General features: G+C 41.1%; 51 protein-coding genes, 1 pseudogene and 1 riboswitch (1 of these 53 cut by a window edge). Of the genes and pseudogenes, 19 read left to right on the forward strand and 33 right to left on the reverse strand.

The genetic code is table 11. The features are described from left to right. The first annotated feature begins 57 nt into the window (after positions 1-57). Positions 58-399, forward strand: coding sequence for a MazG nucleotide pyrophosphohydrolase domain-containing protein (locus ACTW1R_RS15550; RefSeq protein WP_167822302.1), 342 nt, complete (start codon positions 58-60; stop codon positions 397-399). 149 nt (positions 400-548) lie between these two features. Here the strand turns inward: ACTW1R_RS15550 and ACTW1R_RS15555 are convergent, their stop codons facing one another. From ACTW1R_RS15555 to ACTW1R_RS15595, 9 genes are all read right to left on the reverse strand, one after another. Then, complete coding sequence (locus tag ACTW1R_RS15555; protein WP_271813957.1) at positions 549-1,562, reverse strand: ABC transporter substrate-binding protein; 1,014 nt, start codon at positions 1,560-1,562, stop codon at positions 549-551. Next, entirely contained in the window at positions 1,555-2,337 is a 783-nt protein-coding gene (locus tag ACTW1R_RS15560; RefSeq protein ID WP_010748955.1) for an ABC transporter ATP-binding protein, read from the reverse strand. The genes ACTW1R_RS15555 and ACTW1R_RS15560 overlap by 8 nt, the downstream gene beginning before the upstream one ends. Positions 2,338-2,341: 4 nt before the next feature. Then, positions 2,342-3,415, reverse strand: a complete 1,074-nt coding sequence (locus tag ACTW1R_RS15565; RefSeq protein ID WP_005233272.1) for a FecCD family ABC transporter permease — start codon at positions 3,413-3,415, stop codon at positions 2,342-2,344. 472 nt (positions 3,416-3,887) lie between these two features. Beyond that, on the reverse strand, positions 3,888-4,361 hold the full coding sequence (gene ribH / locus ACTW1R_RS15570; protein ID WP_061053393.1) for a 6,7-dimethyl-8-ribityllumazine synthase: 474 nt from the start codon (positions 4,359-4,361) through the stop codon (positions 3,888-3,890). A gap of 21 nt (positions 4,362-4,382) precedes the next feature. After that, positions 4,383-5,594 carry a 3,4-dihydroxy-2-butanone-4-phosphate synthase gene (gene ribB / locus ACTW1R_RS15575; RefSeq protein WP_115232919.1) on the reverse strand — a complete coding sequence of 404 codons (1,212 nt, stop codon included), beginning with the start codon at positions 5,592-5,594 and terminating at the stop codon, positions 4,383-4,385. Then, positions 5,572-6,159: a riboflavin synthase gene (locus ACTW1R_RS15580; protein ID WP_005230617.1), complete on the reverse strand. Its 588-nt coding sequence runs from the start codon at positions 6,157-6,159 to the stop codon at positions 5,572-5,574. Before ACTW1R_RS15580 ends, ribB begins: the two co-directional genes overlap by 23 nt. Beyond that, complete coding sequence (gene ribD / locus ACTW1R_RS15585) at positions 6,144-7,220, reverse strand: bifunctional diaminohydroxyphosphoribosylaminopyrimidine deaminase/5-amino-6-(5-phosphoribosylamino)uracil reductase RibD (protein ID WP_167822305.1); 1,077 nt, start codon at positions 7,218-7,220, stop codon at positions 6,144-6,146. The genes ACTW1R_RS15580 and ribD overlap by 16 nt, the downstream gene beginning before the upstream one ends. A gap of 111 nt (positions 7,221-7,331) precedes the next feature. After that, positions 7,332-7,470, reverse strand: a riboswitch (FMN riboswitch). A 194-nt stretch (positions 7,471-7,664) separates the two neighbouring features. Beyond that, the gene (locus tag ACTW1R_RS15590) at positions 7,665-10,313 is read right to left on the reverse strand and encodes an HAD-IC family P-type ATPase (RefSeq protein WP_167822306.1); all 2,649 of its coding nucleotides are present in this window, start codon (positions 10,311-10,313) and stop codon (positions 7,665-7,667) included. Positions 10,314-10,655: 342 nt separating this feature from the next. After that, complete coding sequence (locus ACTW1R_RS15595) at positions 10,656-11,291, reverse strand: NAD(P)H-binding protein (protein ID WP_167822307.1); 636 nt, start codon at positions 11,289-11,291, stop codon at positions 10,656-10,658. Positions 11,292-11,891: 600 nt separating this feature from the next. Here ACTW1R_RS15595 and ACTW1R_RS15600 point away from each other — a divergent pair. The 4 genes from ACTW1R_RS15600 to ACTW1R_RS15615 all read left to right on the forward strand — a co-directional run bounded on the left by ACTW1R_RS15600 (position 11,892) and on the right by ACTW1R_RS15615 (position 17,085). After that, on the forward strand, positions 11,892-12,893 hold the full coding sequence (locus tag ACTW1R_RS15600) for a bile acid:sodium symporter family protein (protein ID WP_010748949.1): 1,002 nt from the start codon (positions 11,892-11,894) through the stop codon (positions 12,891-12,893). After that, a complete protein-coding gene (locus ACTW1R_RS15605) occupies positions 12,829-13,929 on the forward strand; it encodes an iron-containing alcohol dehydrogenase family protein (protein WP_096741884.1) in 1,101 nt (366 codons plus the stop codon). The genes ACTW1R_RS15600 and ACTW1R_RS15605 overlap by 65 nt, the downstream gene beginning before the upstream one ends. Positions 13,930-14,100: 171 nt before the next feature. Beyond that, positions 14,101-15,984 (forward strand): glycosyltransferase family 2 protein, encoded by a 1,884-nt coding sequence (locus ACTW1R_RS15610; protein ID WP_312729460.1) that lies wholly within the window; start codon positions 14,101-14,103, stop codon positions 15,982-15,984. Positions 15,985-16,335: 351 nt separating this feature from the next. Beyond that, positions 16,336-17,085, forward strand: coding sequence for a SagB/ThcOx family dehydrogenase (locus ACTW1R_RS15615; RefSeq protein ID WP_375826763.1), 750 nt, complete (start codon positions 16,336-16,338; stop codon positions 17,083-17,085). A 142-nt stretch (positions 17,086-17,227) separates the two neighbouring features. Here the strand turns inward: ACTW1R_RS15615 and ACTW1R_RS15620 are convergent, their stop codons facing one another. Further along, a complete protein-coding gene (locus tag ACTW1R_RS15620; RefSeq protein WP_005230594.1) occupies positions 17,228-17,665 on the reverse strand; it encodes a MerR family transcriptional regulator in 438 nt (145 codons plus the stop codon). 165 nt (positions 17,666-17,830) lie between these two features. Here ACTW1R_RS15620 and ACTW1R_RS15625 point away from each other — a divergent pair, with 165 nt between their 5' ends. Then, complete coding sequence (locus tag ACTW1R_RS15625; protein WP_375826762.1) at positions 17,831-18,571, forward strand: SDR family oxidoreductase; 741 nt, start codon at positions 17,831-17,833, stop codon at positions 18,569-18,571. A gap of 367 nt (positions 18,572-18,938) precedes the next feature. Continuing rightward, positions 18,939-19,145, forward strand: a complete 207-nt coding sequence (locus ACTW1R_RS15630; RefSeq protein ID WP_005230591.1) for a hypothetical protein — start codon at positions 18,939-18,941, stop codon at positions 19,143-19,145. A gap of 65 nt (positions 19,146-19,210) precedes the next feature. On the opposite strand, the gene ACTW1R_RS15635 is transcribed toward ACTW1R_RS15630, so the two are convergent. The 5 genes from ACTW1R_RS15635 to ACTW1R_RS15655 all read right to left on the reverse strand — a co-directional run bounded on the left by ACTW1R_RS15635 (position 19,211) and on the right by ACTW1R_RS15655 (position 23,383). After that, a complete protein-coding gene (locus tag ACTW1R_RS15635) occupies positions 19,211-20,527 on the reverse strand; it encodes an MATE family efflux transporter (RefSeq protein ID WP_489927314.1) in 1,317 nt (438 codons plus the stop codon). 331 nt (positions 20,528-20,858) lie between these two features. After that, positions 20,859-21,119 (reverse strand): metal-sensitive transcriptional regulator, encoded by a 261-nt coding sequence (locus ACTW1R_RS15640; protein WP_005230585.1) that lies wholly within the window; start codon positions 21,117-21,119, stop codon positions 20,859-20,861. Next, a complete protein-coding gene (locus tag ACTW1R_RS15645) occupies positions 21,116-21,415 on the reverse strand; it encodes a rhodanese-like domain-containing protein (protein ID WP_375826760.1) in 300 nt (99 codons plus the stop codon). The genes ACTW1R_RS15640 and ACTW1R_RS15645 overlap by 4 nt, the downstream gene beginning before the upstream one ends. Next, complete coding sequence (locus ACTW1R_RS15650) at positions 21,408-23,066, reverse strand: FAD-dependent oxidoreductase (RefSeq protein ID WP_375826769.1); 1,659 nt, start codon at positions 23,064-23,066, stop codon at positions 21,408-21,410. The genes ACTW1R_RS15645 and ACTW1R_RS15650 overlap by 8 nt, the downstream gene beginning before the upstream one ends. Before the next feature lie 2 nt (positions 23,067-23,068). Beyond that, positions 23,069-23,383 carry a rhodanese-like domain-containing protein gene (locus ACTW1R_RS15655; RefSeq protein WP_010748940.1) on the reverse strand — a complete coding sequence of 105 codons (315 nt, stop codon included), beginning with the start codon at positions 23,381-23,383 and terminating at the stop codon, positions 23,069-23,071. Positions 23,384-23,808: 425 nt separating this feature from the next. Here ACTW1R_RS15655 and ACTW1R_RS15660 point away from each other — a divergent pair, with 425 nt between their 5' ends. The 4 genes from ACTW1R_RS15660 to ACTW1R_RS15675 all read left to right on the forward strand — a co-directional run bounded on the left by ACTW1R_RS15660 (position 23,809) and on the right by ACTW1R_RS15675 (position 27,481). Further along, positions 23,809-24,282, forward strand: coding sequence for a DUF3955 domain-containing protein (locus ACTW1R_RS15660; RefSeq protein WP_167822310.1), 474 nt, complete (start codon positions 23,809-23,811; stop codon positions 24,280-24,282). A gap of 362 nt (positions 24,283-24,644) precedes the next feature. Continuing rightward, a complete protein-coding gene (locus tag ACTW1R_RS15665) occupies positions 24,645-25,010 on the forward strand; it encodes a DUF2512 family protein (RefSeq protein ID WP_010748938.1) in 366 nt (121 codons plus the stop codon). Between the two features lie 241 nt (positions 25,011-25,251). Beyond that, complete coding sequence (locus ACTW1R_RS15670; protein ID WP_375826759.1) at positions 25,252-26,673, forward strand: cryptochrome/photolyase family protein; 1,422 nt, start codon at positions 25,252-25,254, stop codon at positions 26,671-26,673. Positions 26,674-27,082: 409 nt separating this feature from the next. Further along, positions 27,083-27,481 carry a YxeA family protein gene (locus ACTW1R_RS15675; protein WP_010748936.1) on the forward strand — a complete coding sequence of 133 codons (399 nt, stop codon included), beginning with the start codon at positions 27,083-27,085 and terminating at the stop codon, positions 27,479-27,481. Between the two features lie 296 nt (positions 27,482-27,777). On the opposite strand, the gene ACTW1R_RS15680 is transcribed toward ACTW1R_RS15675, so the two are convergent. From ACTW1R_RS15680 to ACTW1R_RS15695, 4 genes are all read right to left on the reverse strand, one after another. Continuing rightward, the gene (locus ACTW1R_RS15680; RefSeq protein WP_128487656.1) at positions 27,778-29,226 is read right to left on the reverse strand and encodes an AcpB/EbpR/MafR family transcriptional regulator; all 1,449 of its coding nucleotides are present in this window, start codon (positions 29,224-29,226) and stop codon (positions 27,778-27,780) included. Positions 29,227-29,763: 537 nt separating this feature from the next. Continuing rightward, positions 29,764-31,158, reverse strand: coding sequence for a glutamate decarboxylase (gad, locus tag ACTW1R_RS15685; RefSeq protein WP_375826758.1), 1,395 nt, complete (start codon positions 31,156-31,158; stop codon positions 29,764-29,766). A gap of 29 nt (positions 31,159-31,187) precedes the next feature. Further along, on the reverse strand, positions 31,188-32,597 hold the full coding sequence (locus ACTW1R_RS15690; RefSeq protein WP_016612532.1) for an amino acid permease: 1,410 nt from the start codon (positions 32,595-32,597) through the stop codon (positions 31,188-31,190). A 26-nt stretch (positions 32,598-32,623) separates the two neighbouring features. Continuing rightward, entirely contained in the window at positions 32,624-33,265 is a 642-nt protein-coding gene (locus ACTW1R_RS15695; RefSeq protein WP_489927315.1) for a hypothetical protein, read from the reverse strand. Between the two features lie 152 nt (positions 33,266-33,417). Here ACTW1R_RS15695 and ACTW1R_RS15700 point away from each other — a divergent pair, with 152 nt between their 5' ends. Then, positions 33,418-33,846, forward strand: a complete 429-nt coding sequence (locus ACTW1R_RS15700) for a hypothetical protein (RefSeq protein WP_489927316.1) — start codon at positions 33,418-33,420, stop codon at positions 33,844-33,846. A gap of 612 nt (positions 33,847-34,458) precedes the next feature. Here ACTW1R_RS15700 and ACTW1R_RS15705 read toward each other — a convergent pair. Then, positions 34,459-34,911: a GNAT family N-acetyltransferase gene (locus ACTW1R_RS15705; protein ID WP_140966164.1), complete on the reverse strand. Its 453-nt coding sequence runs from the start codon at positions 34,909-34,911 to the stop codon at positions 34,459-34,461. A 409-nt stretch (positions 34,912-35,320) separates the two neighbouring features. Here ACTW1R_RS15705 and ACTW1R_RS15710 point away from each other — a divergent pair, with 409 nt between their 5' ends. Both ACTW1R_RS15710 and ACTW1R_RS15715 read left to right on the forward strand, forming a co-directional pair. Further along, on the forward strand, positions 35,321-35,740 hold the full coding sequence (locus ACTW1R_RS15710) for a MerR family transcriptional regulator (protein WP_005230545.1): 420 nt from the start codon (positions 35,321-35,323) through the stop codon (positions 35,738-35,740). 75 nt (positions 35,741-35,815) lie between these two features. Further along, positions 35,816-36,682 (forward strand): aldo/keto reductase, encoded by an 867-nt coding sequence (locus tag ACTW1R_RS15715; protein ID WP_375826756.1) that lies wholly within the window; start codon positions 35,816-35,818, stop codon positions 36,680-36,682. 759 nt (positions 36,683-37,441) lie between these two features. Here ACTW1R_RS15715 and ACTW1R_RS15720 read toward each other — a convergent pair. From ACTW1R_RS15720 to ACTW1R_RS15730, 3 genes are all read right to left on the reverse strand, one after another. Beyond that, a complete protein-coding gene (locus tag ACTW1R_RS15720; protein WP_375826755.1) occupies positions 37,442-37,813 on the reverse strand; it encodes a hypothetical protein in 372 nt (123 codons plus the stop codon). A 116-nt stretch (positions 37,814-37,929) separates the two neighbouring features. Then, on the reverse strand, positions 37,930-38,214 hold the full coding sequence (locus tag ACTW1R_RS15725; protein WP_375826754.1) for a hypothetical protein: 285 nt from the start codon (positions 38,212-38,214) through the stop codon (positions 37,930-37,932). Positions 38,215-38,348: 134 nt separating this feature from the next. Beyond that, complete coding sequence (locus ACTW1R_RS15730; protein ID WP_005230532.1) at positions 38,349-38,597, reverse strand: hypothetical protein; 249 nt, start codon at positions 38,595-38,597, stop codon at positions 38,349-38,351. Positions 38,598-38,773: 176 nt separating this feature from the next. On the opposite strand from ACTW1R_RS15730, the gene ACTW1R_RS15735 reads away from it, so the two are divergent. Beyond that, a complete protein-coding gene (locus ACTW1R_RS15735; RefSeq protein ID WP_489927317.1) occupies positions 38,774-39,358 on the forward strand; it encodes a TetR/AcrR family transcriptional regulator in 585 nt (194 codons plus the stop codon). Between the two features lie 54 nt (positions 39,359-39,412). Continuing rightward, entirely contained in the window at positions 39,413-41,227 is a 1,815-nt protein-coding gene (locus ACTW1R_RS15740; RefSeq protein WP_375826752.1) for an alpha/beta fold hydrolase, read from the forward strand. Positions 41,228-42,004: 777 nt separating this feature from the next. Here ACTW1R_RS15740 and ACTW1R_RS15745 read toward each other — a convergent pair. Continuing rightward, positions 42,005-46,120, reverse strand: a complete 4,116-nt coding sequence (locus ACTW1R_RS15745) for a bacterial Ig-like domain-containing protein (protein ID WP_489927318.1) — start codon at positions 46,118-46,120, stop codon at positions 42,005-42,007. Between the two features lie 461 nt (positions 46,121-46,581). On the opposite strand from ACTW1R_RS15745, the gene ACTW1R_RS15750 reads away from it, so the two are divergent. Both ACTW1R_RS15750 and ACTW1R_RS15755 read left to right on the forward strand, forming a co-directional pair. Further along, positions 46,582-47,313 (forward strand): MerR family transcriptional regulator, encoded by a 732-nt coding sequence (locus tag ACTW1R_RS15750; protein ID WP_087628125.1) that lies wholly within the window; start codon positions 46,582-46,584, stop codon positions 47,311-47,313. A 15-nt stretch (positions 47,314-47,328) separates the two neighbouring features. Next, complete coding sequence (locus ACTW1R_RS15755) at positions 47,329-47,655, forward strand: YbjQ family protein (protein WP_489927319.1); 327 nt, start codon at positions 47,329-47,331, stop codon at positions 47,653-47,655. A 161-nt stretch (positions 47,656-47,816) separates the two neighbouring features. Here the strand turns inward: ACTW1R_RS15755 and ACTW1R_RS15760 are convergent, their stop codons facing one another. The 9 genes and pseudogenes from ACTW1R_RS15760 to ACTW1R_RS15800 form a co-directional block, all read right to left on the reverse strand. Beyond that, positions 47,817-48,209 (reverse strand): hypothetical protein, encoded by a 393-nt coding sequence (locus ACTW1R_RS15760; RefSeq protein WP_489927320.1) that lies wholly within the window; start codon positions 48,207-48,209, stop codon positions 47,817-47,819. Positions 48,210-48,691: 482 nt separating this feature from the next. Continuing rightward, positions 48,692-48,897 (reverse strand): annotated as a pseudogene (locus tag ACTW1R_RS15765) (hypothetical protein). 143 nt (positions 48,898-49,040) lie between these two features. Continuing rightward, positions 49,041-49,502: a helix-turn-helix domain-containing protein gene (locus tag ACTW1R_RS15770; protein WP_489927322.1), complete on the reverse strand. Its 462-nt coding sequence runs from the start codon at positions 49,500-49,502 to the stop codon at positions 49,041-49,043. Between the two features lie 409 nt (positions 49,503-49,911). Then, positions 49,912-50,463, reverse strand: a complete 552-nt coding sequence (locus ACTW1R_RS15775) for a hypothetical protein (protein ID WP_115232976.1) — start codon at positions 50,461-50,463, stop codon at positions 49,912-49,914. A gap of 1,599 nt (positions 50,464-52,062) precedes the next feature. Continuing rightward, entirely contained in the window at positions 52,063-52,686 is a 624-nt protein-coding gene (locus ACTW1R_RS15780) for an ABC-2 transporter permease (RefSeq protein WP_428213949.1), read from the reverse strand. After that, on the reverse strand, positions 52,665-53,216 hold the full coding sequence (locus tag ACTW1R_RS15785) for an ATP-binding cassette domain-containing protein (protein ID WP_311903579.1): 552 nt from the start codon (positions 53,214-53,216) through the stop codon (positions 52,665-52,667). Before ACTW1R_RS15785 ends, ACTW1R_RS15780 begins: the two co-directional genes overlap by 22 nt. After that, positions 53,185-53,586, reverse strand: coding sequence for a hypothetical protein (locus ACTW1R_RS15790; RefSeq protein ID WP_311903578.1), 402 nt, complete (start codon positions 53,584-53,586; stop codon positions 53,185-53,187). The genes ACTW1R_RS15785 and ACTW1R_RS15790 overlap by 32 nt, the downstream gene beginning before the upstream one ends. A 1,165-nt stretch (positions 53,587-54,751) precedes the next feature. Beyond that, positions 54,752-54,895, reverse strand: a complete 144-nt coding sequence (locus tag ACTW1R_RS15795) for a putative holin-like toxin (RefSeq protein WP_015510573.1) — start codon at positions 54,893-54,895, stop codon at positions 54,752-54,754. A 269-nt stretch (positions 54,896-55,164) separates the two neighbouring features. Continuing rightward, positions 55,165-56,061, reverse strand: a complete 897-nt coding sequence (locus ACTW1R_RS15800) for a LysR family transcriptional regulator (protein ID WP_270274305.1) — start codon at positions 56,059-56,061, stop codon at positions 55,165-55,167. A gap of 116 nt (positions 56,062-56,177) precedes the next feature. On the opposite strand from ACTW1R_RS15800, the gene ACTW1R_RS15805 reads away from it, so the two are divergent. Further along, on the forward strand, positions 56,178-57,671 hold the 5' portion of the coding sequence (locus ACTW1R_RS15805; RefSeq protein ID WP_328705671.1) for a malolactic enzyme. It continues 168 nt past the right edge of the window; 1,494 of the gene's 1,662 nt are visible here — the first part of the coding sequence; the start codon lies at positions 56,178-56,180; its stop codon lies off the right edge, out of view.

Genomic DNA, 57,671 nt, shown 5'->3' on the forward strand with positions numbered 1-57,671 from the left:
TTGAAATAGTATATCATAATTCTGATAAAGGTTCTGGGAAAGGATGGGAAAAAATTTATGAACATTGAGGAATATCAACGATTTATTAGTGACTTCTACAAAGCCCGCAACTGGTATCAATATGATCCGTTTATTCGGGCGAATTTTTTAGCAGAGGAAGTCGGAGAAGTGAGCCGTGCCATTCGGACATTGGAGATCGGTCGTGACCGTCCCGATGAACAAGAAGGCTTGCCAGAAGAAAAACTGGCAAACCTGACGGAAGAATTAGGCGATGTACTGGATAATTTATTTATTCTCGCCGATAAATACGATATTTCTCTAGAGACGATCATGCAAAAACACAAAGAGAAGCTATTGTCTCGCTATCAAATGGACCACGTGACAAAAAAAAACAGCTAACGGGCTACTTGTTGCGGAACGGGCAGCGGCAAAGGTTGCTTTTCCCAAATACAAAAAACCAACGTTTCTGTGGTCGTACGGCCAGTGAAACGTTGGTTTTCTTCTATTATATAAAAAGTTGGTTCTCCTTTTTATGGGAATAGAGGTGTTTATTGTGCCATTTGCTCTACCAGTTCTTCCAATCCAGTCAAGGCTTGGTAGCCGTAGCCAAAGAGATAATTGTAGTCCATGCTGTAGACTTGTTTGTTTTTGATGGCTTTCATGCTGGAAAGTTTGTCATTTTTGTACAAGCCTTCAATGATTTCTTGACCAGAAACACTGCCTTCGATCGTTGACCAGTCACCGACGATCAAGACATCGGGATCCGTTTCGATCAAGGTTTCGACACTGACTTCTCCTGAATAGTCTTGAAACACATTGTTCAGTTTGATCATGTCAAAGTTGCTGTTGAAAAAAGATTCGTCCTGAGCGGCATAGACACTGACCACACTTGGATCAGACATAAAGAGATGGGCAAAGGTTTGCTCTTCTTTGTCTGCTACTTTTTCTTCCAAGGCACTCTGGCGATCCTTTAATTCTTTTTCAAAAGCAGCGGCTGCCTCAGGGACATTGAAGAGCTTACCAAGGTTTTCAATGTCTTGATAAACGGAATCAAATGTTGCACCAGTGACAGAGGTTTCTTGGACGTAAGTCGGAATGCCCATCTCGTTCAAGGAATCAACGGTGCCAACGCCCCAATCTTGATTATCGAAAAGTCCCCCGCGGCCAAAAATCAAATCCGGATCCACACTGAGCGCCGTTTCTTTACTGATATAGTCGCTGCCCAGGTCGTTGAGTTCTGCATAATCAGCAGCAACTTCCTCATCAGCGGCACCAAAGGTTGCACCGACACCCGCAATCTGATCCTTGAGGCCGAGATGCAGCAGCAATTCCGCTGCTGGTCGTGTGTTGGCTAGGACTTTTTTTGGTGCCTCATTAAAGGTTTGGTCCTTGGCAGTCCACTGCGTGCCGCCCTCTGCTTTGGTGTAGTTGCTGATGGTTAAAGGATACGTACTTTCTACCTGTGAGGAAGAAGCCGAAGTTCCTTCATCCTTCGCATTGCCGCAAGCGCTTAATGTAAAGACTGCCAATCCTACCCCAATCATTTTTCCCCATTTATTCATCTGTTTGCTCCTTTTCAAAATAATAATGAAACCCTAATCCGCCTGTGATCGGATGATGGTAAATACTGCATTTCACGCCATAGATCTCTTCGATCAGTTCTTCTGTCAGCAGCGTTTCTGGTTCGCCATACCCTACGACCCGACCATCTTTTAAGGCATAGATGATGTCGCAATAGTTGGCTGCTTGTTCCAAATTGTGCAGCGCCGCCAACAAGCCAATCTTCAGATGCTTGACGGTCTCTAAGATTTCCAGTTGATATCGGATATCCAAATGATTGGTCGGCTCATCGAGAATCATAAATTTCGGTTCTTGGGTGATGGCACGAGCAAGGACGACCCGCTGTTTTTCGCCTCCTGATAATGAGAGGTAGCTGCGTTTTCTGTAGGCACTTAACCCTGTTTTGGCTAAGGCTTCGGTGACCAGCTCATGATCGGCTTTGGTGTCTTGTTCCAACAAACCCTTGTGGGGCGTGCGGCCTAAAAGCACCATCTGTTCTACTGTTAAATCAAAGCTCAACTCATTGAACTGACTGACGACGCTGACTTGCTGGGCGACTTTTTTTTCGGAACTTTTCAAAATATTCATCTCACCCAAATAAATGTCGCCGCTGTCAGGTTTCAACGTTTTGTAGATAGCTTTTAACAATGTAGATTTGCCGCTGCCGTTGGAACCAATCAAGCCGACAAATTGTCCCTGTGCGGTTTGGACGGAGATGTCTTTTAGTATCTGCTGATCCCCGATCGTCAGATTGAGCTTTTCAACTGCTAATTTCATTCCGTCACCCCCCAAAGTTGTATTGCCGTTTGACAATGATATAGATAAAGATCGGTGCGCCAATCAGCGCTGTAATGATCCCGATCGGCAGTTCGACTCCTTGCAGGGTCGAGCGGGCGATCACATCCGCCCAAATCAAAAACAACGCGCCTGTCAAAGCGGTCAAAGGCATCAACAGGCGATGATCCGACCCGCTGACTCCACGTACGATATGAGGAATGATCAAGCCGACAAAGCCGATCATACCAGAATTCGCAACGATGATACTGGTTAATAGCGCTGCTAGCAGCATGTAAAAACGACGATAGAAAGTCAGCTTGACTCCTAAGGTGGAAGCAACTTCATCTCCCAGCAAAAGCGTATTCAAAACACGGTATTGCGTCAGGAAGAACAGCGTGATCAAAGAAACCAGAACCACGATAAAGCCTAATTTGTTCCAAGAAGCCGAGGCTAAACTGCCCATCGACCAAAACGCCACAGTCTTCATCCCTTCTGCATTGCTAGCCAGATAGATGATCAAGTTTGAGACAGAGCTGCATAAGGCACTGACGATCGTCCCCGACAGCACAAGTTTTGTGGAAGTCATTTTCCCACCGATACTGGCAAGCAGCAGCACCAAAATGGTGGCAATCCCCGCTCCTGCAAAGGCACCAAACGATAAGCCCAGCTGCAAGACTAGCGCCGAGCCGCCAAAACCGACTAAGATGGCGAAGGTCGCCCCTAAGGATGCGCCAGAAGAGATTCCTAAGATATAGGGATCTGCCAGCGGATTTTGGACCACTGCCTGCATCACTGCCCCGCTGATCGCTAACCCCATGCCCACAAAAATAGAGAGCAAGACCCGCGGTGCCCGAACAAACCAGACGATATTGATGTTTGCGTCTGAAATGCCTGAAAGATCACCAACCAATCCATGGCTGATTTTATAGAAGAGAATTTGGTAAACTTCGCCAAGGGTGATATTGGCTTGGCCGTTTGCCAAAGCAACTCCTGCAGATAAGAGAATGGCGACAACTAAAACACAGCAAATGATTGTCGAAACCATCCAACGATTTGATTTAATCAACCCTACCGACATGTGATTCTCCTTTATTCAGCACGACTCCCTCCTGATTTCACAGCAAAAACAACGTTGACTGTTGCCTCGCCGCCATCATAAAAGAAGCATCTGTGCGTTTTTTCGCTTATAACAGTTCTTCTCATGAAAAGCGCCAAAGCCATGTGCTGCTTTGACATCTATTTGCAAATGAGAATCACTCTCAATGAATAGAGTCATTATAAGGAACCTTTTGTGAAATGTAAATAATTTTCTGAAAATTTCCTTAAATAAGAGTTATTCTAATGTTCGTGATTGATTGGGCGTTTTCCTCTCCATTGACCTATCGAAAATACGGTACCCGTGAAGAAGCGAATCCTTTGGCATAATAATCAAGTGTTTTTTTATGATGAAAAAAAGACAGACTTCATTTTGTACGAAGTCTGTCTCCAGTCTGATGCCTATGCTCAGGCAGGCTTGTTCTTGCTAGCTTCCCTTTGTTCGAACGTGAAACCTATGCGTTGCCAAGGATTTGCTGATTCAACGAAATCATCTCCAAAAGACCTTGAGCGGCTTCGCTGCCTTTGTTGCCAGCTTTGGTTCCCGCCCGTTCAATGGCTTGTTCAATCGTTTCAGTCGTCAACACACCAAACATGATCGGAATGTCGGCATTCAGACCAATTTGGGCTACGCCTTTCGCCACTTCATTTGAGATCAATTCATAGTGGGTCGTTGCTCCGCGAATCAAGGCACCTAATGTCACGATCCCATCGTATTGCTTGTGGTCAACGATTTTTTTGGTAATATACGGAATCTCATAAGCACCTGGTACCCAATACACGTCGATGTTTTCTGCCTTGACTCCATGACGCACCAAATTGTCTTTGGCGCCTTCCACTAACTTGGAAGTGATAAACTCGTTGAATCGTGAGACCACGATCCCTACTTTGACTGCCTCTCCCTGAAACGTTCCTTCAAATACTGTCATCGCTCATTCTCCTTTGGTTGATTAAATAGATAGGTAATGGTGAAACTTTTCTTTCTTCGTTTTCAAATAGCTGCTGTTTTCTTTATGCGCAGGCATCTCCAGCGGTACTCGTTCTGCTACCTTAATCCCTAAGCTTTCTAATTCCTTCACTTTGTCAGGGTTGTTGGTCATCAATTGAATCTCCTGCACTTCTAAGGAACGTAAAACATCGGCGGCAAACGTGTAATGACGGGCATCTGCTGCAAACCCTAATGCAATATTTGCTTCATAAGTATCCATGCCTTGTTCCTGCAGCTGATAGGCACGGAGCTTGTTCCGCAAGCCAATACCGCGGCCTTCTTGGCGTAGATACAAAATCGCACCGCGGCCTTTTGCTTCGATCTGCCGCATCGCTTCTTGCAGCTGTTCGCCGCAATCACAGCGATGAGAGCCGAAGACGTCGCCTGTTAAACACTCTGAATGGATCCGTAGTAACAGCGGCTCGGTAGTATGTTGAATCTCGCCTTTGGCTAGTAAAAGGTGTTCATTGCCGAACTCATCTTCAAATAAGGTCAATTGGAACGCCCCATAAGCCGTTGGCAGATCCACCGTGATAGGCGTGGTTCCTCGTAGATATTCCGCCAACTCATCAATGGTCAAAAATGGCAGCTGCCATTTTTCTGCTAATTTTTTCAATTCTGGGACCCTAGCCATCGTGCCATCTTCATTTAAAATCTCACAAATGTAGGCTGCTTCCACGCTGCCAGCAAGCTTTGCTAAATCCACAGCCGCTTCTGTATGTCCTCTGCGTTCCAACACGCCGCCAGGTTGAGCGGTCAATGGGAAGATATGACCAGGGCGATAAAAATCCGCAGCTTGTGACGCTGGATCAGCCAATTTTTCAATCGTCACTGCCCGGTCTTTCGCAGAAATCCCCGTACTCGTCGTCACGTGATCGATACTGATGGTAAACGCGGTGCCAAAGGCATCCGTATTATTGGCGGTCATCTCAGGCAATGCCAGCTTTTCAGCGATCGCTTGTGAGATGGGTGCACAGATCAAGCCGCGGCCATAAGTCGCCATAAAATTGACGGCTTCTGGCGTTGCGTATTCAGCGATCCCAATCAAATCTCCTTCTGATTCTCGATTTTCATCATCGGCGACAATCACTAAGCCGCCTTTTTTTAACCATTCCACTGCTTGTTCTACTTTATGCATCGTCTGCCTTCTTTCATTTTCGTTGGTATTTGACATATTTCCCGATCATATCCGTCTCGATATTGACCCACTCCCCTTGTTTCAACTGCCCCAGCGTCGTCTGGTCTTTGGAATGGGGGATCAAGCTAACGGAAAATGCCTGTGCCGTCGTCTGGGTAACCGTCAAACTGACGCCATTGATCGCAATCGACCCTTGCGGAATGATTTCCCCTTGCACACTGACAGGATAAGCAAACGTCAAGATCAAGGCATTTTCCAACTGCTTTTTCTGGATCAAACGGGTCGTTACATCAATGTGGCCTGCGACAAAGTGGCCTTCAAAACGCTGCGTCGCTGCCATCGCTCGCTCCAAATTGACTTCGGCACCCACCGAGAGTTGTTTAAAGGTCGTTCGTTGAAAGGTTTCTGGCATGATATCCACCGTAAACGTCGTCGCTTGTTTGGCGATCGCCGTCAAACACGTCCCGTTGATCGCCATACTGTCTCCGATCTGGTAATCCGCCAGTAATCCTTCGGACGCACTGCAAGTTAGCTGGATCGTGCGGCTTTGCTTGCGGATCTCTTTGATGCGGCCTTTTTCCTGAATCAATCCTGTGAACATTCCTCTGGTCTCCTTCCTCGGATGCAAACATCTTCCCCAACTGCAGTCACCGTCACCTCTGTTAGCTGCTGCAGCTGTTTCGGGGTACGCTCACTGGTAAAACTTGCGAGACTATTGCCCCCAAGAAACTTTGGCGCCACATAGGTAATGCTTTCTTGCCACAGTCCGCTGGCTAAAAAGGCATCATGGATCGCAGCGCCTCCTTCTACGTATAGCGATTGGACCTGTCGTGCGGCAAGCTCCCTCAGCAATGAAACAATTGTCAACTCTTCCAGCTGGATCACTGACACATGAGCTGGCAAATCACTGACAGTTGTCTGCTGCGTAAAAATCCACACAGGTGCCGAATCATCGGCAAACAGTGCCAAATGGGGTTGCGACAGCGTTCGCCCCCGACGGTCTAACACGATGCGAATCGGCGGAAAGCTGGTTTCAACCGTGGTCAATAACGTGGGATCATCCGTCAACACCGTCTGACTGCCCACTAAGATTCCTTGATAGTCCCCACGTTCTTGATGGACGTTTTGCCAAACCGCTGAACCAGTGATCGCACTACGGGTTAACGCATCATGAGCGATCCGGCCATCTAAAGTGATCGCTTGCTTCAACGCCACGTAAGGTCGCTGATGCTGATGGTAAAAATTATAGTGTGGATTCAAACGGCGCACCGCTGTTTCTTCGATGCCCACCAACACGTCGATGCCCTGTTCTTCTAAAAAGCGCTTGCCTTGTCCAGCCACGATCGGGTTAGGGTCTAACTGGCCGATGACTACCTTTTTGATGCCGCTGTCGATGATCAGCTGGGTGCAAGGCGGCTGTTTTCCTTGATGGTTGCAAGGTTCTAACGTCACGTATAAAGTCGAATTGATTAGGTCTTCGGAGGAATGGCATTGTTCGATGGCGTTTCGTTCCGCATGGGGCTGCCCATAGACTAAGTGAGCCCCTTTAGCAATGACCCGTTGCTCTTTGACGATCACGGCGCCCACTAGCGGATTGGTAAAGGTTTGGTAACGCCCTTTTTTGGCTTCTGCGATCGCCAAACGCATGTATTCGTTATGCATCTTCCTTCCTCCTTTCAATAAAAAATGCCTCGTGAGAATCTCACGAGGCATAGACAAACAAGACCGGCAAAAAATCAATTTTAGACGCACTGCGCCCCTTGAAATTTTGTGGTTTTTCTTCTCCCATCCAGACTTTCACTGTCGGTGCCAGATTCACACTGGCTCCACCGCATAGCTATGCGGGTCACGGACTTCAAGCGTTGCGCTTGTCACCGTCGGTCGGGAATTACACCCTGCCCCGAAGAATACTATTCAATTCATGTGCATTTTAGCCCGACCATTTTTGTTTGTCAATAGGCCTGATTACAAGCCAATAGGAATTCCTCTTGGCTTTTTCTTTTGGCAACCCCAAAGCAGCGACAGCAGAAATCCCTTGTCGTTCCGCCATTTTCCTAAGCTGCAGCAAGGCGATTTTGCCTGAAAAAAAATACAAGAAAACCTAGGTTAAATATTTTTTCTCGAGCGAAGCCATTTATCGAACTCCGTCACGAGTAAGACGACCATCCCGGAAGCTGCTGAGATGACCCAGCCGATCAAGGACATGTCCTCCGTATGAAAGGCGCTTTGCATAAATGGAACATAGGTCAATAACAGTTGCAGAACCAGCATCACACCAATGATCACGAACGCTTTTGGATTGGTGAAGGAAGCTTTAGAAAACGCTGGTGCACTGGTACGGATGTTGAACAAATAAAAAATCTTACTTAAGACCACGATATTGACCATCATGGTACTAGCAACGGCTTCGCTGACGCCTTGTAGCAAGAGCCAGTCATGGGCGATCAAACTGATGACTGCCATCAAGATCGATACATACGCCATCTGCCAAATATCGTGACGATTCAACAATTTATTACCTGTCTTTCGCGGTTTGCGGCTCATGATCCCAGACTCTGCTGGTTCAAAAATAAACGCAAACTGGATCGTAATAGCAGAAACCATGTTGATCCACAGCAGTTGCGTCGCCTGCAACGGCAATTCTTTTTGCATCATGATCGTAAAGGCAATGATCAGCCCTTCGGCAAAAGATGTCGGCAACAGAAACAGAATGCTCTTTTTGATGTTGTCATAGATCCTGCGTCCTTCGCGAATCGCTAAGGACATGGTACCGAAATTGTCATCGGTCAAGATCATATCAGCAGAATCTTTGGCTACATCCGTGCCGCTGATCCCCATCGCTACACCGATATCCGCCCGCTTCAACGCAGGGGCATCGTTGACACCGTCCCCTGTCATCGCCGTGACTTTGCCTTTGGTTTGCAGCGCTCTGATAATGTCCAATTTATTTTTCGGCGTGGTTCGTGCAAAGACTTGATTCGTCAAGGCAGCATCTTGAAATTCAGCTTCGCTCATCTGATCCAACTCGGCACCAGTCACGACGTGAATCTCATCCGCTAAGCCAAGCTTTTCCCCAATCGCTTTGGCGGTCAGAGGGTGATCGCCAGTGATCATTTTCACTTGAACACCGGCTTGGTTCATTTCCTTCAGGGAGGCAATCACTTCTTCTCGCGGCGGATCGATGATCCCAGCGATCCCTAGTAATTGCAGCCCTTGCTCAAAAATCGTTTCATCAATGTGATCGATCGAAACTTTCTGATAGCCCACCGCTACCACTCGTTTGCCTTCTGCCGACAAGCGGCGGACATGGCCTGTCCAATAGGCTTCATCAAAAGGCGCCGCTTGTTTTTGCACCATTTCAAACAATTTATCTGGGGAGCCTTTAACAAATAGCAAGCGTTCCCCCGCAGGGTTTGCCACTAGTTTCGCCATGTAGCGGTTGTCTGAATCAAAGGGCAGCATATCCAGTTCTTGGTAAGCGGGTGCTTGCGGATAGGCAAATTGCTTATGATACAGCGTCAAAAAGGAGCCGTCTGTTGGTTCCCCATTGATCGTCCAGTGATTTCCTTCTGGGACTAATACCGTATCGTTGGCTTCGTAACCAGCTTCCAAAAACAACTGCAAGGTGTCTTGCGCGTGGACGTCCTCCTGCTTTGGACGAATTTCTCCCACCGGCGCATAGCCGTCACCCGTCACTTCATATTCCTGCTCAGCCAATACGATGTCTTTGACCGTCATTTCGTTTTTGGTCAGGGTACCTGTTTTATCCGTCGCGATCACATCCACTGAGCCTAGCGTTTCAACCGCTGGCAGCGTTTTGATGATGGTGTGCTTGTTTTTTGCCATGTCGCTGACACCCATCGCCAAAACCACCGAGGTCGTTGCTGGCAATCCTTCTGGGATCGAGCCGACGATCATGGTGACAACGGCTAAGGATAAGACAGAGATCGCATAGGTTTGCTGGAACAAACTGACGACAAATAGCAAGACCGCCACGCCCATGATCACATAGGTGATGCCTTTCCCCAGTCCATCGATCTCTTTCATCAACGGCGTTTTTCGTTCTTCCGTTTGATTGACTTCAGCTGAGATTTTCCCGATCTCAGTCTTGACGCCAGTAGCGATCACGATCCCTTTCCCGCTTCCTGACGTCACGGAAGTCGAAGCAAACGCCAAATTCCGTTGTTCCGCTAATGGAGTTGCTTCATCCATTAAGGCATCTGTTATTTTTTCCACCGAATCGGCTTCACCAGTCAAGGCGGATTCTTGGATACGCAAGTTGTCGGCTTCGATGATTCGCAGATCTGCGGGCACATTGTCACCAGCTTCTAGGAATACGACATCCCCTGGAACGACTTCGGCAGCTGGAATATCTTGACGAATCCCATTCCGATAGACCGTGGCTTCTGCTGATAGCATCTCTTTGATCCGTTCTAACGCATCGGAAGCATTCGCTTCTTGGTAATAACCGATCAACGCATTGACCAGCACGACGATGCCAATGATCACGGCATCAGAGAAATGCCCCATCAGCAGCGTTAAGATGGCAGAGAAAATCAAAATGTAGATGATCGTGTTATGGAATTGTCGCAGCAGCAACCGCCACTTGGCAGTTTTTTTGACCGCTAATTGATTCAATCCGTAGGTTTCTAACCGCTCGGTTACTTGCGCCTCATCTAATCCTTGATCGATTGACGGCACCTGATACTGTTCGATTGTTTCTGACACTGATAACTGAAACTCTTTTTTATTCATTTTTTTCTTCTTCCTTTTCTTTTTCATTGATGGATAACACAAATAAGCCCCTTATTTAGAAACTGCTCCTAAATAACGCGCTGTTGTTTGTCTCCTATTCAATTAAAAAGTAAGGCAAGTCAAAATAGTGTTTCTGCTCACCGTCACTCGAGTCGCTTGACATTCGTTTACCACCCCCTCTAAAGTTAGCAATAAGCGTAACAAACTATTTTTCCAAAGTCAAGAGTCACCGCTTTCAAAAATGAAAAGTGGCTGGCTTCTTCACAAAAAAAAAGCCACACGCCAACGATTCGTCGCCGTACAGCTCCTTCAGTACATTCTCTTCAAGCCCAAAGGCTCGCCTTAAAGCTGATCCAGTGACTCGCTGATGGGGGTTTCCCCAGCTTGGACTTTGATGACTTTTTGATAAGTTGCTGGACGTTCCAGCATTTCACCTAACAAGACGGCGACATCCTCGATGGGGAGCGCACCAGAGGTCGTTTCACTGATCTCGATCAAACTAGATCCTGGTGTTTCTTTCAACGCACCCGGCTGCAAAATCGTATAGTCTAGTGCGGTGTTGTCGATCAGCCAGCGATCAGAGAAAAATTTGGCGATCGTGTAATCCATCAATGACGCCATGCCTTCCCTTTGCCACTGTTCAGGTTCTAAGGCATAGGCTGAGCTAAGGTGGATGTAGCGCTTAATTCCTTTTGCTTCAGCGGCTTGCATCACTTTGACCGCACCATACAGATCAGATTGCAGCAAGTCTTTGCCTCGGGAACCCGCCACGAAGTATACCGCTTCCGCATCTGCGAATTTCGCCGCCATCTCTTCCGGTTCCGTGTGTAAATCAAAGAACACGGGCTTGATCGTCTCCGTTTCTGTGATTTTCTCACTGCTGCGCGCACCAGCATAAACGATGTGTCCTTGTTTTTCTAGAAAGGTGATCAATTTTTGGCCTACTCGTCCAGTAGCACCAACGACAAAAATTTTCATTTTCTTTGCTCCTCTCGTTTCTTTTTCCAACTCTTGCTAGTATCATCGTAGGACAAAAACCAAGATCCAACAACTATTCTGTTTCTAAACGAAGGTGAAAAAAGCACAGCACAAACCAATTCTTGCTGTTTTTCCCCATAGAAACCCATGTTTTTAAAAAAACACCCAAAAAAATGAAAAAAATTTTCTCAAACGATTGACAAAGCGTTGACTCTTTTGTAGACTAAGTAGAAATAATTTAAATATTTAGAAAATTCAAAATAAAGAAAAGGACGGTGGCGTATATGACCCGCACCAATGTTAGCAAACGAATTATTTTATTATTATAGTCGGGACTGTTTGATTTTATACATTCAAAGAGTCCCTATTCACATTGCATCCAAAAAGAAGAACAGCTTCTTGAGATGGAGTGTTTTTTTATACCCATTTTCAAGAAAGCGGCCTTTTACAAGCTGACACACAGATGTTAGATAGATCCAAAACGCTCGTTGACCAACTGCTGCCGATTCCCCGCGGTTATGCACTGCACTTATTCTAAAGACCCCTTCTGTTTGGACACTTGATTGGTCAAGCAGAAAAAAGGAAGGATGATTTTTTATTATGAAAACCGTCAACACGATCGCTGCTTTTGTAAACAAGTATTTGATCTACATCATGATTTTATTGATGATCGTCTCTTATTTTTTCCCGCAACCCTTCTTATGGATTCCGCCTCGTACAACGATTCTTTTGAGCATCATCATGTTTTGTATGGGGATGACTCTAAACGTTGCTGCGTTTAAAATGGTCGTCTTACAGCCCAAAGCATTCATCTTAGGGGTGCTTTTCCAGTTCACCATCAGCCCTTTGGTGGCTTACGGCTTAGCGCAGCTGTTTGGTCTTTCTTCCGGTTTGATCATCGGTTTTGTCTTACTAGGCTGCGTTTCTGGCGGAACCGCCAGCAATGTCATGACCTTCATCGGCAAAGGCGATGTCGCCCTCACCGTTTCCATGACCACGGTATCAACCTTGTTAGCGACCGTCGTTACACCCTTTTTGGTTTATGTCTTAGCTGGTCAGTACACCGAGATCTCCTTCTGGGAAATGCTCTTGTCTGTCTTGCAGATGGTGCTTTTGCCGATCATTTTAGGGGTGATCGTCCACAAACTCATTGCCAAGCACATCGAGCGATTTCTGCAATCATTTGTGTTGATTTCTTCCGTCAGTATCTTATTGATCGTTGCAGGAACTGTCGCTCGCAACGGCGCCGTCATCGTCCAATCTGGCTTGATCGTGATTTTCTTAGTCTTGCTCCATAACTTGATCGGCTACGGCGCAGGCTATGGTCTGAGCCGTGTGATGGGCGTCAGTGCCACCCAAGCCAAATCCATCATGTTTCAATTAGGAATGAAAAATACTGGCCTAGCGATCTCGTTAGCCAATGCCCACTTTGCCGCCATTGCTGCAGCCGTTACCCCTGCCGCAGTCGGCATGGTGATCCATCAAATTACCGGACCAATTTTAGCCAATCTCGTGGCCAAGAAAGAAGGAGAAAAGTATGAGTCAAAGTATCTTTTTGCCAAACTACACAATCGGGGCGGACGCCTACGAAAAAGTAAATGACATCGTAAAACCATACGGCACCAATGCCGTGATCATCGGCGGAAAAACCGCCCTTGAAAAAGCTGAAGACAAGATTAAAGCCGCTTTAACGTCAGCAGTCCAAGTGACGGATACCTTGTGGTACGGCGGCAACTCGACCTATGAAAACGTCGATCAGCTGTTAGCTACTCCAAGTGTCCAAGCCGCCGATGTTCTATTCGCCGTTGGTGGCGGCCGCGTCTGCGATACCGTCAAAGTGGTTGGGGAAAAAGCTGGCAAACCAGTCTTCACCTTCCCAACGATTGGCTCCAACTGCTCACCAGTCACCGCGGTCTGTGTCATCTATAAAGAAAACGGCGAGATGCAAGGGTTGTTTTTCCCTTCGCAACCGCCGACCCATGCCTTTATCGACAGTGAGATCATCGCCCAAGCCCCCGACAAGTACTTATGGGCAGGAATCGGCGATGCCCTCTCCAAAGAGATCGAATCGACGTTTTCAGCGCGGGGTGATCAGTTAGATTACACCGATGGGTTAGGCATCCAAATCGGCAAAATGTGCACGGAACGCTTATTGCAATACGGCACACAAGCTTTGAAAGACAGTGCCGCCAATCAGCCGTCTTATGCCATTGAGCAAGTCGTCTTGGATATCATCGTGACCACCGGCTTAGTTTCCGTCTTAGTCATCAATGATTACAACTCCGCCCTTGCCCATTCCTTTTACTACGGAACGACCGTTTTGGAAAAAATGGAAGACTATTTACACGGCGCATCCGTTAGTTACGGCGTTTTGGCCTTGTTGCAGCTCGATCAGCAAGATGCCCTCTTCCAGCGCATCTACGCCTTTATGAAGGAAAACAAACTGCCGGTTTGCTTAGCGGATATGGGCCTTAACGACACCAGCGACCTTGAGGCGATCTTAGACAAAGCAATGACCACCAATGACATCGTCCACGTGCCTTATGAGATCACGCGAGAAATGTTTAAACAAGCAATCCTAGACGTGGAAGCCTATCATGCTAAACAAAACCAAGCAGCATTGGCAGCGGCCAATTAAATGAAACCCTCCAGCAATTCGTTGCTGGAGGGTTTTTGTATGGCCTTTTTTTCGCTTCTTCGTACTTGTCCTCCTTCTTCTTTCTTACATGTTAAAAAACATGCAATCGTTTACTTTGATTTATTTTTAAAAACTTATTACTATTTTAGTATAACAAAGGAGGAGATTGGTTTGGAATTGGTTTATTTATCTGGGTTGTTTTTGGTCATTTTCTTGTTGTATTTTCTGGCAAAGAAAAATAATCGCATCAAACAGTTGTTTTCGAAGATCACGATTGCTTTTCTGCTTATTTACTTGGTTTGGCGTTTGTTTTTCACGATCCCTATGGATAGTTCTGCTTCACTAGTATTTGGGATCATTCTCTATATTGCGGAAGTCATTGGTTTGTTTGTCTATGGCTTTTTTGTTTACCTTTTTTCCAATAAGCTCTCAAAAGAATACCGCTACGAGGGGGATGAAGCAGAAGAATTCTTGCCAAGTGTCGCCGCTTTTATTTGTACTTACAATGAAGACATCAAGCTGGTGATCGCCACCGCACTGGCTGTCAAAGCCTTGAAATACCCCAACAAAAAAATCTATATCTGCGATGATGGCCATCGAGAGGAACTAAAAGAAATGGCCGAGCGAATGAACCTCGGCTATTTGACCCGCGAAGGAAATGCCAATGCTAAAGCTGGGAATATCAACTATGCCTTGTCCCAAACCAGCAGTGACTTGATTTTGCTTCTGGATGCTGACTTTATCGTCAAAAAGAACATTATTTTTGAAGCTGTCGACTATTTCCGCAATCCTAAAGTCGCATTGGTGCAATATCCACAAACATTTTATAACAAAGATCCTTTTCAATTACTGCGCAAATCCATGTACAACGAACAGGAATTATTCATGCGCTTTCTAGAACCCGCACTTTCTCGTGAGAATGCTTTGATCCATATCGGTACCAATGCCATCATTCGTCGCAGTGCCCTTGAAGAAATCGGCGGCGTTCCTACCAGCAGTATCACCGAAGATATGGCGACCGGGATGCTTTTACAAGACGCCGGCTATGAAACGATTTTTATCAATAAAGCCTATGCCTTGGGGATCACTCCTTACACTGCCAAAGAGCTGACCTCACAACGGACTCGGTGGGCGCAAGGAACGAAACAAATTTTTGACCACTTCAAACCACGCCGCTTAAAAGGATTGTCGTTCATGCAAAAACTTTGTTATTACAACTCCTATTTGTATTGGTTTACCTCTTTCCAAAAAATCATCTTTTTATTGGCACCAACCTTATTTATGGTTTTTGATATCTTTATCGTCAGAAGCAACAATCACCAATTGTTACTGTTCTTTTTACCACCTTTCATTATGATTTCCCTGTCGTTTCGGCTGTATGTCCCTAAAATCAGGAACCTGACAAGTTCCCACATCTATGATTGCTTTGTCGCTCCTATCCACACCGGGGCATTGATCAAAGAATTTATGAAATCACAGAAAAAATTCAACGTGACCAAAAAAGAGATCGTCGGCAGTAACGCCTTTGATTGGCGAACCGTCTTGCCCCACATCATCCTCTTTACTTGGATCTCCTTTGCCTGTCTGGTGGCTGGGTATCGTTTGTACCGAGGAGAAGGCTATGAATTCGGCTATATCGTGACCTTGATTTGGTCGCTCTATAACCTCTATGGCTTGTTTTATGCCATTTTGATCGGGAAAAACCGTTTTATCGAAAGTGATAGTGAAGCCTTGAGTATCGCCATCAATCGTCAGCTTTCTTATGATGCGAAGACGTTCGAGATGTATCAAATGAGTTTCAATGGCTTCCGTGTCCGTACTCATCCCGAGCAAACCTTCGTACCAGGTGAAAGTTATACCTTTTATGATGATAAACACCGCTTCACCATCAATTCGATCTGTCTGGAGGACCATGGATCCTATGTGACTTTTGCCTTCAACAATCTAACACCGCAATCTGCTGAAGAGCTTGCCAGCTACTATAGCGACCAGCTCAATGCTGCCAAACAGTTGGAATTTGATATGGAGGAAGAAGTCGCAGAAATGAATAGTTAGCCCCGCCCCCTTTGTCGCAAGAGACAAAGGGGCTTTATTGATTCCAGAAAGCTCCTTAAAGGGCAGTTCTCCATCTTCTGATGATTCTCTTCCTTTAGATAACACTCTGGCATTTGCTGCATCCTTCTCCAATGATCATTGATTGAAAGAGCCAGAACAGAATCTTGATGATGTCTCGATGGCAAATACTTTTTAAGCCTTTAGAAAATATTAAAAAGTCTGCTTTTCCTATGACCTGATTGAGCTGATACGCTTGTCACTGCTCACCCGTTTGCGAATAAAAGCGCATGAAAAAGCAATCCTTGTTATACTTATAAATAACACGAAGTCCTTAGAAAAGGAGGAACCCTCATGACCCGTTACAAACGATTTCGCTTTGTTCATTTAGGCGCTCTTTTGGTGTTGGGCTTACTCCTCACTGGCTGCAGTGCGGATACGGCACCAATTAAAGAACAACCGACTACCAACACCGCCACTTCTTCTGAACCAGCAGTTTCCTATGAAACCTTTCCATTGCCGCAACCAATCTTAGACGGGGAAACCAGTGTGTCGGAAGCTCTCTTCGAGCGGCGCTCGCAACGGGATTTTCTAGACACTGAGCTAACACAAGAACAGCTGGCACAGCTTTTATGGGCCGCTGCCGGTGTCACTACAGAAGACGGTCGCCGGACAGCGCCTTCGGCTGGTGCCTTGTATCCCTTAGACCTCTATGTTGTGGTCACACAGGTAACGGGGCTTGAGCCAGGGCTTTATCTGTATCAACCAGAGCAGCATACCTTAGCAAAAGTTCTTGCTGGTGATTTTCGGACCGCATTGGCGGAAGGTTCGTTGGACCAGCAAGCGATCCAACGGGCATCTGCCACATTGCTTTATACAGTGGTTTATGAACGACTGATCGAGCGCTATGGAGACCGAGGAATCGAACGCTATGCCTATATCGAAGTCGGTCATTCCGCCCAAAATGTCCTTTTACAAGCCCAAGCGTTAGGCTTAGGTGCTATGCCGATCGGCGCCTTCACGGATCATGAACTGACAGAGCTGCTGCAGCTGCCAACGGAAAATGAACCCCGCTATTTGATTCCTGTAGGCGTTATTGAGTAACACTGCCGACGAACGAAACCCAATTTTCATGGGACTGCCGAACTGCCGTTAGAAAACGGCAACTGGCAAGGTTGATTTTCCCAGAAAAACCAGTAGAATAGAAAAACCACCTGCAAAAACAGCAGGTGGTTTTTCGATGGGCTTACAGTTTGTATGCTCGGACTTCTTCTGGTATTTCTTCTAGTGGCAACTCTTTTACCACCGCTTCGGTGCCTGCTGCCATCGCTGTATCGTAGTACCAGCATTTGTATTTGATCGTATTCATGGTTTCTTGCAAGGCTGCCATTTGCTTTGTGACTTCTTCCAAGCGTTCATGAAACAGCTGCTGCCGTTTCTGCAAAGACGCATCGCCTTCCTCGCCCCAATCCAAGAAATTCTTGATGTCTTTGATGGGCATGCCAGTATTCTTCAAACAATCGATCACTTTGATCGTCGCTACTTCTTTTTCGGAAAACACCCGAATGCCGCCATTACTGCGGGCCAACTTCGGAAACATCCCTTCTCGATCGTAATAACGCAGTGTCGAGATGGGGATATTGGTCGTTTGTGATACTTCACCAATCGAGTAACTCACTTGCATCGCTCCTAAAAAAAATTATATTTATCACTTGACCTAAACCTAACTTCAGGTTCTACAATTAAAATACACCGCAAGCACTGTACTGTCAATCACCTATCGTCTCACAGGTTCACCATTGGCATTAGCAGGATTCGCTGAAAAAATCATTCACTGGAGGAAATACAAATGACAGAAATCAAAGAAAAAGTTATCGTAATTATGGGAGCATCTTCAGGAATTGGGGAAGCGACCGCCGTTAAACTAGCCGAACAAGGGGCAAAAATAGTGATCGCTGCCCGCCGTGAAGAGCGCATCAAAGTACTGGCTGAAAAATTAGGAGAAAATGTCTTGTATCAAACAGCTGATGTCACCAATCGCGAACAAGTCCAACAAGTCATTGATTTAGCCATGGCCTCCTTTGGTCAGATTGATGTCCTTTTCAATAATGCTGGCATCATGCCTCAAGGAAACTTGGCAGAGTTGAACTATGACAGCTGGCAAAAAATGCTGGATATCAATATCATGGGGGTATTAAACGGGATCGGCGCTGTGCTGCCCATCATGCAAAAACAACAAGACGGCTTGATCATCGCCACTGACTCAGTTGCTGGCCATGTCATTTACCCAGGTTCTGCCGTGTACAACGGGACAAAGTTTGCAGTTCGTGCAATCATGGAAGGCTTGCGCCAAGAAGAACGTGAACATGGCATTCGCTCCACCATCGTCTCTCCTGGAATGGTCTCCACGGAATTGTTTGAAACCGTCGGTAATGTTCAACTGGAAGCAGCCTTGAAAGAAACCTCTCGCGTAGAAGGCAACAGCCTAACGCCAGAAGACGTAGCAAATGCAGTGGTTTATGCCATTCAACAGCCCAAACATGTGGCGATCAGCGAAGTCTTGCTGCGCCCAGCAAAACAAACCGTTTAAGCTATTTCTACTTATCTACGAAACCTGCGACCGCTTCATGCTGGTCGCAGGTTTTTTTGTCGTCAAATCCCACCGTTTTCTTGGAAAAATTACTTGATTTTCTTGTAACACCCAATTGTCCGAGGGATGTAAACCAATGGTTGCTTTATGTAAACGACTAGGTTCTGTTGCTTCGGGGGAAATTTTTTTATACTTAGTACAAAGCTTCCGTATAAACCCGTTTGATCAGAAACAAACCGGACGTTCTCCTCATGAGCGATGAATAGCCGAGCAAGCGCGCAGCCCTACCTTCACCGTTGACTTGCAAGTACTGCCTTAGCTGTCCTCTTTTTAGTACTTGCTTTTTATAAAAGAATGGAGTGTGTATATGAATGTAAAACAGCTACTCATTATTGCCGAGCAACGAAGAAACATTACGAATCAAAAATTGACCTATGCCGAAAATTTCTTGGCTGCCGGCTACTCTGCTGCCGAATTGCTGGCAGACGAAACCTTTCTTGAATTAGAGCGAAGGGAAACCCAACTGATTGCAGAACGCAACGCCATTTTTTACGAAGAAGTCAGCCACAATTAATCCCCCTGTCCAATTGTAGGCGACGAAAAAGCGAAGGCTCAGCAGCACCTTCGCTTTTTTAACCCTCAAAGGCTTCCTTTGCCCTGAGGATCACGCTGCTTGATCGTCCAATAAAACAATCCTGCAAAGAAACCACCGAGAATCAGGAAATTCATGCCGTATAGACAGTAGAGGAAGAAAAAGTTCAGCTGCCCACTACTCCAAAAGCCCATGATTCCCACTAAAACAAGACTGTTGACGCATCCTGTCAATACACAAACCGTGCGACTGCACTCCAAGCTTTGTAATAGGTATTTTGTGATTTCATATAACGGACTGACGAGCATTATCCCCAGCATGATTGGTAGAATAGCTGGCAACAAGTCTAAAACAGCGACATTTGTAGTAAACAATTGAAAAAAAGCAGGACGAAAGACCCAGATCAGACTGGCGATTCCGACATAAGCCACGAAAGAAGAAACGAAGGCACTTTTCCCCACTGCTAAAATCTTCTGACGATTGTTCTGACCATTCGCCTCACTCGCAAAGACGGTCACTGCGTTGCCATACATCAAAGCAGGCAACCGTGCGATCATCAATCCTTGGCTGCCGATCGCATAGGCTGCCAGCGTACTGACACCCAATCGTGAGACGAAAGCTTCAAAAGCAATAATAAAGACTAAGCCTTCAAAGCATTCCTGAATCATTAAGGGGACCGCTTTTTTCAATAAAAAGGTGCGTTTTCGTGGTCTTTGTTTCAGCCCCCTGGCTAGACTTTCTCGTAAAAGAACCCCATAAATCCCCAGCAAGCACAAAGTCGCAAGCATATTTGCGATGCCACTGCCTAAGACCCCCATTGCGGGAAAACCGAGATTGCCATTTATCAATAGATAGCTAAGCAACACCTGTACCAACGCACTAATAATGGAAACGCCGAGGATGTAATTCGTTTTCTTTTCAATTTTTAAAAGACTAGTAAAAACAAACGTGACTAACGTAAGTAAAATATAGGGAGACATGATTGCAAGATACAATGTTGCGGTCCTTAGCAGCTCCCCACTAAATCCGTAGACAACCTGCAAAATGCCGCGTCCAAAAAACAGGAAAATCAAGAAAAAGCTCACGCCGATCGCGACTACTAGAAAAAGACCCGAGGACAGATAATCATTTAACTGCGTCTCTTCTCTTTGCCCGACTGCCTTTGCGCCATAAATATTAAAAGCCAGGCCAATCGCACCTAAAATCCCCGCAAAAGCGTAGAGAAATCCGTCGATCAGTGCGATCGCCGCCAACGCTTCCGTGGATCTTCTTGAAATAATCGCTAATGAAACTTGCGCAATAATGATTTGAAACAAATTGGAAGCAATCAAGGGTAATGTAAAAGACTGTATTTTTTTGTTCAAGAAGCTCCCCTCTCTCATTCGCCATAACTGCGCAACACCCACTCGCTTATTGTGATTTTAGTCACAAGAAAAGCGATCGTTGGTCGCTACATATACTCAACGACCCATCAGGCGTTTTGACGTTTCTCCCTCCATTTAACCATACAGCCTTCTCGGTGTATATTCCTTCATAATAAAAAAACAAAACATACCGACAATCTCCGCTTGTTTCCTCTATTGGTGTCGACAAGCAATCACTGATGAAGAATAAAAAGGTTCAGAAGAACATGCTGCTCTTCTGAACCTTTTCCATGGGATGATAAAAAATGCGACAAACCTTTCAAAAATCCCGCTACTTCTTCACGATCAGCTGGACGGCTTGATCGATTTTCTGCTTTTGGGTTTCCGTGTCGCTGTCTGGATTTTCCAAACAATTTTTCAAATTTTCAGCGACAATGATCCCCATAATACGGTTAACACTGGAACTGACGGCGGACAATTGCGTGATGACATCGACGCATTCTTTCTCGTCTTCGATCATTTTTTGAATCCCCCGCAACTGGCCTTCGGTTCGTTTTAACCGATTCAAGATATCTTTGTTGCATGCGGTCATCGTTTGATTTCTCCTCTCCATGCTGACATACCGCCGAGGACATTGGTCACTTGAAACCCTTGCTGGCTCAAAAACTCAGATGCCATTTGCGAACGAGCCCCTGAATGACAGATGACATAGTAGTTTTTATCCTTCTCTAAGTCGCTGATTTGTTCTGTCAGCTCGCTCAACGGTAGGTTTTGTTCTGTTTTGATGTGTCCTTGTGCAAACTCATCGACTTCTCTGACATCAAGGATCTCAAGTGGTTCACGTTTTTCTTTTTGGGCAAATTCCTCCATAGATATTGCTTTAATCATGAATAATCATCTCCGGCTTAATAGTATTATACAACGAAAAGGCACCATCGAGGTTTTGACAATTGATGCCCGCTTGTTTTAAGATGCGTTCGGCAATGTAGCTTCTCAATCCGCTATGACACGTAACGACATACGAAACGCTTGGATCCAATTCAGACAACCGATCCCTCAATTCATCTAACGGAATGTGGAGCGCTTGTTGAAAACGTCCATTATTGGCTAATTCCATCTCTGAACGAACATCCAACAACTGCTTACCGTTTTCTAAGGCATCCGTCAATTCGTGCCACTGAATATTCTCACTGATTCCTTCCGCCAGATTGATCGCTGCATAGCCAAGCATATTCACTGGATCTTTGGCTGAGCCAAAAGGCGGTGCATAGGTGAATTCCAGTTCAGGCAAGTCAAAGATCGTTAAGCCGCCTTTGATCGCTGTTGCCAATATATCGATCCGTTTATCGACTCCTTTGGCACCGATGCCTTGCGCACCGTAGATTTTTCCAGTATCCGCATCAAAAATCAGTTTCAAATAAATATCCGTCGCATCAGGATAATACCCTGCATGGTCTTTGCCTGACAGATGAACCACCTGGGGATTTAGCCCTGCCAGTTTGGCGCTGCGCTCACTCAACCCTGTGGAAGCTGCTGCAAGATCGAATACGCGCACGATCGCAGTCCCGATACTGCCTTTGTTTTTGCGAGCCAGTCCACCCAACACATCAGCAACTTGCCGACCTTGGCGATTGGCTGGTGACGCCAGGGAGATCAACGTGTCTTCGTTGGTGATTTGTTGTTTCACAACGATGGCATCACCCACCGCGTAAATATCTTTCTTGCTGGTTTGGTATTGCTCATCTACTAGGATACCCCCCCGGTGTCCCAATTCAATACCAGCACGTTTCGCCAAATCCGTTTCTGGTTGGACACCTACCGAAAGAATCGTGACATCTGAGGCCAGGACCGTGCCATCTTCCAGAACGATTTCTTGCCCTGCTTTTTCAAAAGCGGTCGCTGACTGCGAGGTCAAAACTTTGACCCCTTGCTTGATCAATTCATTTTTGACATACGCAGTCATTTCTTCGTCCAAAGGTGGCAATACGTGGGGTGCTTTTTCTACGATCGTTACTTCGAGGCCTTTTTTATGTAAATTTTCAGCGACTTCTAAACCAATAAACCCAGCGCCAATGATCGTCGCTTTTTGAGGCTTTTTGTCTTCAAGATGCGCCATGATTTGGTCTAAGTCAGGAACATTGCGCAAAGAAAAGGCGTTGGTTGCTTCTTCTAGCCCTTTGATCGCTGGTACTAGCGGTTTTGCCCCCGGCGATAAAATCAACGCATCATAAGATTCCGTGAAGACGTGTTCGCCATGTTTGACCGTCACCGTTTTCTCCTCTGGCTCGATCGCCAGCACTTCATGAAAAGGTCGCACATCTAAGTTGAACCGTTTCTTTAATGCGTCAGGTGTTTGGACCAATAGGGCGTCTCGCTCTTTGATCTCACCAGAAATGGCATACGGCAACCCGCAATTCGCAAAAGAGACAAAAGGACCTTTTTCAAAAACAATAATCTCCGCTGCTTCTTTAAGCCGACGTAAGCGCGTGGCTGCCGACATTCCCCCTGCTACCCCACCGACAATAACTATTTTTTCCATCATTACTTTCCTCCTTTGGTTGTTCCGCGCCATTGATTCATGCCGCCACGAACGTTGACCACATCAAAACCTTTTTTACTTAGGATTTTGGCTGCTTGTTTGCTTCGCATCCCCGATTGGCAAATGACTGCCAGTTTCTTGTCGCCTTTTTGAGTAAATCCAGCAACCTTATTTAACGGTACATTTTTCGCATAGGCAATGTGCCCGCTGCGGTACTCCGCCGGCGTGCGTACATCCAGAACCGTCCATTCTTTGGCTCCTTCTTTTTGTAAATCTGCTGTTGACATACTTGGTATGCGCTTAAATAGTGAAAACATTTCTTGCTCCTTTCGTATACCCCTTGGGGTATATTAAACAAGATGTTTTGCGATTTGTCAACTAAGTGATTTTCTTTAAGAAAAGAAACTTGCTGTTGCGCTGCTCCCCGCTCAATACTCTCGACAGCTGTTAGACATCTACCAATCAAGTAGCGAAAGACCCGTATCACACATTTCCCTCCCCTCGATCACAATGCTATAATAAAAGAAAAGATACATTGTAAAAATAACACACATCAAATCGTTTACTTAGCAGCTGATCGCTTTGATTATTAAAGATGATTGGCTCCCGCCCTAACCAAGATCTGACAAAAAAGCGACGCAAGCACCACTTTCCCTTGATTTATCAAGCAGCAAGCCCTGCTTTCTTGGAACCAACGAGGGTTTCGACTATGCTTAAGTCACATCAGCGAAAGGAAGAAAAGATGGAATTTGGCGAAAAAATCAAAGAAGTACGCACGAGAAATAACTTGACCCAAGAACAATTTGCCACTCAACTACACGTGACGAGACAAGCCGTTTCGAACTGGGAAAACAATCGCAATCTACCAGATTTAGAAATGCTGATTGCCATCGCCACGATTTTTGAACTCTCGCTTGATGAATTGATTTTAGGAGGAACTCAAGTGAACAAGATCACTGAAAAACTAATCAAAGACGGCAGCGAGACCCGACGCGCCAAACTCAATTTGATCACGACCTTGATCGGAACATTTTTACTACTATTCGGCTTTGCCTGCTTCTTCATCAAAGCAAGCGCCGTGGAATATATCGATCAATCCGGTATTTTACATGAAAATTTCTACCTGATTCCCGTAGGATTCTTGTTTCTATTGGCTAGTTTCGTAGTATTTGCAGGAACCGGGATCAATTATTTTCGAGCTGTTAGGAGAAAATAAATAAGAAGACGGCATAAAGCGACCCTCGAAAAGCAGATCAAAATCTGACTTTGGCGGGTCGCTCCATTTAAATTGCCTTGCTAAATTGTTTGATTCCAGTAAATACTGTACCGATACTTTATCTCCTTACAAAATCCCCTCTATTCTTCTTTCGTTTCACAAATTGATCCCACTGATCATTCCTTAAAGTGTTTAAACTATTTACGACTATTCGTCAAGCAAATATGCTTAAAATAGTATAAAAAACCAAACCAATCATTTTTTTTGACACAAAAAATGTCAGATGATAGTCTTGAAATAGAAGGTTATCACTAAGATGACCTTCTTGCTTTTGGAATAAATAATAAAAAGGAGTGTATGAAATGAAACATCTAAAAGCGTTGGTTGTCAAAGCACTAATGATTTGGGCGATTTTGTGGATTGTGTTGTCAGGGATTTACGATGTCAGTTTTATGGACTCGACGATCGTCGGTGTGATCATTGTGGTGATGATCTATGTGCTAGGCGACTTGGTCATTTTGCGTAAGATCGGTAACATTGCGGCAACGATCGCAGATGCCGGCGCAGCAGCCCTTATCCTATGGCTGTATCTGACTTATATGGACTATACAAATGACATCTGGATGTTAGTATTGATCCCAGCAGTATTGATCGGTGTGGCAGAATGGTTCTTCCACATCTGGTTGTTAAAAGCAGACATCGTGCCAGATGAACGGAAAATGAAATAATTTTGTTGATTGCTAGAATCGAACGCAGACTCTTGTTCTGTGTTCGATTTTTTTTGTTTACAAGATCGTCTATTGAAAAGCGACGCATCTTCTTGTTCCATACGTTTTCTATAGTCACGGACGATTGCCAAGATTTCTGGTTAGCTGAAACAATCGCCAAATTTGAATAAATCCCATCTTTCCATTACTATAAACGAAATCCGATCGTTTTTTGCACGGTTATACTATCAAGGAGGTTTGTATGGCAATTCATGTGATGTGGTTTAGAAAGGATCTACGCTTAGAGGACAACACGGCACTGACTGAGGCGCTTTTTTCTCTTCAAGAAAACGACCATTTGTTGTGTGTATTTCATCTCAATGACAAGCAGTTTCTCCCCAAGGCGCCAAGCCATGATTACTTTTTTAGCGCAGTTGCCCACTTTATCGAGGCTGCCAAAAAGCAAAATCTGACGATCCACCTATTGACAGGGACTTTGACAGAAGCCTTTGATCAGTTGTTCGCTTGCTATCCAGAATGGAGCCAGCTTTACTTCAACTTTGATAACCGTGGATTTGGTCGTAAACGTGATCTCTACATAAAAGAATTGGTCGAGAAAAAAGGCATCACTGTCCATTCTTTTGAAGACCATCATCTGCATCAACCAACAGAAGTCACCAAAGAGGATGGGACGTACTACAAAAAATTTACCCCATACTATAAGAAATGGATTCAATTGTCCAAACCGGTGTATCAAAAGCAGGCCCTCGATTTTGAAAAAGCCGTTCATTTTGATGATGCCCCTCACTTCAAAGCAGGGACAACACTGCTTACTAAGCTGCTAGAAAATAGAAAGACCGATTTTTCAACGATCGTTGGGGAAGACTATGCGCATAAGCAATTGCAGGCATTTGTGCAAAAGCGTTTGGCCGCCTATGAAAAAGACCGTGATATCCCTTCGATCAAAGGAACGAGCCGCCTGTCCCCTTTCTTGTCTTTTGGACAAATCTCCATTCGGAAGGTTTGGGCCGCTTGCCAAGGAATGCCATCCAGCACTGGCAAAGCGACCTTTTTAAAAGAACTGGCTTGGCGAGATTTTTATCATATGATCTACTTCAGCCATCCTGAACAAAAAAACTATGAACTCATTGAGAAATATCGAAACATGGATTGGCGAAAGAATGAAGAGGAGCTAACCAAATGGCAAGCAGGGCAAACCGGCTATCCGATCATTGATGCCGCGATGCGGCAGCTGAATCAGACCGGTTGGATGCATAACCGTCTACGGATGATCGTAGCTTCCTTTCTAACCAAAGATTTACTGATCGATTGGCGGCAAGGAGAAGCCTATTTTGCTCGACAATTGATCGACTACGACGCTGCCAGCAATATCGGCGGCTGGCAGTGGGCAGCTTCGACTGGCACCGATGCGGTTCCTTACTTTCGAATTTTCAACCCCATCACACAAGGGAAAAAATTTGACAAGGATGGGACGTTTATCAAACAATTTGTTCCCGAACTCGCCCAGTTGCCGCTAAAATTCATCCATGAACCCTACTTGATGACTGACGAAGAACAAGCCGACCTAAAGGTAGTTTTAGGCACCGACTATCCGTTGCCTGTAGTTGACCACAACGAAGCCAGAAAAAGAGCCCTCGATTTGTATAGTAAAATCGAACCATAAAAAGCTGCCATGGACTGCTCTCAAGCATTTTCTGTAAAAAAAACAGCAAAGACGGTCCTCTTACGGAGCGCCTTTGCTGGTTTTTTATGAAACTGGTGCGCTATTTTCACCTTTCTATAGTGAAAAACAAACGGCACGTCTCATCAAGTTGTCTGCTGCTGGGCATACATAAAAGAAACATTTTCCATACTGTGTTTTTTAATTAAGGTCTTGTTGTCTACTTTCCCTCTTATTTCTAGTCGCTCTAAGCACCAATCCCCTGACGATTTATAGATCAAACCCTTTACTAGCGGCGTTCCCTGCTTTTTCACGACTGGCTAGTAACGTTTCTCCTTGCAAAACTGTTCGTCTGATGAAAGGTCATCTATAGAACCATTCTGTTATAATAGCTCCATATTTGAGGATAAGGATGGTTTATATGAAAAAAATAATCGGATTCATCTTAGTCGTACTTTTAGGGTTTGTTGGATACAAAGGATATGAATATTATCAATCCACCTACTCAGGACAAACAGCTTACGCGTATGTCCCGTCTGAGATTCCGCCTAAAGTCCAACACGAAAGTAAGAGCGGCATCGGTGACCAGTCTCCTTGGTATTCTTACGATTACACATTAAACTTTGTAAAAGAAGATGGCAGCACCCAAACCCTTGAGGTTTCATTATCAGAAGATAACGCAAAACCCTTAACACCAAATTCTTATGTAAAAGCGGTGATCAGTGAAAAGCGTACAATAAAAGGCCCGAATGGCGTTGAAAAAGACGCAATTCCCAAAAAGGTTCTAGAGAAATTAGAAAATCAAAACTAATGATTGCAGACTCACATCTCTATGTGGGTCTTTTTTTACCTCCTTCCAAAATCAGTATTTTGAAACCCTTCTGTTATTTTCACACTTGATGTCTTCTGCTCTGTCGCGATACGTTATACAAGGATACTGGGCACATTTATCTAGCAGAAAGCTGCTTGACTGATCCCTATTCTTATTCTGTCATCAATGATAAGAGCAATTCAAGCTCCTTTTCCTTCTCATCCTTTGCAGATAATTGAAAAAGCAGCGAATCACCTATCCGTTGACTCACTGCTTTTTAACTAACAAGTAATGGCTCACACCACAAAAGAATGGTACTTAGAGTAAGCAATTTGATCGACGATCGCAGAAACCTGATTGACATCTAAATCGGCACCGATGGCAGTCACTTGATAAAATTGACCATAATTGTTGCCAAGTTGAGGGACACGGGCGTTTGAAATCAGCAAATCGTATTCTTCCTCATTGTTGTAAGGAGAAATAGTCACATTTTGTTTCCCTTTTAGTTCATTTTTTAACAAGTAAATGGAAGCATCTGCCAAAAGACTGGAGCCCATATTTAAGACCCCGATCCGTACCCGATATTCCTCTTTCGGTGATAACAGATAGATTAAAAAGACCAGACGTTTCTTGAGGTAGTTGAGTTTCGTGGGCGTAAACAAGTTGGTTGGTGCAATAATGTGTTGCAGGATGTCTGTAATCACTTGATCTCGCAAGGAATTGTGAAACAGCTTGTGGTAATAATTCAAGGTGACTCTGTCAATGGAGTAATTTACCCCATGAAAGTAATAGACTTGTGCGATCAAGGAGAAGACACTGGCTTTAATATCGATCGTCGTATGCGAGGCTTCAAGACAATAAATGGACTGGATCGCTGCCATCACTTCATCGGTAATCTCAAAGACAGGATTTTTATTGGTATACAACCCTAAGCGAAGCTCCTCGTAAGGAATTCCTCCTACCGTAACGAGAAAAAGACAGATAAAGAAGGGGACGATCTTGGCTTCGTCTACTGAACAGATGCTTTTTTTCGACACATAGGCCTGTCGAATAAAGCGACAAATCGGCATTTCTTGGCAACGATTGATTTTGATTTGTTCCTCCGGACTTAAGCTTCCCAAAGTTGTGTGAGGCGTGACTTTTTTCATGATCACAAATAGCCAGATCTTCAACTGCTTTTGTTGCGCAATCGAGAGGGTTATTTTTTTCGCTAGCTCCGCCACCAGCTCATCGATCAAAACAGAATCGATCGCTGTTTCCCCCATTTTTAAAAAATTATAGTAAAAATAAATGCGTTGCGTCATCGTTCCCGCTAGCTTTTTGTTCTTTATCTTTAATTCAAAATGCTGCAGCAGCTGATTGCACTCTGCAATCACACGATTCAGTGTCCCCACGCTTATTTTTAATTCATCGGCTAATACGAAAGCGTCATAGCCCGCATGTTGAAACAAATAATGGATGATTTGATATTTTACAGATTTTTTCAATAACGTGTCGGTCAAATCATCCAATGAGACGCTGTCGTTTACTTGCAGATCAAGGGTATAACGGTTGATTGCAAAAGAGACCTTCTCATTTTTTAGTTGTTGCTGAAGATTTTCTGATAGTTTCGTCAAGGTTGGCATCGTAATCTCTAATTCCCGACACGCATCACTTTTTTTGATATGACCCGTCGATAAATACAAGAATTTGAGCAAGATGTACTCCAATTTCAAGTCTTTATCCAGTAAGTCTTCTTTATACATGACTGTTTTTCCTCCTGTGTAAATCCTTATTCTTTTCGAATAGTTACAACCAATTTACAGAAAAAGATAGCAGTACATTTCCTATGAAACAAACAAATGTAGTAAAAACATGCCCTTTCTACACATACTTTTCCTTCACTTACTCCCCAAATAAACCAAAACGAACGAACAAAAATGCGCCCTGCCAGACGAACTTTCCTCAGAGTTTCCTCGCGACAATGTTCTCGGATTTTCTTTTTGTTTATGTAAAACATGCTTCTCTAAAAAAATATATTTAGACCATAATAATTAATACTATCACAAGCTAGAAATGTCAATAAATGAAATTATCAAGCGCCATTTTTTTACTTTCTCTTAAAAAATGACACTATCAAGTACTTACCCGTTCGTATAAGCAAAAAAATCAAAGGCAGTCGATGCAACCGCCTTTGATTTTTCTATAAACCATTGTTCATTCAGTCTTGCAAAAAACGTTTCATAAAGGGTCTTTTTATTCATTGAAAAAAGCAATGAACGGGTTTCTAGCGATACCGTTTCTTAATGTGAAAAGCCATAGGTTTGATCAGATGAAACATGACGGCTTGGTCGCTTATTCAAGCGCTCGATTCCTTCTTTCATGTCTTGCACCAGATCCATTGCCATTTGCATACTTAAATCTGCCCGGCAGACAAAGCGTTGGATATTGATATGTGATAGATTATCAGGTAATGGATAGGTAGGGACTTGCCAGCCTTTCATGGCAAATTCATCCGTCAAATCATACAGATTCCAAGAAATGTCGGCATCTTCTTTTAATTTGTAGCAGACGATCGGCAACCGTGACCCATCATTATAAATATCGAAGTAGCCCATGTTTTCAATCTCTTTTGCCAAATATTGGGCAACATCACTGGTCTTTTTGTGGATCAAGCGGTAGCCTTCAAACCCATTGCGGATAAAGGTGTAATATTGTCCGATGATTTGGCTGGCACTTCTTGAAAAGTTGATGGCCATCGTTGGCATTTCACCGCCAAGATAACTTACTTTGAAGACCAATTCTTCTGGAAGGAAATCTTTTTCTTTCCAAAGCACCCAACCGATACCAGGATAGACTAACCCATATTTATGTCCAGACGTACTGATGGAACGAACGTTTTTCAAACGGAAATCCCATTTAAGCTCTGGTTCCATAAATGGTGTGTACAATCCACCACTAGCCGCATCCACGTGGATGTAAACTTTGTAGTCGGTGTGTTTGTTGTATTCCTCTAATTTCTTATCTAGTGCTTTGATGTCATCGTATCGTCCAGTGTAAGTGATCCCTAAAATACCGACGACCCCGATCGTATATTCATCTAAATAGTCCGTGACCTTTTCGACATTGATGCTGCCATGTTCTTCATCGATAGGGATCGTCCGCATTTCAATGTCCCAGTAGACACAGAATTTTTCCCAAACGACTTGATAGGCAGAAGAAATCACTAAGTTTGGTTTTTGTTTATTGATATCTAAACCAAGTTTTTTTGCCCGATTGCGCCAAGCAAATTTTAAGGCCAATCCACCTAGCATACACGCTTCACTTGAGCCTACTGTTGACGTACCGATAAAATCAGACGCTTCTGGTGCATGCCATAAATCAGCGATCATGTTGACACAGCGGTTCTCAATTTCTGCTGTCCGTGGGTACTCGGTTTTATCAATGGCGTTTTTATCAAGGGTTTCACTCATGATTTTGACTGCTTCTGGTTCCATGTAGGTTTGACAAAACGTCGCCAAATTTTGTCTTGAGACCCCTTCATCGATCAATTGATCTTTGACTAATTCATAGGCATCCCGCGGTACCAAGGACTCTTTTGGCAATTTGTACATAGGGATCGCCCGATCCATTGCCTCATTCCCATAGATAGGTTCCAAATATTGGGCTTCTTTTCGATTTTTTTTACTAAATAACATGCAGCTCTCCTCCTCATAGGTTGTGCTTTTTATTTTTTATCGCTTGCTTTTTCACCTACGTATTTATAGATGACAAACGGTATCACGACAATTATCAGCCAGCTGATGATCAAGATGGCTAAATAGGTTCCGCCTTTTCCCGATCCGATATCGCTCGGTGGAAAGAAGGAAATAAAGAAAGAAAAAATAGAAACAAGCAAACCAACCATCGCAACACCAATTTTCACATTTTTCCCACCAGGAATATGATACGTTCTTGTTAAGTCGTCTTTTTCTTTGACTAACTTAATATACGAAAGAAACAAGAGAACATAAGCAACCAGATAGATGCAGACCGTCAAAGCCATCGCAACGAAGAAGGATAGATTGGCGCCCCCGCCGCCTAATGTCAAGACAACCGCCCAAATAGAAACAATGATGCCTTGCACCAAAACGATGTTGATTGGGACATTGTGTTGATTGACTTTTGCCATTTGTTTTGGTAGCAAGCCATTTTCAGCTGCTTCAAGCATCGCCGTCGATGGGCCAACTACCCAAGCGGCAATTTCTGCAATGACACCTAAACAGATGACCACGGCAATCAAACGAACCAGCCATTCCCCGCCGCCAAAATGATGGATCAAATAAGAATAGGCTTGGATCACACCAGTATCAAGAGACAATTGATTTTGGGGAATCGTGGCAGCCACCGTTGCTCCGCCGAGCGTATCCAAAAGAATCGTCGCTACGACTAAAATCAAAATGGCTTTCGGGTAATTCTTTCCAGGATTATCCATGTCTTTTACGTGACTGGCAGAAGATTCAACCCCTGCATAGGCCAAAATAAAGGAAACAAAAACGACCAGCGTATTGATTTTCGTAAAATCAGGAATCCATGCACCTGATCCAAAAGAAACTTTGACGGGATTCCCTTGAGCAATGTAGACAATTCCTAAGATAAAAAGAATGATCCCAGTTGCGACGATCCCCACAAAGAACCCTACTTTGGCAATCTTCGCAGTATTTTTTGTTCCGCCAAATTGCGAGATCGTGATCAGCCAAAAGATCACTAAAGTGGCAATCAGCTTCAGCCAAACATTGGTATTAAGAGCCGGCCAATTTAGGGCATAGGAAAGCGCCCCGACAATAAAGTAAATCATCGTAATAAAGCCTACCGTGATTTGGAACCATTGGAAGAAAATGGCAGCAAACCCCCATTTTCTCCCTAATGTTTTTGAGACCCAGGTATAGAGTCCCCCTTTTTCCCATCCCTTTACAGTAGCCATCTCCGCAGAGCAAAGGGCTACAGGGATAAACCAGAGGAAACCGCCGACGAGTAAATAAAAAACTAGATTCATCTTCGATGTCGCAAAGGTTGGATACTCATATACCGTCATCACCATTGAAGCAGTTATCGCAAAAAAACTCAACAATGATAGTTTTTTCTTGCTAGTATCCATTTTTTTCAACCTCCTATCGTTAGATACTATTTTTCAGCAGCGGAAGAAAGATCAATATGGTACGTATGTGTCAGATCGCCATCTGCTTTAAATTCGATTTCGATTGCTTTGATCGCTGGCAAACTTTGTTCTTGTGCTACTTTAAAGTGAATAAAGCCATCTTTGTGTTTGTCATGGGTCAAAATTTCATCATCTAAATAGTCCACAAATACTTCCGCTTCAATTTTCTTGCCATCATTCAACACCAAATATGCTTTGTCAGGTTTGATTTTTTTGTCTTTCGAATCTTCATTAAACAATTGATATTTCAGTGAAAGCAATGTTTTGTATTCTTTGTCTTTGTGTTTGAACGCTTCTACATTCACAATTTTTACATGGTTCACTAAAAAGCGAATGTGATCCCAACCAGCATTTTCATAATTCGTTTCATACCAAACAACATCTTTGACTTTCGGATCGATTCCCTTGGTAACGATTTCTTCAAAATACCCGTCATCACTCAAATTTTCACTTCCCACGATCACCTCATCTGAAGAATCACTGATCAACGTTTCGGTTCCTGACCCAGAGACCACTTCCCCTGACTCTTCCACTGTTGAGCACGCACCTAGAGTGAACAAAACGCCTACACCTAAAACGAAACCTGCAACTAATGATGTTTTTTTCATTGTAAATCCTGTCCTTTCTTTTATTATTTTTATTCCATCTCAGGTATACCATTTATCTAAAAAAAGCGAATATCTAATTTTTTATTTTAAAAACAAAAAAACGCGAAAAATACTTCGCGTTTCGGTGCTATCATGAAGTGCAGATAAGAACAATGACCATTGAAAAGAAAGGACTGAGTTTTTTGAGAGCGCTTGTGGTCGTCATAACCGCCTTTTTGTTGGGTATCAGCCCACTTTCAGCTGCCTTTTTTCTGGAAAGTACGGACGGACATACTTCTAGCGCAACGATTTCTCGGATAGCAGTTGCCCAAAATGAGCGGGCGACTACTGGGTCACAAAGGTTTGTTGGAACGCTGATGCTTCCTGATGCAAAAGACAACGCGCTGACAGCTGACGGGCATTTTTTGAAAAGATCTTCCAAGCTTGCGACGAATAGACGAGGAGCAATAGCAGCGTGTAGGGTTCAAAAAACACCAAAAACCGCACGGGGCAGCCAACTTATTCAGCGTTGCAGCTCTTTAGCCCTTACGACTTTGCGGTTAGAAAAAGCGTGTCAGGCACGGGCAATCAACCGTCCTTAGCTCTCAGCCGAGTATCTGGTGTCGTACACGACGCCTTCATCCACAGGGTTTTCGCAGTGATGGCACATAGGTAAGTCAAAAACAAATGATCCTCAAACGTTTATCCTCACGTGTATCCTAGACAAATCTACTTCCCCATCCTGAACACAAAAAATAGCCACTACCTACTCTCCACTTACTTGTGCCATCCTCTGCTTGATAAAACGATCAACATTTTTTGATTGAAAACAAAAAATTGCCTATTCTGTTTTGATCATTTTTTAGTGATCGATCATTGCTTAGCTAGCTAAGCCCCCCCAAACCTCAAGCAGCCCCCGAAACTATTTTTCGGGGGCTGCTTGGGGTGAGCTTTTCATTCAAATCGGAAAGTTTTTTGGAGGCATTGCAAATGAAGCTGACTTGATTGAGTAGCAGCCTTTCACATTACCAGCGTAATCTAAATGATGACGACCTATAAAATGATGAATGATAGACAGTCGTATATAACGACTGCTGAAAACAAAAAGCTTGCGACGATTATCTTGTTTCTAAAATCGTCTTCAATCAACCTAATTTTAGAGCATCTATGCATACAGCCCAGCAATCCTCAAAAACAAAGAATTAAAGAAACAGCTACTTGTTATCAACTTTCTTCATATAAAGAATCGGATAAGGGTTTCCTTGTTCGTCTAACTCGCTTCTTTTGTATACCTCAAATCCCATATGCTCATAAAATCCTTTCGCCTGAGGGTTCTGTTCATTTACTCCCAGTTCATTTACAGCATAGTTTTCCATCCCGTATGCCAAGAGTTTCTTTCCTAGTCCCTTGCCTCTTTGTTCATTTGCTATAAAAAGCATTTCAAGATTTCGATCCGAGATCCCCATGAAGCCAGCTGGCTCTCCATTTTCACTTTCTACGATAATCAAATGTGGCACATGATGCAATGCCTCTGGAATGTATTGCTTAATGGCTTGGATTTCGGTCTCTGACAAAAAGGTGTGCGTCGCCTTAACAGAACTCTCCCAAACTTCAATTAATTGTTGCTCTAACTTTTGATTCATACTACTTACTTCTTTTATATTCATGGATAGTCACACTCTCATCAACTTATTTTCGTTTTTCATAACAAGAACCGATTGTTTCCTTGATCCAAGTTAAAATTTTTCATCATCATCATAACATGAGATGAATTTATTTAAAATCTATGGATGAAAAATGCCTTGCTCATATAGATAACAAAACAATAATCTAGGTATGTATTTCGGAATACTAAGAGAGCAGGATATGCTTTGAAACACACCAAAAAGAAGCTTTCAATACTAATGATTTCTTAAAATCATTCTGTTGAAATAAAAATGCTTGTAGCTTTTTCTTCCCGAATAGTCGCCATAACGAACAAAATATATTCTTTTAAACAAACGATTTTAAACCACTTGCCCTAGAGTCCACTTCAGGGTTTATGATTACTTATAGAAAAGATAAGGAGAACCAACGATGAATATAAAAAAAGCAGCGGAAATGTTTGATTTGAGCGTAGACACATTGCGCTATTATGAACGAGTCGGTGTGATTCCACCTGTCCAACGCAATGAGAGTGGCTATCGGGTGTACACAACAAATGATCTAAACTGGATCTATTTAGCAAAACATTTACGAAATGCAGGATTGTCCATCGAATCGCTAATTGAATTTGCTCAATTGGCGCAAGTACGTGAAAGTCAAAATGTCGAAAAAGCTCAGAAACAGATTTTAGCCGATCAACTCGAAGAATTAGAGAAAAAGTTAGCAGCAATGCAGGAAGTAAGAGACCTACTTATTTATAAGATAGAAACGTATGATGAGCATATCGCAAAATTTAAAGCAGGAAATATGACCCCTGATAAAGTGGAAAAATTATGGGAACGAAAAAAGTAACATCTTTCACTTGCTATGGACTTAACTCCAAGGTTTAGGATAGAACATGCAATGAAAATTAGAGGAGGAAACACTATGCAAACAATCACACTCAATAATGGTGTCACCATGCCGCAACTAGGCTTTGGCGTTTATCAAATTCCTTTGGAAGAAACAGCCGAAGCTGTTTACCAAGCAATCAAAGCTGGGTATCGACTGATCGACACTGCTTCTATTTATGGAAATGAAACAGAAACAGGCGAGGGAATCAAGCGCGCCATCACTGAAGGTCTAGTCACTCGAGAAGAACTTTTTGTTACCTCTAAATTATTTATTCTCCAAGCTTCCGAAGATAAAGCAAAAGAAACGATTGAACATTCGCTTGAAACAATGGGATTAACTTATCTTGATCTCTACCTTATTCACCAACCATATGGAGATATTTATGGTGCTTGGCGCTCAATGGTTGCTGCTCAAAAAACAGGAAAATTACGTGCAATTGGCGTTTCAAATTTCAAATCAGCTAAGATGATCGAGTTTGTCGGCTTGAATGAGGTGAAACCTCAAATCAATCAAATCGAAGTGAACCCTTGGAATCAACGAGCGGAAGATCAGGAATGGCATGAAAAATATGACGTCCAAGTTGAAGCTTGGGCTCCCTTTGCAGAAGGACGCCATGACCTATTTACCAATCCGACATTAGCAGAAATTGGCAAGCAATATGGCAAAACGGTTGGTCAAGTTGTTCTTCGCTGGTTGATGCAAAGAGGGATTGTCGCTTTAGCAAAAACAGTTCGTCCAGAACGGATGGCTGAAAACATTGCTATTTTTGACTTTGAGCTTTCCCAGGAAGACATTGAAAAAATAGCCGCTTTAGATAAAAAAGAGTCCGCATTCTTTGACCACGATGCCCCCCAACAAGTGGAATGGTTTATGAATCGGATGTTAGATACTGAAAACTAATAGGGAAAACAATACAAGTCCGTTCCCCTTGCAAAAGGAGGCGGACTTGTATTGTTTCTTACTGAATGGTAGGTCGTCACTTTTCTTTGTAAAAATGAAACTGTTTTTATAACTCCGACTAGTGAATCTGCACTGATCAAGTAACTGCCTTTCATATTAATAGTGGGACCTAAATGATGACCTACAAAATGACGAAGGACAGTCATTCGTAGATAAGAACTGTGCAAAACAACAAGCCTAAAACGTTTATCTGGCCTCTCAAATTAGCTTCAGCCAATCAAACTTTAGAAGTTCTACGCACATTTCTACGGTACCATAGATTTATTTTACGCTTATGGCTATCGTCAAGAAATAGTAATCTTTAAATGAACATAACAGCTTCCAACACAGCACAAGGATAGACAACATGTAATCAAGAGATTCCCCCAATTGTTCCTGCATAAAAAACCCATCCTTTCTATCTATTAACTGAAAATGATAAAAAGACCGATCAACACAATCCCAAAAGAGATACCATCTAAAACAAACCATTCTTTTTTACCATAAGACGCCTTGGTAGCAAAAAAACAACTTATTCCATAAAGAATAAATAGGATTCCTACTGTTATAGGAAACGTTAACCACTCTGTCCAGCCATTAACAAATAAAAGAAGAATCAATGGTAAAATATAAAATAATGCATACCACTTTTTTAAATAGTGCGGCAGCTTCTGGTAATTTGAATACATCTATTTATCCTCACAATTCATTTCATATTGGTCATTTATTTCTGATATGAGCAGTAAGTACTTTCGTTATAAAATGAGACAAAACAAAGCTTAGGATGATAATCCCAAAAGTAATAGCAAAAGATAAAATCGTATTCTCCAGTAAATTAGCAAATAAGGGCAGCTTAATATACAAATAACACCCAATTGCCGCAATAATACTACCTGCTAAATAGAAACAAAGCATTTCAGCGACTGTTTTTGAAGAATGAATGTTTCGATCAACTGATGAAAAGTCGCCATTTTGAAAAGGTATTGGTGATCCAGTTTGTGAAGGATCAGATTTTGTATTCACTACGTTAAAGGAATTACTAGATAGATTGCTAATTGAATGTTGTTTTCGATTCTTTTCGTGATTGTTCATAGCTATTCAGACCTGCTTCCCTAAAAAAATTCATTATTTTCAATTCCTTCAAAATAATCTCAATACCATGATTTCATGCATTGTGCTATTGCATCTATTCAAAAAACTCTATATTTTCAAAACCAAGTCGAATCAACAGCACGTTGTAGGGTCATCGGTCCATGTTTTGCTTCATATATAAAATCTTTTGACTGTAATCCAGTACGCTCCTCAAAAATTTTCTCAAACATAGAAGAATCGTTAATGGGATCGTCATTGTGTGTCAAAGTCAATATATAATGTTTCTCTTTTGGATTACTCCAGACCCCCATATTACTTAAAGAAGCTAAATCAAGCGGTGGAGTATTAGAAGATAAATTAATCGTATACTGGCGTCTATGCAAAACATCATTTATTTTCATAAAGCACTTCCTTAATTAGTTAGTATTTCCTCAAACATTACAGATCCAAACAAACAATATTTACCTTTTCATTTAAATACAAACATACATCATATTATATTGCGTTCCTCTTAAGCATTTTTTCAAGATAAGCTTCAGTTCTTCCTATCTCTAAAATAACAAAAAACCAAATAACCACTCGAGCATACTAACAAAGGAAGCCCGATATAGAGCATACCAGTTCCTAATGGATAATTAATAGCAAGATCAAGTTGGATATTCTTAAGTTCTTCTTTGCTGATTGTGTCGAAATCTTGAATAGGGATCAAAATCGTCTGTAAAAAAAGGCCAACGATCGTCATAAAAAGGCTGATCCCAAAACAGCCAATTGCAAATTTTTTCATAAGGGTCCTCTTTTCAGCATACACTTTCTTACTGTATGTTCTTATTATACATACCAATCATTAAAAAAAGAACCTTAAAATATTTTTTAACATTAATTTTACAACAATAAAAAGAAAATGAATCAATCGGTCAACAAAAAATTGACAAGATTCAATTAGTACTATATAGTTCTATTATGACAAATTATAAACATTCAAATAAAAACAGAGTGATCGAAACAGCCGCCAGTCTTTTTCTCAAAGTCGGCTACACGTATACCAGTATGGATGAGGTCGTGCAACAAAGCGGTGTGTCAAAATCAAATGTCTATTACCACTTCTCAAGTAAGGAGGAATTATTACTAGCAGTGATTGATTTTTGGATCACTGTATACCGAGAAAAACTAGCAGACATTTTGAAACAGACTGATCTAACTTTGGAAGAAAAAATGCTGACCTTTCTAGAAAGTTTAGCTGAAGAAATTGAAGAGCGGGACTATCAAGGCAGCTGTCCCTTCATTACTTTCATTATGCAAGCACCGAAAAATGATCGGCTGGTCCAAGAAAAAATCAATCATTTTTTTGATTATTTAACGCGTATCTGCGAGGGATTGATTCAAGAAGGAATAAATACTAAAGCATTTCGTGAAGACATCAACGTCAAAGAAACGGCGGAGATTTTTGTGAATAACCTTGAAGGGGCACTCTTTTTAGCAGAAGTAAAAAAAGAGAGTCAGTATCTCACTACTACAGCCAAAAATTTATTTGAATTACTCGTTTAAGAGTAATTTTTTTACATTAAAATAGGACTGAACAGTTCTAAAAAGGAGAAAATAATGAATATTTTAATTATCGGGGCAACTGGGTTTATTGGCAAAGAAGTCGTCAAACAACTCGCAATGGAAGATGTTTTCTTAACATTAATTGTCAGAAATCCAGCAAAAGCAAGACCATTGAAAGCATTAGCCTCTGAAAAAATAGTGTTGGTAACAGGCGATTTAACAAAAGAGAACTTAGGCTTAAATGCGATCGACCAAGAACGAGCGATGAACTGCAACATGATTCTTCACTGCGGCGGTCCGATGGATATCACCTTATCAGAAGCAGCCGCGAAGCGCTCCTTTTTAGAAGGTAGCAAAAACCTCATGACCCTTGCAAAAGAAATCAACAAGAGAAACAAATTAAAAAAAATCATCCACGTAGCTGGATACATGAGCCCATTCACGGATGATTCTTCTGTCTGGGAAACGACGGATGTATTCAAAGAGGTGCATCCAGCGTTACTTGGAACCCCGCCCTATGAGCAGATGAAGTTTTTATCTGATATTTATATTCGACAAGAAGCGAAAAAGCACCATATTCCTTTAGCAGTAATCAATCCGCCAACCGTCATCGGTGATGAGCAAACAGGCAGCACCGAACAACTCGAAGGCTTTGGCTTATTTATAAAAATAATCCGAAGTGGAGCCTTACCTGTTATCCCCGGAGGAACCGACTATCGACTGCCGTTGATCAATAAAAATGTACTCGCTCAATTTATTGTCAAAACCATATTCAATGAGACAAAAGACGAAATGACGTATCCCCTTGTTGCCGATAAACACGCCGATAAAGAGATCGTTCAACTGATGGGACTGATTTCTGAAAGTCTTAATCGAAGCAAACCTCGTCTGAGCGTTCCTTTTGGTTTACTCAAGTTCGTTATGGCAGCTGGCGGAAGCAAATTAACGGGTATTCCTGAAAGCAGTTTAAACTTTTTAACCAATAGAACCTTTGACAATCGGCTGACAAAACGCGATTTTGAATCGGAACTGATTAAAAAAATAGCAGCATCAAACATCCCGCTAGCAGTAGCTGACATTGATTTTCGCTTGACCTATGGGGAAGAAAGCCTAACACCCTACACACGCATAGCTGTCGACGAAGCGACGGTCTATCAATTGGAGGGCTCTGCTACTCCTCTCGTGCTTTTGCATGGCTTATTTAGCGATGGTACCGATCTCTTTCAACTGGGACTAGCATTGAATAAGCAAACAGGCAGAAAAATTATCATTGCAGATTTACCAGGATTCGGAAGATCTCCGTTTATTAAAAAGCAACAGCTGTTGACACCATATCTTGAGTTGATACGCTCACTAAAGAATATCCTGCCTGACGGCTCTGTCTTTATCGGCCATTCTTTTGGTGCCGCCTTGTTATTAACAGCCGCTGAACAGCGCTTCTTTTCAGAGAACGATCAACTGATTCTTTTACAACCACCTATTCACAAAACCGATTCGGTCCCTGCAACATGGCTCAGTAAACTAGCTTTAAAGCATGCATCTGAACGACAATTACTCGCCTATTTCACAAAAAAAGGACTGCTGATAGACGAAGCAGCCTCTTCTAGTGAATATTTAAAAAGAGTGAAGAAGAGTGTTCGTTCTTCACGGATAGTCAACACAACACTTCAACTAAATCGGTTGTTAAAAGAAATGACCCTTCACCAAAGAATAGACCCTTCAATTCCGATCATATGGGGAACCGAGGATAAAAGCTATTTACCGCCAAGAGAAACGACTAAAATAGTCGATCTGCCATTGGGTCATCATTTTCCAATCAGCCATCCGCAAGAAACAGCTGATGTGTTGGTAGAGTTAATCGAAGGGTGATTTTAGGGAGGCATGATTTTATTAAGTACGCTAATCTACTTACGAAAATTCCTACTTAATATAATTAGTTATTGAAAGGTGTCCCTCTCTTTGATGAGAATAGTGTCAGTACCTTCCTAACATCCTCCATATAAGAAGATATGTTCCTCTATGAAATAAATTTACATGAAAAATCTATCCATAGCTCTTCTGGCGGCACGGACATCCACAATTGTTAGCTTTCCAGAAGAAACGATTCTATCAGGAGCCTGCTCTACTATTTTTGATGAAAATAGTATCGGAGTCAAAATTGGTATTATGCCAAGAGACTCTTGGTTATCGTTATAAAAAAATCAGATAAACAAAAAGTTAAGATAAGAAAACTATCTAGGATAAGTAAATAAAATGGTATCTCTCCACAATAGCTAAGTAATAAAAAAGAAGCTAATTATAAGAAACGATCCTTTGATTAGCTTCTTTCCATGTTAGAGAGAGTAATAAAGCGAATAAATTATACAAGAAATGTAATAAAATCCAGGGTATTATAGTCCCGTACACTGTATCGAATAATTTCTAAAAAATTGCATAAAGAAATTCGTAAAAGTCATTTCTGAACAGTAAATTTAATAGATTCATCATCTATATTCTGTTGTTCGGGAGTTGATTTTGTGTAATCTACATGGTCTCTGTGAAGGTTTCCATCTCTTACCTATCAAGAAAGAGAAGCTTGGCTGAAGTCTTTTTTAAATAAAATAAAGTACCCGGAAATAAATCCCGCATACTTTATTTTTTTAGATCTTACTCTTTATTCACTTTTCTTTTTTTCCAAAAGAAAATTACACCTGTCAGAAGCACAATTATGACACCTGCTACTAATTCAACTACTGATTTATTTTCATTTGTTTTAGGAAGTGTTACCTGTTTCTTACTATCAGGAGTTGTTTTTTTCTGATTCTCTTTCTCTTGTTCTGGTGTCGCATGCGTTGAATCATCTGCAGGTTTTTCTTGGCTAGGTTTTTCTTTTACTGTGACTGTAGCCGTTACCGTAATTCCATCATAACTATACGATACTTCATAGCTACCTGCTTTGCTCGGATCAACTTGACTGGCGTCTACTGTCAAGTCTTCGTACACGACTTTCTTTCCTGCTTTGTCTAATGCATTGTCAAAATTTTCTTTTGCCGTCCATTTATCTCCCACATAAATCGTGGAATCATGGACATTGATGGCTGTCATTTTCTCTTTAACCGTAATGATCGCTGTACTCGTTACACCATCATACGTGTATGTGACTTCAAAGATGCCTGCTTTACTCGTGTCGGCTTTACTGGCATCGACCGTTAGGGCTGAAAAATCAACGTCGTTGCCATCTTTATCTAACGCACTATCGAAATTATCTTCTGCTTGCCAGTTATCCCCCACGTAGATCGTGGAATCGTGGACATTGACGGCTGTCATTTTTTCTTTGACTGTAACAATCGCTTTACTGGTTACACCATCATACGTGTAGGTAACTTCAAAGCTGCCTGCTTTACTCGTATCAGCTTTACTCGTATCCACCGTTAGATCTTGGAAATCTACTGAATTACCGTCTTTATCTAATGCACTATCGAAATTATCTTCTGCTTGCCATGAATCACCCACATAAATCGTGGAATCGTGGACATTGACGGCTGTCATTTTCTCTTTGACTGTCACGATCGCTTTACTGGTTATACCATCATACGTATAGGTAACTTCAAAGCTGCCTGCTTTACTCGTGTCGGCTTTACTAGCATCGACCGTCAGATCTGAAAGTGCAACGTCGTTGCCATCTTTGTCTAACGCACTATCGAAATTATCTTCTGCTTCCCAATTGTCTCCCACATAAATCGTAGAATCATGGACGTTGACGGCGGTCATTTTTTCTTTGACTGTAATGATCGCTTTACTGGTTATACCATCGTACGTATAGGTGACTTCAAAGCTCCCTGCTTTACTCGTGTCGGCTTTACTAGCATCGACCGTCAGATCTGAAAGTGCAACGTCGTTGCCATCTTTATCTAACGCACTGTCGAAGTTATCTTCTGCTTCCCAATTGTCTCCCACATAGATCATAGAATCATGGACGTTGACGGCTGTCATTTTCTCTTTGACCGTGATAGTCGCTGTACTCGTTACACCATCATACGTATAGGTGACTTCAAAGCTGCCTGCTTTACTTGTATCTGCTTGACTCGCATCAACCGTCAGATCTTGGAAATCTACTGAATTACCATCTTTATCTAACGCACTATCAAAATTATCTTCTGCTTCCCAATTGTCTCCCACATAAATCGTAGAATCATGGACGTTGACGGCGGTCATTTTTTCTTTGACCGTAACAATCGCTGTACTCGTTACACCATCATACGTATAGGTGACTTCAAAGCTGCCTGCTTTACTCGTATCTGCTTGACTGGCATCAACTGCAAGATCTTGGAAATCTACCGGATTACCATCTTTATCTAACGCACTATCGAAATTATCTTCTGCTTCCCAATTGTCTCCCACATAAATCGTAGAATCATGGACGTTGACGGCTGTCATTTTTTCTTTGACCGTGATAGTCGCTGTACTCGTTTCACCATCATACGTATACGTGACTTTAAAGCTGCCTGCTTTACTCGTATCTGCTTTACTGGCATCGACCGTCAGATCTGAAAGTGCAACATCGTTGCCATCTTTATCTAACGCACTGTCGAAGTTATCTTCTGCTTCCCAATTATCTCCCACATAAATCGTAGAATCATGGACGTTGACGGCTGTCATTTTTTCTTTAACTGTGACAATCGCTGTACTCGTTACACCATCATACGTATAGGTAACTTTAAAGCTGCCTGCTTTACTCGTGTCGGCTTTACTAGCATCGACCGTTAAAGCTGAAAAATCAACATCGTTGCCATCTTTGTCTAACGCACTATCGAAATTATCTTCTGCTTCCCAGTTATCCCCCACGTAGATCGTTGAATCGTGGACATTGACGGCTGTCATTTTTTCTTTGACTGTAACAATCGCTGTACTCGTTACACCATCATACGTGTACTTGACTTCAAAGGTCCCTGCTTTACTCGTGTCGGCTTTACTAGCATCGACCGTCAGATCTGAAAGTGCAACGTCGTTACCATCTTTATCTAACGCACTATCGAAATTATCTTCTGCTTGCCATGAATCACCCACATAAATCGTGGAATCATGGACGTTGACGGCTGTCATTTTTTCTTTGACCGTAATGATCGCTGTACTCGTTACACCATCGTACGTATAGGTGACTTCAAAAGTACCTGCTTTATTTGTTTCTGCTTTACTAGCATCGACCGTCAGTTCTTGGAAATCTATCGGATTACCATCTTTATCCAACGCACTATCGAAGTTATCCTCTGCTTCCCAGCTATCCCCCACGTAGATCGTTGAATCATGGACGTTCACCGCAGTTTGTTTTTCTTTGACCGTAACAATCGCTGTACTGGTTACACCATCGTACGTATACGTGACGTCAAAACTGCCGGCTTTACTCGTATCTGCTTTACTGGCATCGACCGTTAGGGCTGAAAAATCAACATCGTTGCCATCTTTGTCTAATGCACTCTCAAAATTATCCTCTGCTTCCCATGGATCACCCACATAGATTGTTGAGTCAGAGACATTTATGGCGGTCAGCCGAGGCTTAACAACTATTGTTGCATCCTTGGTTAGATTATTGAGAGTATAACTAACCGTATAAGTACCCGCTGTCTGTGTGTCTACTGTACCAGAGACAATCCCGCCGTTTGCCAAAAATTCCTCATAAGTTAGCTGTTTCCCTTCTTTTGATGAAGCCTCGATAAAGTTATCAATCGGTGACCATGTGTCTTGTGTATGAATAGTACTATCTTTAATCAAAATATCGGTATAATCAATTTGCGCTTTCTGATAAACATAGGTAACAGTAAATTCACCACGTTGAAATACTCCAATAGCATTAGAAGGCAACTTACTTGTGTCTAGCTCATATCCTGGAATTTGTGGAATATAGTCGCTAGTTGAAACGTTATAGGGCTGATTTCTACTATCATCAATTCGACGTGAAGGGTAGATTTCATGACCTGATTCATCTACATACTGAATAGTTAAGTGGCTGTTTGTAAAACGGATATTGTATGCAGCTGTAAATAGGTCATTCCCGTTAGCATCTTTGTAATGAATAACCACAGTAAACCCAAAATATTCATAATCATCAGGGCTCCAACCTTGAGTGAAATTACTCCATGACATTTGTAAAGTGTTCACTCCTATTACTGGATTGCTATGTGATGAACCTGTCATGAAATATTGCTGATCCGATTTGTACTCGTAAAAATTTCCGTCATCTCCACCTAACAGAAGACGAAAATATAGTTCATCCTGTATATATTTTTCAGGAATGGGTAAATCGATTACCAAAGATTTAAACTTAAGAGGATCATATTCGACTGTTAAATCATAAGTGAACGTTTCTGAAGCTTCCATTGGAGCCATAAGCATCTTTGAGTCTTTTTTATGTATTTGATTCTGGTCAGCATTATCTTTCATACTTTCACTCGTATTGGATTCAGATGACTGGCTTTCAGATAGTTCTTTACTGTTATCCGATTGCTCCTCATTCATAGCAGCATCATCTTCTAGACTGCTTGACGTTTCATTCTCCAAAAGGTTTTCCTTAGCTTCACTTTCAGAAAATACATCTTTGTTATCAGGCGACGGTTCCTGATTTTCACTTTTTTCAAAGCTGTTCAAAGGTTCCGATAAAAGATTGGCAGCTTCTTGTTCCTGAGCAGGTGCTATTCCGAGCGTATCTGTTAATGCTTGTACTGGATTCATTACAATTGACCCAAACAATAATCCAACTAAAAAAAGGTGCATATGTTTATTTTTCATTTTTTCTCCTCATTTCGATTTAACAAACGGCATCTTAGCATTAAACTACGCGTTTTAATTTATTAAAAAAAAACACCTAACAACGGTTATTACATAAAATTATTTGCTAAATGCTATGATTTATAATGTCTATATCACAAGTGCGTAACCTACAATTCAAGGGAGGCTTACTATCTATTATTTCTTCATCTTAACCATCTCATCCTTATAATTATATAATCCAAAACTATAAACGTACTTTTTCTATTATCCTTTTTTTTTGTGCATAGGAATTTCTATTTTTTTCATGGAACTAAAATATTAGAACTGCAGACTTTGGATGCTTCTCACTAGAGAACTGACATTTTGGTATAACAGTGTACGAGAATTGTGTTTTAGAAGAAGATATATTCCATATTTTTTCATAAGCTATTGACTGTGTGGTTACCCGACACGATATACTTATCCTCAGGAGGCTACTTATGAAATTACTTACAACAAGTGAACTAGCATCATTGTTTTCTATTTCGAAACACACCATTCGACACTATATTGATATCGAATTGCTCACACCAAAGGAACGGAATGAAAACGGGTATTTTTTCTTTGATGAAGAAAATGTCTACAAACTCTATCAGATTCTCGTTTTTAAAAATATTGGTTACTCGCTTCGTTCCATCAAAACCATTTTGACCCAATCAAACATGGCACCTTTTTTTACTGAAGCCGAACAAACGATCCAAAAAAAGATCGATGAATTGCTGGCTATAAAAAATACCGTACACGCCGTTATCGAAGCCCAAAATTCCTACAAGTTAAACGAAATAAGTTTCTTCGAGAGATCCGATCGTTATTTTCATTCTTTTCCAGAATCAGTTGTGGAAAATGGCGAGGTGGATTTGATAAAAGCCAATAATATGAATCTATCCTCTCTAGATCAAATTTTTTATGTTCATCGTGAAAATGAAGATATCCCTTGTCTTGAAAGTAAAAAGGAAGAAGGGGAATTTGCTTTTACTAAAGGGACTTATGCAAGTATGAGTTTTATCGTGGAGACGGAAGATTGTATCAAACAAAATATCGACCTTTTTTTAACTGACAAACTGCTGTCTGTCAGAAATATTTCTCAAAATCAACTCTTATTTTTTGAAAACGTCTATTGCTCATTAGCCTATAACAGCGCCACTATTTTTACTGTAGAAATGAAATTGTGAAAGAAGGAATCTATTATGTATTTAGTAACAACCGAGACCATTGCAGACCAAAAAATCAGTGAAGTAAAAGGAGCTATTTTTAATGAACAAGTGATTTCCGTAAACATCGTAAAGGACGCCATAAGTGGGATAAAAGGGATATTTGGTGGAAAATCTACTACCTATTCTGATGAATATTCTAAAGGAAGAAAGTTGGCTCTCGCGGAGTTGGAACAACAAGCGTATCGCTTATCGGCAAACGCCATAGTCAATACGCATATCAGCTACAATCAATTTGTAAATTCAGATATAATGTTAATTGTGGTGACAGCCAGCGGAACAGCCGTTGTTGTTGAAGACTAGAGAATTCTGCATGTTTCTATAAAAAGCGTTTCAAAATAAAGAAAACACGGTGCGGATCACCGTGATCTGATTTATTTTCATTGCGCTTAAAAGATCATTTATTTCATTAAAAAAGCGACCGCATAAAAACGGTCACTTCTGAGATCAAATGAAAAATTCTACTATAGCGTTTGTTTTTTCCGATTTAATCGATGCTCATTTATTACAAAACCAACTATCCCTACCAATATAGCTACAACAGAAACGATTAGGTCATAGACAGTCAGGTCATGAAATCTAAGAACCGGCGCTACTAAAGTAACGAGGCTAAATAAAAACACCCGTTCACTTTTATGAAGATTTGGTTCATAAGTCATACTTGTCCAAGTGACACGAATAACGTTGTGATGAAGCAAAGACCCCCATAAAATGACCAGTACGATGAAAGTGAGAATGATCATAAGTATCGCCGTTATGCCATAGTACTTCACTTGTCGTATAAGTGAGGACACTATAGCCAAAAGTAAATAAAGACCCACCAATCCTAACCACCGCTTCTTTTTGATAGTATTCATAGTCACACCCCCTCTAGACAAGATTTAAATAAATAACCAGAAAAATGACGAAACAAGTGACGGTCAGTTCGATTATATTTTCTGTACGTCTCGTACGGCTCTTTAAAAAAATACTCGAAGCAGTCGAAGAAAATTGGGAGCGATATTTTTGGGGGATAAAAAATCCTCCTAATATTCCTACTAGGACCAAGTAGAAGGGCCAGTTCGGTGAGATCCCACGATTAAGAAAAGCCATGGCGAACGCAATCACGTAAATCACTACCTGAATAACCGTAATACTGTAAACCTTTTTTAAATCTTTCGACATCGTTGTGCCCTCCAGTAGAAGAAAAAAATCTTGATTGTAATAGAAGTGCTACGGCGTAACCGAGTTTTATAAAACTAACTGACCAGATTACAACATCCTTTTCAACCGCATAAGCTGTCAATGAAGCGAATCTGGCTCCCATTTGAAAGACTGTTGTTGGCTGATTCCCTATCCGCTATCTCTCGGTTAGCTCATCCCTGAATTTCAGGAATAGCTCTTTCGCTTGTCCTGTACTCATATTTGTCAGGTCTTTGATTTTCTTAACCATGCCAATATCATTTTCGTTTTTTGAAACATTTGTCGTGCCATTTCTTCTTTGATTTCTGCTGCTTCTTCCTTCGTTAAATTTCTGACTTCTTTTTTTTTACCAAAGAATCCCATCCTGCTCTCTCCTTCTTGTAAAACTTACGCGCTTTTCACACTAGCCAGACTGCGCACTCTTTTTTATCTAAAATGCCGTTTTCCTGTCCATGACTTGATTCCTATACCCTAATCTACCATTTCTGTCGAAATCGAGGAAATGGTTAGTACTCTTTTTTATTTTTAGGAAAGATATAAAAATAAAACACGGAGCCAATGATAATCGCTGGCGGCACCGAGATACTCAATAGTTTTAAAGCGGTGGTTAAAAGTACCCCAAATTTTTCTTGAATAGAAAGATTCATAATCCTGCTGAAGTCTTGATTGAACGAAGTTATGATCATCGTGACAAAAAAGATCAAGCAAAAACTAATCACCCCATACTTGATACTTACTTTTAAATCCTCATTGTCTTTCTTAGTTTCTTCCAAAAGTAATGTTTCTAATGAGATATCCAATTCTTCGGCTATTTTGATCATATTTTTTTTGCTAGGGTACGTAGCACCTAACTCCCATTTTGAGATCGTCTTGTCACTTACTTCTAATAATTCTGCTAGCCTACTTTGCGTTAGCTTGTTTTTTTCTCTATATTCTTTCAGCTTCATTGCTAATATCGTTTCTTTCATTTCAACCACTCCTCATCCATTTCTACCTTTCATTTTGACATAAAACCTATCATTTAACAGGAATTCTTGAAAAAGAGAGTAGAATAGAGGGGATTTTATGGCAATTTCTGGCGATTTGCCTGAAACATACTACCGAATCCTTCTTTACAACAATAGTTGCTGTGCATTCTGATATCTTCTAAATACTATCAAACCAGAAATTATAAGTATCTGTAAATAATTAAAGGAGATGCAAAAACTTCCAAGTTTTTGCCCTCCCTCATTTCTCAAGAAAATTTGTTAATAGAAGATTTTCTATCTATCATTCTTATTAGAAGAAACCAAAGTGCTTTTTCGCTTCAATGTATACTATATGATTCTATACATACACCAGCATTATAAACACCCTAAAAAAACCTAAGTCATTTTCTCATACACCAAAGTTGTGATAGAAGAATTGGATTAACGCTACAGTAGCTGAAAAAACAAGTAACAATATAGAACGATTAATTAATAGGACATTTGACTTAGGTGTGTAATATCCATTATCTAACGCTACTTTCAATAAGTTTGTAGGATGATTGTCTAAATATTCTTTCCAAAACAATTCAATTTCGTTCTTCGAATATACTTTTTTTACATATAAAATAGCTATAATATCCGCTATAAGAGTTAACTGAAAAAAAATAAAAAGGACACTTAACCAGTACACCATTGATAAGAATGGCGTAAAAAAATATAGGAGTATGAATATGAATTGAAAAAAATACGCTAGGTGACGCAAGAAAAAACCAGTTTTAGGATTTTCTTTAAAAAAATAATTGGTTTGTTTTTTTAACAATCCTTCAGCCTCTTTTAAAGACATTGAGCCAAACTCATTTGCAATTTTTTGGTAAATTTGTTTATTTCCTTTTTCATTTTGTCTAATTAGTACACCACAAGCAATGAGTAACACCCAATAACATACTATATAAATAATCATTATATTATATCCCTCACTCACCTAATCTAATAATTTAAAATTCAAAATCATCCTTGTTACTCTTTTCGAATCGATTCAGCTCTCTTATTAATTATTAGCTTATATATTCACTATATTGATACCAGATTCAATGTTGTTAGTTAATGGCAAAACTAAGGTTGATTTACTGTGACTCTGAGAATTATTACTTCTATTATTATTTTGATTAATATAAAGTGACAACGTTAGTTCATCATCATTTCCATCGAGTAAATATGATACTTCATCATAGTTGTTCAATTCATTTTTCAGTTCTACAATTAATTGTTTATCAGCAATTGAGACTTTGTTTATATTCGATCTATCAATTAGTTCTTGTTTATTATCTGTAATAACTTCTGTAAAATAATGAACTGGAAGGTAGCTAACTTCTTTTTTTGGAATCTGATTATCAACAAAGTTGAGACCATTATTACACTGACAAAAATAATTTTTGATAGTTCTTTTTCATTATTAAACCCCTCAAGTAATTAATTATCTTGATTATATAAAAAAAACATGTCTTAGTCTAGATAACAGTTTGAAGATGTAATAAAACAATACTGTAAACGATTACTGATATAGAAGGGAAATACATTATTAGGTAAATTTTATAAAGTAGTTGCATCATCTTCATAAAAAAAACACTGCACTATTAGCAATGCTCTAAGAATACATGGATTAATAAATTTTTTAATTTACCTTATCTCTCACTAAAACAAATCGATTAGTACCATCAATTTTTCGATACTCTCGGTCACAAGTTTTGCATAGATAATGTCCATTTGAGTAAAAAGAATTTCCTTTCCTTACCGTAATTTTTTCTAGATCACCACAATCGCATTCTATCCAATCAGGTGGCCAATACCATCGTTGATTATACGGTGTAACAGGTACTTTCCCTTGGTCACCGTAACATTTCCGCTCAAAAACCATATGAATCATCCTTTCATGATAAAACACTATAACTGTATATATTTATTATATAGTGTTTTTCAGAATAGACTTTTCTTGTTATAAATTTGTCTATATAAGGGCCACTGAAACATTCATGCAGAAATGAGCAATAAGGAAAGTAGCATAGATTCTAAAAAAATTAGTTTTTGGCAATCAGTAAAATAAGTTATAAAATCTTATTATAACAATGTTTTATAGTTTCAAAAAGTCATTGTCAAAATGATTCTGAATAATCATTCCCAAAAACTACCGCTATTTTCTATACGGATGTTCCAGTGTCCCCTTAAACGAGGGATAAAAAAAGGATTAAAAACTATTAAGTTTCTGACACCTTTTTTATCCTGAAATACATCTTATTTGGTGACTAATAACGGGAAGTATAAATACTTCAACTTTTTAAAACGGTTCAGAGAAAATATCGTTGGCGCACTTTAAACATAAGATAGATGCATTTTGATTCTCTAAAGCCTTGAGGGATTTTTCTTGAGCGCTATTGATTTTGGGAGGAAATTGCCATTTAGTCCAACATGTTTCATAAGTACTTATTTCTTTCTTACATCTGTTACAATAAAATTTTTTTGACTTTACATCATACATGTTAAAGCTCCTTTAATCTGTATTTGGTCATTGGTTAACCATCTTTTTTGTAATTCTAAAAGATAGGTATATCGATATAAGCAAAAACAATAAACAAACTAAGAACAAGCAGAAAAAGAGAATGTAATTTGATAATTTAAATATTTCATTTATCATAGAAGTTTTCAATAAGTTTTGAACTAACATGAATATAACAATCAGTATCAGAAAAACGAATGAGCTTCCGTTTATTCCAGCTAAATAAACCGCTGGTACTAAAAGGGAAGTGTATATTACACTAATAGCTATTGATAATCCTATAACACTTAAGTATACCAAAATTGAGTATTGGTTGTAAAAAAGTAAAAATATAGAATCTACAATTAAATTGAATAGTGAAATAGTTGCTAGAACAACTCCCATAACAGTATATCTTGATAGGACTATATCCGTATATCTAATAGGCAAAGTAGTAGAAAAATAGTACCAATCGTCTTTATGATCATCTGTGAATAATGGTAGTACAATCGATACAGAAAAAAATATACTAATAATATTAGCTATTATAAGCCCAGTTTCTTTAAATATCAAAACAGCAGTAAAGTATATGATCAAAAATGAGATAACATAGATTATTTTAATCTTATTCCTTAAGGAATAAACACAGCACATCCAGTTTCCTTTGAAAAACCTGATATATAAGATAGTAATGTATTTCTAAATACGGGATCCAATCCATTAGTTGCCTCATCCAGCAACAACAATTTGAGCTTTCGAAACAAAGCATAGGCAAAATTTAATTTCACTTTCATACCATGTGAATAATCGTTAATTTTTTTATCTTTTGGTAAGTCGAATTCCTTTATGTATGAAAAAAATAGCTCCTTGTTCCAGTTTTTAAAAACTTTGCTAAAAATAGAGTTTATATCAATAGCTGTAAATGATGCGTTGAAATGATTTTTGTCTAGAATAATGGCCATTTCTGATTTGTCTGTTTTTGTGTGCTGATCGCCCAAAAAAGATATTTCTCCATTGGACGGCTCTAAATTTTTAAATATTACGTTAAATAAATTTGTTTTCCCTGCACCATTTTCACCTATCAAACCAACAATATCCCCACTGTAGATTTTAAAACTTATGTTGTTGAGACTAAAGTCGCTCCTCTCAAAATTAACATCTGTTACTTTCAAAATTTCCTGCATAGTAATTCTCCTTATTTAAATCATTAAAAATAGTGGTGATATATGCTTCTACCAATGCACCTAGAAAAATAGCGATAATTCCTAATAATAAAATTAATTTTGTATTTTTGACGTTTGCCACATGATATTCAATACTTTTCAAACCAATAAGTGCACCCAAGAAAAAACCAAAAAACTCGATCCCTCCATGAAGTAGAACGGATACTGCACCCATTTGTAACATAATAATTAGCGGCGTATTAATGCCTCGAAGATAAGCATTAGATATTATTACAACATAGGTAACATACTTATTTAGAACACATCCGCTACATAATATAAAAAAAAATGAAATTATTGAAAAAAACTTTTGTGAAAAAGTAAAAATCATTTTCGCCCATTACTACTTCTGGCCGATCTAAGTTTATGAACATCAAACTAATAATAACAATAATAAAGTAGGTTAAAAAAAATAATGCATTAATTTTTGCATTTCTTTCTTGTAATCTTGGAACATCAGAAAAGTAACCCCTCTTAGTTAGAAAAAAAGTAAAGAATAAGCAAATCCAGGATATACCATATAGAAATAATAAGTGTAAAATCTTTTTTACTTCCTTCTATTTTTTTGTAAACAGATATGCGAGTATGATTATACTGATAATTTCAAAAGGATTGACCTTGGTTATTAGAATATTTACTAAGTGATTATCCGACTTAATTAAACTATTCAATCCTATATAAGACTCTTTACTAACTCCAAAAATGGCGCCCAGAAATGTGTTCCTTATTTAGAAATAAATCATCCATTGTTGTTCCTCCTCTAATTGGTTTTGACCATTCCTTCAGTAATTATTCAAACGTTAATTTTGCAATCTCAAAATCAAAATACGTTCCAGATACCCAGTCTACATGACCGCTATCTGTAAAAGTTTTGCGGATCACATCCTCTTCATCTTATAGTGCATGTATGGCATCAAGGATTGCCTTTGCTTCGTTCTCCTTAAAAATACCTAACTCTTCTTTTCTTTGCGTAAATTGCAGATTCTCAACCGTCGTAGCGTTACTTAAAAAGCCCATCAGGATAGAAAAATACCCTTTTTTCACATAAACTTGTTTTACTAACTCACCGCAATCACATTTTGTCCAGCTAGGCAGCCAGTATAAGCGCCGATTGTAGGGCGTTATTGGTATTTTCCATTGTTCATTCAGTTTCTTCATGCACATGAAAGATATTTTAAGTACCCGATAGATTAATAATACCGAGAAAATGAATGGTTAAATTGCAGAACAATGGTGGTACTTAGACCTTTTTTAAAAAGGAAAAGCGATCTTTTTTACCCTCCACGTTCCAGTCGGCTCCACCACTTAGGAGGACAAAAAAATAGACGTGCAATAGCACGTCTGTAGCGTCAATGATTGATATCTCACCGAAATCTTGCTATAATTACTGTGTAAAAAGGGGTTGCGCGAACAACTCCCCTACAGCACCGTTTAAGACGGTGGCAAGTTTTATATTATTTTAGTAATCAGTCAACTCGCCAAAGTTTAGTGACTGGTTACTTTTTTTTGTCGTTTTTTGCTGCAGTTAGGATGCCAAAGATAATCGTTGCGATTAAAGAACCGAAACTAATCATTAGCCCTAATGCTTCAGCTACAGACAAAAGGCTTCTCCTTTCTAAAGAGTGAACACTTACTTTCATAAGCACCACCACCTTTCAAAAGATAGCCACCGTCACAAACTTTACTGTCCTACTATTATACCAAAAATCCACGCTAAAAACCGAGATTTATCAAGGTTTTCAGCGTTTTTCCATGCGGTAAGAACGGTCTAAGTAAAGGGGAATTTTTCTCGTTTCATCGTTTAAAGGAACCATTTCCTCGTTTTATCTACTTTGAAAGATTTTTCTTACCTCAAGAACACATACCTACACCATTTTTCTCCGACCTTACCTCAAGAAATCCCCACTCCTCACCCTTCATCCTCCCAAGACAGCTCATCCAAGATCCTGATCAACTTCTGGACCTCTTGATTCAACATCGCACTCTTTAAATAGGCATATTGAATATAAAAGATTTCCTTATCTTCAGGGACTAGTGGTATTTTCACTAAGCCTTCCATTTCTTGAAACACGGGAAATTCCGTCATCAGGGTAATGCCGATATTGGAACTGACCAACTGACCAATCGTCTGAACGTCTGAAAAATAAAAGGGGACTTCTGGCTTCTTCTTTGATTTCTCACTTAAATTCTGAAAGGCGCGCATATGGGTATAGCCTTTTTCCAATAGGATAAAGGGATATTCGGCAGCTTCTTCGAATGAGATTTCCTTTTTTTCTGCCAATGGGTTTTCTTTTGACACAAAGATAAAAAACTCTTGTTGGTGCAATAATTTCACCTGCAGATTCGGGTGGACGAGGGGATTGACACTGCCCAGCAAGCTAAAATCGATTTTTCCTGACAATAGTTTCGAAAGTAATTCATTGGATCCCCCAGATACTAAGTGGAAATTCGAAATAAAGCGGATGATCTCTTTTTCATCTAAGAGTTTTGAAAAGACTTTGGAACGAATGATCGGCGGCAAACCGATGTGGGTCCGGTTGTTTTTGGCATGGTCGATGGCTCGGTCCAAGGTCACAAATTCATCTAAGATATACTGTGCATGAGCCTTCAAAATTTCTCCTTCCGTGGTCAATGAAATGGAGCGATGAGAGGCTTCTCGAGCGATCAAATCACAGCCATAATGCTCTTCCAAGCGTTTGACAGCGTAGCTGACGGTTGGTTGACTGACAGCAAATTTATGCGCCACTTGCGTAAAAGAAAGCATCTCTGCCAAAGCGTTAAAGTATTCTAAATCTCGTATATTCATCGTCTGATTTCTCCCTTAGCCGATTCAAGCTCGCATCGGTTTTGTTATAAATAATTTTTATTATACCACCGATAGTTGACTATAATTCCATGCAAGGATTAAAGTAGCTAATGGAAATGAACGAGTACTCAAAATATATCCATTGGAGGAACATAATGAAAGCACATGACATTTTAAATAACCCATTTTTAAACAAAGGAACCGCGTTTACACAAGAAGAACGAAAAGAACTAGGGCTGATCGGTTTATTGCCCCCACACGTACAAACGATCGAAGAACAAGCAGAACAAGCCTATTTACAATATGTCACCAAAGAATCCGACATTGAAAAACGTCACTTTTTAATGGAGATTTTTAATACCAATCGGACATTGTTCTACTATTTGTTCAACCAACATATCGTTGAATTCAATCCGATCGTCTACGATCCAACGATTGCTGATACCATTGAAAATTACAGCCGCCTATTCGTTGATCCTCAATATGCAGCATACTTAGATATCAATCATCCAGAAAACATCGAAGAAACGTTGAAAAATGCCGCTGGCGATCGGGACATTCGCTTGATCGTAGCCACTGACGCTGAAGGAATTCTTGGGATTGGTGACTGGGGTGTCCAAGGTGTCGATATTTCTGTCGGTAAATTGATGATTTATACAGCAGCTGCTGGGATTGACCCTGCTTCTGTTTTACCAATCGTGATCGATGCTGGGACCAACCGTAAAGAATTGTTAGAGGATCATTTGTATCTAGGCAATCGTCAAGAACGTGTCTACGGTGATGCCTACTACCAATTCATCGATCAATTTGTTCAAACGGCAGAATCATTGTTCCCTAAACTTTACTTGCATTGGGAAGACTTTGGCCGTTCAAATGCTGCAACGATTTTGGACAAATACAAACAAACGATTCCAACTTTTAACGATGATATCCAAGGAACGGGAATCGTTGTGCTGGGCGGTATTTTCGGCGCATTAGATATTACAGGTGAAAAATTAACGGATCAAATCTACTTATGTTATGGCGGTGGTTCCGCTGGTGCCGGGATTGCCAGCCGTGTCCATGCCGAAATGGTCAGCGAAGGTCTTTCAGAAGAAGAAGCCTACAATCATTTCTTTATGGTTGACAAACAAGGGCTTTTGTTCGATGATATGTCCGATTTGACTCCTGCACAAAAACCATTTGCCAAAAAACGGGCTGACTTTGCCAATGCTGGCGATATGACGCAATTGATCAATGTCATTAAAGTCGCAAAACCAACGATTTTGGTCGGTACTTCAACCAATGCGGGTGCCTTTACCAAAGAAGTTGTGGAAGCGATGTGTGAAAACACTGCTCGTCCAGTGATATTCCCTATCTCGAATCCAACCAAAAAATTAGAAGCAACGGCTGAACAAGTAATCGAATGGTCTGATGGAAAAGCCTTTGTGGCAACCGGTGTCCCTTCAGGAACGATCCAATACAAAGGGGTCGACTACCAAATCGGTCAAGCAAACAACGCCTTGATCTATCCTGGTCTAGGGTTAGGTATGTTGGCTTCAGAAGCCTCTCTCTTGACCGACGAAATGATTGGTGCCGCTGCTCACTCATTAAGTGGTTTGGTTGATTTG

The sequence above is a fragment of the Enterococcus sp. R12 genome, from assembly GCF_058135755.1.

Excerpts from the sequence above, each read along its gene's own strand:
- ACTW1R_RS15550 (WP_167822302.1), top strand. The coding sequence starts at position 58 with ATGAACATTGAGGAATATCAACGATTTATTAGTGACTTCTACAAAGCC.
- ACTW1R_RS15555 (WP_271813957.1), bottom strand. The coding sequence starts at position 1,562 with ATGAATAAATGGGGAAAAATGATTGGGGTAGGATTGGCAGTCTTTACA.
- ACTW1R_RS15560 (WP_010748955.1), bottom strand. The coding sequence starts at position 2,337 with ATGAAATTAGCAGTTGAAAAGCTCAATCTGACGATCGGGGATCAGCAG.
- ACTW1R_RS15565 (WP_005233272.1), bottom strand. The coding sequence starts at position 3,415 with ATGTCGGTAGGGTTGATTAAATCAAATCGTTGGATGGTTTCGACAATC.
- ribH (WP_061053393.1), bottom strand. The coding sequence starts at position 4,361 with ATGACAGTATTTGAAGGAACGTTTCAGGGAGAGGCAGTCAAAGTAGGG.
- ribB (WP_115232919.1), bottom strand. The coding sequence starts at position 5,594 with ATGTCAAATACCAACGAAAATGAAAGAAGGCAGACGATGCATAAAGTA.
- ACTW1R_RS15580 (WP_005230617.1), bottom strand. The coding sequence starts at position 6,159 with ATGTTCACAGGATTGATTCAGGAAAAAGGCCGCATCAAAGAGATCCGC.
- ribD (WP_167822305.1), bottom strand. The coding sequence starts at position 7,220 with ATGCATAACGAATACATGCGTTTGGCGATCGCAGAAGCCAAAAAAGGG.
- ACTW1R_RS15590 (WP_167822306.1), bottom strand. The coding sequence starts at position 10,313 with ATGAATAAAAAAGAGTTTCAGTTATCAGTGTCAGAAACAATCGAACAG.
- ACTW1R_RS15595 (WP_167822307.1), bottom strand. The coding sequence starts at position 11,291 with ATGAAAATTTTTGTCGTTGGTGCTACTGGACGAGTAGGCCAAAAATTG.
- ACTW1R_RS15600 (WP_010748949.1), top strand. The coding sequence starts at position 11,892 with ATGAAAACCGTCAACACGATCGCTGCTTTTGTAAACAAGTATTTGATC.
- ACTW1R_RS15605 (WP_096741884.1), top strand. The coding sequence starts at position 12,829 with ATGAGTCAAAGTATCTTTTTGCCAAACTACACAATCGGGGCGGACGCC.
- ACTW1R_RS15615 (WP_375826763.1), top strand. The coding sequence starts at position 16,336 with ATGACCCGTTACAAACGATTTCGCTTTGTTCATTTAGGCGCTCTTTTG.
- ACTW1R_RS15620 (WP_005230594.1), bottom strand. The coding sequence starts at position 17,665 with ATGCAAGTGAGTTACTCGATTGGTGAAGTATCACAAACGACCAATATC.
- ACTW1R_RS15625 (WP_375826762.1), top strand. The coding sequence starts at position 17,831 with ATGACAGAAATCAAAGAAAAAGTTATCGTAATTATGGGAGCATCTTCA.
- ACTW1R_RS15630 (WP_005230591.1), top strand. The coding sequence starts at position 18,939 with ATGAATGTAAAACAGCTACTCATTATTGCCGAGCAACGAAGAAACATT.
- ACTW1R_RS15640 (WP_005230585.1), bottom strand. The coding sequence starts at position 21,119 with ATGACCGCATGCAACAAAGATATCTTGAATCGGTTAAAACGAACCGAA.
- ACTW1R_RS15645 (WP_375826760.1), bottom strand. The coding sequence starts at position 21,415 with ATGATTAAAGCAATATCTATGGAGGAATTTGCCCAAAAAGAAAAACGT.
- ACTW1R_RS15650 (WP_375826769.1), bottom strand. The coding sequence starts at position 23,066 with ATGGAAAAAATAGTTATTGTCGGTGGGGTAGCAGGGGGAATGTCGGCA.
- ACTW1R_RS15655 (WP_010748940.1), bottom strand. The coding sequence starts at position 23,383 with ATGTTTTCACTATTTAAGCGCATACCAAGTATGTCAACAGCAGATTTA.
- ACTW1R_RS15660 (WP_167822310.1), top strand. The coding sequence starts at position 23,809 with ATGGAATTTGGCGAAAAAATCAAAGAAGTACGCACGAGAAATAACTTG.
- ACTW1R_RS15665 (WP_010748938.1), top strand. The coding sequence starts at position 24,645 with ATGAAACATCTAAAAGCGTTGGTTGTCAAAGCACTAATGATTTGGGCG.
- ACTW1R_RS15670 (WP_375826759.1), top strand. The coding sequence starts at position 25,252 with ATGGCAATTCATGTGATGTGGTTTAGAAAGGATCTACGCTTAGAGGAC.
- ACTW1R_RS15675 (WP_010748936.1), top strand. The coding sequence starts at position 27,083 with ATGGTTTATATGAAAAAAATAATCGGATTCATCTTAGTCGTACTTTTA.
- ACTW1R_RS15680 (WP_128487656.1), bottom strand. The coding sequence starts at position 29,226 with ATGTATAAAGAAGACTTACTGGATAAAGACTTGAAATTGGAGTACATC.
- gad (WP_375826758.1), bottom strand. The coding sequence starts at position 31,158 with ATGTTATTTAGTAAAAAAAATCGAAAAGAAGCCCAATATTTGGAACCT.
- ACTW1R_RS15690 (WP_016612532.1), bottom strand. The coding sequence starts at position 32,597 with ATGGATACTAGCAAGAAAAAACTATCATTGTTGAGTTTTTTTGCGATA.
- ACTW1R_RS15695 (WP_489927315.1), bottom strand. The coding sequence starts at position 33,265 with ATGAAAAAAACATCATTAGTTGCAGGTTTCGTTTTAGGTGTAGGCGTT.
- ACTW1R_RS15700 (WP_489927316.1), top strand. The coding sequence starts at position 33,418 with ATGACCATTGAAAAGAAAGGACTGAGTTTTTTGAGAGCGCTTGTGGTC.
- ACTW1R_RS15705 (WP_140966164.1), bottom strand. The coding sequence starts at position 34,911 with ATGAATATAAAAGAAGTAAGTAGTATGAATCAAAAGTTAGAGCAACAA.
- ACTW1R_RS15710 (WP_005230545.1), top strand. The coding sequence starts at position 35,321 with ATGAATATAAAAAAAGCAGCGGAAATGTTTGATTTGAGCGTAGACACA.
- ACTW1R_RS15715 (WP_375826756.1), top strand. The coding sequence starts at position 35,816 with ATGCAAACAATCACACTCAATAATGGTGTCACCATGCCGCAACTAGGC.
- ACTW1R_RS15720 (WP_375826755.1), bottom strand. The coding sequence starts at position 37,813 with ATGAACAATCACGAAAAGAATCGAAAACAACATTCAATTAGCAATCTA.
- ACTW1R_RS15725 (WP_375826754.1), bottom strand. The coding sequence starts at position 38,214 with ATGAAAATAAATGATGTTTTGCATAGACGCCAGTATACGATTAATTTA.
- ACTW1R_RS15730 (WP_005230532.1), bottom strand. The coding sequence starts at position 38,597 with ATGAAAAAATTTGCAATTGGCTGTTTTGGGATCAGCCTTTTTATGACG.
- ACTW1R_RS15735 (WP_489927317.1), top strand. The coding sequence starts at position 38,774 with ATGACAAATTATAAACATTCAAATAAAAACAGAGTGATCGAAACAGCC.
- ACTW1R_RS15740 (WP_375826752.1), top strand. The coding sequence starts at position 39,413 with ATGAATATTTTAATTATCGGGGCAACTGGGTTTATTGGCAAAGAAGTC.
- ACTW1R_RS15745 (WP_489927318.1), bottom strand. The coding sequence starts at position 46,120 with ATGAAAAATAAACATATGCACCTTTTTTTAGTTGGATTATTGTTTGGG.
- ACTW1R_RS15750 (WP_087628125.1), top strand. The coding sequence starts at position 46,582 with ATGAAATTACTTACAACAAGTGAACTAGCATCATTGTTTTCTATTTCG.
- ACTW1R_RS15755 (WP_489927319.1), top strand. The coding sequence starts at position 47,329 with ATGTATTTAGTAACAACCGAGACCATTGCAGACCAAAAAATCAGTGAA.
- ACTW1R_RS15760 (WP_489927320.1), bottom strand. The coding sequence starts at position 48,209 with ATGAATACTATCAAAAAGAAGCGGTGGTTAGGATTGGTGGGTCTTTAT.
- ACTW1R_RS15770 (WP_489927322.1), bottom strand. The coding sequence starts at position 49,502 with ATGAAAGAAACGATATTAGCAATGAAGCTGAAAGAATATAGAGAAAAA.
- ACTW1R_RS15775 (WP_115232976.1), bottom strand. The coding sequence starts at position 50,463 with ATGATTATTTATATAGTATGTTATTGGGTGTTACTCATTGCTTGTGGT.
- ACTW1R_RS15780 (WP_428213949.1), bottom strand. The coding sequence starts at position 52,686 with ATGTGCTGTGTTTATTCCTTAAGGAATAAGATTAAAATAATCTATGTT.
- ACTW1R_RS15785 (WP_311903579.1), bottom strand. The coding sequence starts at position 53,216 with ATGCAGGAAATTTTGAAAGTAACAGATGTTAATTTTGAGAGGAGCGAC.
- ACTW1R_RS15790 (WP_311903578.1), bottom strand. The coding sequence starts at position 53,586 with ATGATTTTTACTTTTTCACAAAAGTTTTTTTCAATAATTTCATTTTTT.
- ACTW1R_RS15795 (WP_015510573.1), bottom strand. The coding sequence starts at position 54,895 with ATGAAAGTAAGTGTTCACTCTTTAGAAAGGAGAAGCCTTTTGTCTGTA.
- ACTW1R_RS15800 (WP_270274305.1), bottom strand. The coding sequence starts at position 56,061 with ATGAATATACGAGATTTAGAATACTTTAACGCTTTGGCAGAGATGCTT.